Source organism: Frankia sp. AgB1.9, assembly GCF_016786355.1.
Classification (GTDB): Bacteria; Actinomycetota; Actinomycetes; order Frankiales; family Frankiaceae; genus Pseudofrankia.
In genome coordinates, this window is the sequence record NZ_JADWYX010000020.1 from 43,311 (window position 1) to 100,981 (window position 57,671).

Annotated in this window: 38 protein-coding genes and 1 tRNA gene (1 of these 39 only partly in view); 15 read left to right on the forward strand and 24 right to left on the reverse strand. The window is 73.4% G+C overall.

All coding sequences use genetic code 11. From position 1 onward, the window contains the following. Window positions 1-369 precede the first annotated feature (369 nt). Both I6A60_RS09995 and I6A60_RS10000 read right to left on the reverse strand, forming a co-directional pair. Window positions 370-464, reverse strand: a tRNA-OTHER gene (locus I6A60_RS09995). A 109-nt stretch (window positions 465-573) separates the two neighbouring features. After that, window positions 574-1,308, reverse strand: coding sequence for a hypothetical protein (locus I6A60_RS10000; protein WP_203025066.1), 735 nt, complete (start codon window positions 1,306-1,308; stop codon window positions 574-576). A gap of 151 nt (window positions 1,309-1,459) precedes the next feature. On the opposite strand from I6A60_RS10000, the gene I6A60_RS10005 reads away from it, so the two are divergent. The 4 genes from I6A60_RS10005 to I6A60_RS10020 all read left to right on the forward strand — a co-directional run bounded on the left by I6A60_RS10005 (window position 1,460) and on the right by I6A60_RS10020 (window position 7,418). Further along, a complete protein-coding gene (locus tag I6A60_RS10005) occupies window positions 1,460-3,814 on the forward strand; it encodes a hypothetical protein (protein ID WP_307873612.1) in 2,355 nt (784 codons plus the stop codon). A gap of 287 nt (window positions 3,815-4,101) precedes the next feature. Further along, entirely contained in the window at window positions 4,102-5,310 is a 1,209-nt protein-coding gene (locus I6A60_RS10010; RefSeq protein WP_203025067.1) for a glycosyltransferase family 4 protein, read from the forward strand. Window positions 5,311-5,318: 8 nt separating this feature from the next. Then, entirely contained in the window at window positions 5,319-6,404 is a 1,086-nt protein-coding gene (locus I6A60_RS10015) for a lysylphosphatidylglycerol synthase transmembrane domain-containing protein (protein ID WP_203025068.1), read from the forward strand. A gap of 42 nt (window positions 6,405-6,446) precedes the next feature. Further along, on the forward strand, window positions 6,447-7,418 hold the full coding sequence (locus I6A60_RS10020) for a sulfite exporter TauE/SafE family protein (RefSeq protein WP_203025069.1): 972 nt from the start codon (window positions 6,447-6,449) through the stop codon (window positions 7,416-7,418). Window positions 7,419-7,434: 16 nt separating this feature from the next. Here I6A60_RS10020 and I6A60_RS10025 read toward each other — a convergent pair whose 3' ends face one another. Beyond that, on the reverse strand, window positions 7,435-7,935 hold the full coding sequence (locus tag I6A60_RS10025; RefSeq protein ID WP_203055597.1) for a DUF779 domain-containing protein: 501 nt from the start codon (window positions 7,933-7,935) through the stop codon (window positions 7,435-7,437). Between the two features lie 205 nt (window positions 7,936-8,140). Continuing rightward, on the reverse strand, window positions 8,141-9,664 hold the full coding sequence (gene adh, locus I6A60_RS10030; RefSeq protein ID WP_203025070.1) for an aldehyde dehydrogenase: 1,524 nt from the start codon (window positions 9,662-9,664) through the stop codon (window positions 8,141-8,143). Between the two features lie 294 nt (window positions 9,665-9,958). Between adh and I6A60_RS10035 the strand changes: the two genes are divergently transcribed. Both I6A60_RS10035 and I6A60_RS10040 read left to right on the forward strand, forming a co-directional pair. Next, window positions 9,959-11,230, forward strand: coding sequence for a phytochrome sensor protein (locus tag I6A60_RS10035; RefSeq protein ID WP_203025071.1), 1,272 nt, complete (start codon window positions 9,959-9,961; stop codon window positions 11,228-11,230). 178 nt (window positions 11,231-11,408) lie between these two features. Then, window positions 11,409-14,483, forward strand: coding sequence for a glycine--tRNA ligase (locus I6A60_RS10040; protein WP_238435144.1), 3,075 nt, complete (start codon window positions 11,409-11,411; stop codon window positions 14,481-14,483). A gap of 55 nt (window positions 14,484-14,538) precedes the next feature. Here the strand turns inward: I6A60_RS10040 and I6A60_RS10045 are convergent, their stop codons facing one another. Further along, the gene (locus I6A60_RS10045; protein WP_203025073.1) at window positions 14,539-15,183 is read right to left on the reverse strand and encodes a TetR/AcrR family transcriptional regulator; all 645 of its coding nucleotides are present in this window, start codon (window positions 15,181-15,183) and stop codon (window positions 14,539-14,541) included. Between the two features lie 110 nt (window positions 15,184-15,293). Here I6A60_RS10045 and I6A60_RS10050 point away from each other — a divergent pair, with 110 nt between their 5' ends. After that, window positions 15,294-16,040, forward strand: a complete 747-nt coding sequence (locus I6A60_RS10050; protein WP_203025074.1) for a maleylpyruvate isomerase family mycothiol-dependent enzyme — start codon at window positions 15,294-15,296, stop codon at window positions 16,038-16,040. 40 nt (window positions 16,041-16,080) lie between these two features. Here the strand turns inward: I6A60_RS10050 and I6A60_RS10055 are convergent, their stop codons facing one another. From I6A60_RS10055 to I6A60_RS10065, 3 genes are all read right to left on the reverse strand, one after another. Next, window positions 16,081-16,752 (reverse strand): O-methyltransferase, encoded by a 672-nt coding sequence (locus I6A60_RS10055; RefSeq protein WP_203025075.1) that lies wholly within the window; start codon window positions 16,750-16,752, stop codon window positions 16,081-16,083. Between the two features lie 206 nt (window positions 16,753-16,958). Further along, window positions 16,959-17,717, reverse strand: coding sequence for a ferredoxin reductase (locus I6A60_RS10060; protein WP_203025076.1), 759 nt, complete (start codon window positions 17,715-17,717; stop codon window positions 16,959-16,961). A gap of 172 nt (window positions 17,718-17,889) precedes the next feature. Next, the gene (locus I6A60_RS10065) at window positions 17,890-18,486 is read right to left on the reverse strand and encodes a sulfite oxidase-like oxidoreductase (RefSeq protein WP_203025077.1); all 597 of its coding nucleotides are present in this window, start codon (window positions 18,484-18,486) and stop codon (window positions 17,890-17,892) included. A 94-nt stretch (window positions 18,487-18,580) separates the two neighbouring features. On the opposite strand from I6A60_RS10065, the gene I6A60_RS10070 reads away from it, so the two are divergent. The 3 genes from I6A60_RS10070 (at window position 18,581) to I6A60_RS10080 (ending at window position 23,296) form a co-directional block, all read left to right on the forward strand. Continuing rightward, window positions 18,581-19,609 (forward strand): hypothetical protein, encoded by a 1,029-nt coding sequence (locus tag I6A60_RS10070; RefSeq protein WP_203025078.1) that lies wholly within the window; start codon window positions 18,581-18,583, stop codon window positions 19,607-19,609. Window positions 19,610-20,758: 1,149 nt separating this feature from the next. Further along, window positions 20,759-22,261 (forward strand): HNH endonuclease signature motif containing protein, encoded by a 1,503-nt coding sequence (locus I6A60_RS10075; RefSeq protein ID WP_203055598.1) that lies wholly within the window; start codon window positions 20,759-20,761, stop codon window positions 22,259-22,261. Between the two features lie 255 nt (window positions 22,262-22,516). Continuing rightward, window positions 22,517-23,296: a class I SAM-dependent methyltransferase gene (locus I6A60_RS10080; RefSeq protein ID WP_203025080.1), complete on the forward strand. Its 780-nt coding sequence runs from the start codon at window positions 22,517-22,519 to the stop codon at window positions 23,294-23,296. Here the strand turns inward: I6A60_RS10080 and I6A60_RS10085 are convergent. Beyond that, window positions 23,293-24,957, reverse strand: coding sequence for a TerD family protein (locus I6A60_RS10085; RefSeq protein WP_203025081.1), 1,665 nt, complete (start codon window positions 24,955-24,957; stop codon window positions 23,293-23,295). The genes I6A60_RS10080 and I6A60_RS10085 overlap by 4 nt on opposite strands. A 313-nt stretch (window positions 24,958-25,270) precedes the next feature. Here I6A60_RS10085 and I6A60_RS10090 point away from each other — a divergent pair, with 313 nt between their 5' ends. Next, the gene (locus I6A60_RS10090; RefSeq protein ID WP_203025082.1) at window positions 25,271-26,632 is read left to right on the forward strand and encodes a hypothetical protein; all 1,362 of its coding nucleotides are present in this window, start codon (window positions 25,271-25,273) and stop codon (window positions 26,630-26,632) included. Between the two features lie 4 nt (window positions 26,633-26,636). Here the strand turns inward: I6A60_RS10090 and meaB are convergent, their stop codons facing one another. The 10 genes from meaB to I6A60_RS10140 all read right to left on the reverse strand — a co-directional run bounded on the left by meaB (window position 26,637) and on the right by I6A60_RS10140 (window position 42,276). Then, window positions 26,637-27,653: a methylmalonyl Co-A mutase-associated GTPase MeaB gene (gene meaB / locus I6A60_RS10095; protein ID WP_203025083.1), complete on the reverse strand. Its 1,017-nt coding sequence runs from the start codon at window positions 27,651-27,653 to the stop codon at window positions 26,637-26,639. A gap of 146 nt (window positions 27,654-27,799) precedes the next feature. Further along, the gene (gene scpA, locus I6A60_RS10100) at window positions 27,800-30,034 is read right to left on the reverse strand and encodes a methylmalonyl-CoA mutase (RefSeq protein WP_203025084.1); all 2,235 of its coding nucleotides are present in this window, start codon (window positions 30,032-30,034) and stop codon (window positions 27,800-27,802) included. Further along, window positions 30,034-32,004 carry a methylmalonyl-CoA mutase subunit beta gene (locus I6A60_RS10105; RefSeq protein WP_203042458.1) on the reverse strand — a complete coding sequence of 657 codons (1,971 nt, stop codon included), beginning with the start codon at window positions 32,002-32,004 and terminating at the stop codon, window positions 30,034-30,036. The genes scpA and I6A60_RS10105 overlap by 1 nt, the downstream gene beginning before the upstream one ends. A gap of 154 nt (window positions 32,005-32,158) precedes the next feature. Then, on the reverse strand, window positions 32,159-33,637 hold the full coding sequence (locus I6A60_RS10110) for an NAD(P)/FAD-dependent oxidoreductase (RefSeq protein WP_203042457.1): 1,479 nt from the start codon (window positions 33,635-33,637) through the stop codon (window positions 32,159-32,161). Between the two features lie 96 nt (window positions 33,638-33,733). Next, window positions 33,734-34,141 (reverse strand): response regulator transcription factor, encoded by a 408-nt coding sequence (locus tag I6A60_RS10115; RefSeq protein ID WP_307873615.1) that lies wholly within the window; start codon window positions 34,139-34,141, stop codon window positions 33,734-33,736. Window positions 34,142-34,263: 122 nt separating this feature from the next. Further along, window positions 34,264-34,932 carry a response regulator transcription factor gene (locus I6A60_RS10120; RefSeq protein ID WP_203020773.1) on the reverse strand — a complete coding sequence of 223 codons (669 nt, stop codon included), beginning with the start codon at window positions 34,930-34,932 and terminating at the stop codon, window positions 34,264-34,266. A gap of 96 nt (window positions 34,933-35,028) precedes the next feature. Beyond that, on the reverse strand, window positions 35,029-37,230 hold the full coding sequence (locus I6A60_RS43430; RefSeq protein ID WP_203020775.1) for a histidine kinase: 2,202 nt from the start codon (window positions 37,228-37,230) through the stop codon (window positions 35,029-35,031). Between the two features lie 6 nt (window positions 37,231-37,236). Then, the gene (locus I6A60_RS10130; protein WP_238435121.1) at window positions 37,237-39,690 is read right to left on the reverse strand and encodes an FtsX-like permease family protein; all 2,454 of its coding nucleotides are present in this window, start codon (window positions 39,688-39,690) and stop codon (window positions 37,237-37,239) included. Beyond that, on the reverse strand, window positions 39,687-40,481 hold the full coding sequence (locus tag I6A60_RS10135) for an ABC transporter ATP-binding protein (protein ID WP_203020777.1): 795 nt from the start codon (window positions 40,479-40,481) through the stop codon (window positions 39,687-39,689). The genes I6A60_RS10130 and I6A60_RS10135 overlap by 4 nt, the downstream gene beginning before the upstream one ends. A gap of 244 nt (window positions 40,482-40,725) precedes the next feature. Further along, on the reverse strand, window positions 40,726-42,276 hold the full coding sequence (locus I6A60_RS10140; protein ID WP_238435122.1) for a response regulator: 1,551 nt from the start codon (window positions 42,274-42,276) through the stop codon (window positions 40,726-40,728). A gap of 341 nt (window positions 42,277-42,617) precedes the next feature. Between I6A60_RS10140 and I6A60_RS10145 the strand changes: the two genes are divergently transcribed. Both I6A60_RS10145 and I6A60_RS10150 read left to right on the forward strand, forming a co-directional pair. Continuing rightward, window positions 42,618-43,709 (forward strand): cyclic nucleotide-binding domain-containing protein, encoded by a 1,092-nt coding sequence (locus I6A60_RS10145; protein WP_203020779.1) that lies wholly within the window; start codon window positions 42,618-42,620, stop codon window positions 43,707-43,709. After that, a complete protein-coding gene (locus I6A60_RS10150; RefSeq protein WP_203020781.1) occupies window positions 43,706-44,560 on the forward strand; it encodes an MBL fold metallo-hydrolase in 855 nt (284 codons plus the stop codon). The genes I6A60_RS10145 and I6A60_RS10150 overlap by 4 nt, the downstream gene beginning before the upstream one ends. A gap of 137 nt (window positions 44,561-44,697) precedes the next feature. Here I6A60_RS10150 and I6A60_RS10155 read toward each other — a convergent pair whose 3' ends face one another. The 5 genes from I6A60_RS10155 to I6A60_RS10175 all read right to left on the reverse strand — a co-directional run bounded on the left by I6A60_RS10155 (window position 44,698) and on the right by I6A60_RS10175 (window position 53,478). Continuing rightward, window positions 44,698-45,159 carry a DUF5990 family protein gene (locus I6A60_RS10155; protein ID WP_203020783.1) on the reverse strand — a complete coding sequence of 154 codons (462 nt, stop codon included), beginning with the start codon at window positions 45,157-45,159 and terminating at the stop codon, window positions 44,698-44,700. Between the two features lie 93 nt (window positions 45,160-45,252). After that, complete coding sequence (locus I6A60_RS10160) at window positions 45,253-47,724, reverse strand: Hsp70 family protein (RefSeq protein WP_203020785.1); 2,472 nt, start codon at window positions 47,722-47,724, stop codon at window positions 45,253-45,255. 50 nt (window positions 47,725-47,774) lie between these two features. Then, complete coding sequence (locus tag I6A60_RS10165; RefSeq protein ID WP_203020787.1) at window positions 47,775-50,531, reverse strand: WD40 repeat domain-containing serine/threonine protein kinase; 2,757 nt, start codon at window positions 50,529-50,531, stop codon at window positions 47,775-47,777. A 338-nt stretch (window positions 50,532-50,869) separates the two neighbouring features. Beyond that, window positions 50,870-51,955 (reverse strand): hemolysin family protein, encoded by a 1,086-nt coding sequence (locus tag I6A60_RS10170; protein WP_203020789.1) that lies wholly within the window; start codon window positions 51,953-51,955, stop codon window positions 50,870-50,872. After that, window positions 51,952-53,478, reverse strand: coding sequence for a hemolysin family protein (locus tag I6A60_RS10175; RefSeq protein ID WP_203020791.1), 1,527 nt, complete (start codon window positions 53,476-53,478; stop codon window positions 51,952-51,954). The genes I6A60_RS10170 and I6A60_RS10175 overlap by 4 nt, the downstream gene beginning before the upstream one ends. A 567-nt stretch (window positions 53,479-54,045) precedes the next feature. Between I6A60_RS10175 and I6A60_RS10180 the strand changes: the two genes are divergently transcribed. Both I6A60_RS10180 and I6A60_RS10185 read left to right on the forward strand, forming a co-directional pair. Then, a complete protein-coding gene (locus tag I6A60_RS10180; RefSeq protein ID WP_203020792.1) occupies window positions 54,046-56,283 on the forward strand; it encodes a glycosyltransferase in 2,238 nt (745 codons plus the stop codon). A 784-nt stretch (window positions 56,284-57,067) separates the two neighbouring features. Further along, window positions 57,068-57,671, forward strand: partial view of an NAD(P)/FAD-dependent oxidoreductase gene (locus tag I6A60_RS10185; RefSeq protein ID WP_203020794.1) — the beginning only. The gene runs 935 nt beyond the window's last position; only the first 604 of its 1,539 coding nucleotides appear in the window; it begins with the start codon at window positions 57,068-57,070; its stop codon lies beyond the right edge, outside the window.

The following is a 57,671-nucleotide window of genomic DNA, read 5'->3' on the forward strand; positions in this document are numbered from 1 at the left end:
CTCCGGGGTTTCCGTGGGGGGGGGCGGCCCCCGCGGCGGGGGGGGGCGGGGGGGGCCCGCGCGTTCCGGCCCGCGCGGAAGGGCGGAAGATTGGTGGAGCCCAGGGATTACCCTTCCCTGGGCCCCGAGGGTGGCCACCATGCGTACGCCAGGCCAGGTTGGTGCGGCCGGTCAGACTGGAGTAGTCGCGCTCTGCCTATTGAGCTAGCGGCGCGTGTTGGAGCGCCGCGCGGGGGTCGAACCCGCGGCCTCGACTGAGATTGCCGGCCGTCGGTCGGTCTGGCGAGGTGGCCCGGTGTTGAGTTGTGGAGCGAGAGACTAAGAATCATGGCCGGCTGCCTCTGCCATTGGGCTACCCCGGCGGGTGTGAGCCGGGAGGGGGACTCGAACCCCCACTGACACCGTCCGTCGTCATCTTGAGTATGAGTCTCAGCTTTCGCGCCCAATGGTGGGCGCATCCCGCCGCTCCAGGCGGGAGATCAGGGGCCAGCCGGCCCGCCGCCGAGACTAGCGCGGGCGGCGGGCCGACGGCCGGGCCTATCGGGCGAACGAGGTCTTTCGGGCTAGCAGGGTCTAGCGGGCGAACAGGTAGTCGAACACGGGCCGGCCCACGGTCTGGTCGGTCACGTCGAACAGGTTCGCGGACTCGCGGGCGACCTTGACGGCCTCCGCGAGCCGCACGACCCGGTCCAGCAGCTGGGTGCGCCGCTCGGCCGGCAGCGCGCCGGAGAACTTCACCGTCGCCCAGTCCCCGACCGGCTCGTCGACCGTGAACACCTCGGTCTGCGCCGGGTGGTGCTCGGTGGCCTCGTACTTGACCAGCACCTTCGGCACCTTGCGCGACCGCACGGTCCGCGTCGTCGGCGTGCGGTAGACGCCGGCGGCCGCGTCCCAGGACCAGTCCTCGGCCGGGTCGAGCACCGGCAGCTTCGCGAGGAACGCCTGCAGGTCGGTGAGCTGCTTCTCCAGGAAGAGCAGGTAGGACACCGGGACGTCGCGCAGCAGCGGCACACCGTCGACGACGACGTCGGCCTTGGCGGTGCAGTTCGCGATGTCCTTGGTGGCGACCACGTCGAGCAGCCGGACCAGAACGGACGAAAGCTGCGCCAGCACCTCCTCGACCCGGACCTGGACCTTCGTGCCCTCGGCCGGAAGCTGGTCGCCGTCCTCGTCACGCGGCTGGTAGGTGCGGCTGATACCGGCGAGCAGCGCGTCCTTCTGGGTGGAGCTCTGCAGGTCGGTGACCTCGCGGCCGGCGCGGGCCTTGACGCCCTTCTCGATGGCGATGATCTGGTTCAGCTTGGTCACGGCACTGTCTCCGGGCTGGAACGGCTAGATCTCGATCTTCAGAATGGCGTAACTCTACCGCTATGCAGGGAAATGTCCGAACCGGTTTTCGCCGAATGCGCTGGCCGGGACGTCATCATCGAAGGCCGGAGATCTCGGTAGGTTGGGGCATGTGCGGCTCGGGCAGCGGAACGGGACAAAGGCACCGCCGTCGACGGGTGAGCCGCCGGCCGCGGGCGAGCCGCCGACGGCCGGCCACGAGGACCCGGACCGGCGCGACCCGGACCGGCGCGGCGCGCGCGCCGGCCGCGGCCGGGTGCGGCTCGGGCTGGCCCGCCGGTCCGACCGCGACGACACCCGCTGGTGGCTGCTGGCCCAGGCGGCGCTGACCCTGCTCGTGGTGCTCTCGTGGCTGCCGCTGCTGGTGATCCTGACCGTGCGCGCCACCGTGCTGTCGCCGAACTACTACACCCAGGGCCTCACCCGGGTGCACGCCTACGATCGGATCTACACCGAGATCCTGCCCGACCCCGCCGTCGACGACCTGATGGCCGGCCTCCCGATTGACCGGACGCTGATCACGGCGAACCTGCGGACGGTGCTGCCGCCGTCCACGGTCGAGGGCCTGACGGACGAGCAGATCGACCGGATCGTCGGCTACCTGCGGGGCGACCAGAACAACGTCGTGCTCACCGCCGACCTGCGCCCGCTGTTCGCGAACATCTCGGGCCTCGCCAACCGGTACATCGCGGGTGAGCTCGGCGCCGGCGCCACCTACCAGGTGTCGAGCGTCACCGATTTCACCGACGGTGTGCTCGCCGCGCTCGACGCCGTCGCCGCGGGCAAGCCGCCGAAGAACCTGCCGACGATGCGGCTGCGCCCGCAGGACGTCGACCTGGTCCTCGACGCGGTGCTCACCCGGCTCGACCCGACGACCAGGGCTACCGTCGAGGCGCCCGCGCGGGCGCTGCTGCTGCAGGGTGACGTCGCCGGGGCGCTGGCCGTCCTCGGCCCGCCGCTGTTCCGGGGCGACGACCAGGCCATCGCCCAGCTGCGCGGCAGGCTGGTCGACGGGACCGTGCTCGACCTCGGGGTGTCGCTGTCGGACCTGGGCCACAAGCCGACGATCCGGGCGGTCGAGCGGCTGCACGACCTGTCCCAGCGGCTGCCCGTGATCATCCTGGCCTGCGTGCTGGCGATGTTCGGTGGGCTGGTGGGCGTGGTCACGATCGCCCGGGGCCGCGGGCGGTCACCGGTCCGGGCCGTCGGCTACACGGCGCTCGCCGCCGGGGCCGGCTCGCTGCTGCTGGGCGTGGTGATGCGCCTGACCCTGCCGAACCCGCTGACCGCGCTGGACAAGCCCGGCTCGAAGCTGCCGCCGGGCGCCGCGCACGTGCTCACCGACTTCGGCGCCACGGCCTACCGCGGCATCGAGAGTGACTTCCTGCGGCTGACCATCTGGATGCTGGTGATCGGCTGCGTGATCACCGGCGTGTCGCTGCTGGTCGCGCTGTCCGCCCGGCTGGAGCGCCACGCCCGGTGGCGCCGGGTGGTGGCCACGACCGTCGTCGTCATCCCGACGCTGATCGCGGTCACCTGGGCGGCGTTCCCTGGCGCCGCGGCGGACGCCCGGGTGGTGTGCGAGGGCTCAGCCCGCCTGTGCGACCGGCACTACGACGAGGTCAGCTACGCGGCCAGCCACAACGCGATGGCCGACAGCGAGGACCAGTTCCTCGGCGCCGGGCAGGATCCCTCGATCGTCCACCAGCTCGACCTGGGCGTGCGCGGCCTGCTGATCGACGTGCATCACTGGACGACCCCCGAGGAGGTCCAGACGGCGCTCGCCGCGCTCAGCCCGTCGGAACGCACTGCGCTGGAGCCGCTGACCCGAGGGGCGCTGTCGGCCCGTCCGGGGCTGTGGCTCTGCCACGACATGTGCCAGCTCGGCGCGATCGAGTTCACCGCGCAGCTGCGCGCGATCGGGGACTGGCTCAACCGGAACCCGACCGAGGTCGTCACGATCATCATTCAGGACGAGGCGCCGGCCAACGAGATCATCGGCGCGGTCGAGGCCGCGGGGCTCGGGAAGACCGTGCTCACCCCGCCCGCCGACCCGGGCGGCACCTGGCCGACGCTGGGGCAGATGATCAGTTCCGGCCACCGGCTGGTCATGTTCACCGAGAGCCAGGACACGCCGGGCAGCTTCCTGCGCTCGTTCTACCGCTACGGCTCGGACACCCCGTTCGACGCCCGCACCGCTACCGACCTGACCGGCTGCGCGGTGAAACGAGGGTCGGCGGACGCCCGGCTGCTGCTGGTCAACCACTGGCTGACGACGGCCGCCCCGAGCCGGCGGGCCGCCCTCGCCGACAACGCCAGCCCCACCGTCGTCGCCCGGGCCAGCACCTGCGAGGACGTCCGCCACCGCCGGCCGAACTTCGTCGCCGTCGACTTCGTCAACATCGGCGACCTGACGCACGCGATCGACATCCTCAACGGCCTGACGCCCGCTTCCGGCCGGGCGTGACCCCGGGAGCGAGCCGCTCAGGCCCGGAGCCGACCCGGTGAGAGCGCCCTGCGCAGGGACGGGCGGGGTGCGCGGGCCGCTCGGCACGTCCGGTGACAAGGCCGGTGCGGTGACGCCGCCGGAGATGGAAAAGGCCACAACGGCGGCACGTCCGCCGCTGTTCAGGAGCAGGCACAGGGTATCTTCCGGTATGTCCAACCGGGCGGTTTCCTGGGCCTGACCAGCGGCCGTCCATCAGCCAACGCGGACATGACGCGCCGTCCGCCGAAAGGCGGCAGACACTGTCCATGCACCGAACGCTGATCGTCGCGGACAAGTTTCCGCCGGTGATGGGTGGCATTCAGACCTTCGCGTACTGCTTTGCCGCCATGCTGCCGCGGGACAAGGTCCTGGTCGTCGCGCCGCCGCATCCGGACGCGCCGAAGCTCGACGCCGACGCGCCTTTCGAGATCGTCAGGCATCCGGCGGCGAACCTGCGGCTGCCCGGCGTCGGGCCGGCCATCGGCCGGATCGCGCGGGCGGAAGGGTGCACCGCCGCCTGGTTCCCGGCCGGCACGCCGCGCGGGATGATCGCCCCGGCCCTGCGCCGGGCCGGCGTCGAGTGGGTGGTCTCGTCCACCCACGGCCACGAGTACGGCTGGTCGCACCTGCCCTACGGCTACCAGCTGGTCCGGTCGGTCGCTGGCAAGGCGGACGTCGTCACCCACCTGACCGATGTGACGCTGCGCCGGCTGAGCAGGGTCGCCCCGAACGGCACCCGGTTCGAGCGGCTCACCGGCGGTGTCGACGTCGACCGGTTCCACCCGGGCGCCGGCGGTGAGGAGCTACGACGTAGGCACGGCTGGGGCGGACGGCCTATCGTGACGTGTGTTGCCCGTCTGGTGCCTCGCAAGGGCCAGGACGTCCTGATCAGGGGGTTGCCCTCGGTGTTGCGCCACCATCCGGACGCGCTGCTCGTCGTCGTCGGCCAGGGTCGCGACGCCGCTCGGCTGCGCCGGATCGCGGCATCCGCGGGGGTGACCGGGAATGTCGTCTTCACCGGCCCGGTTGCCGAAGAGGAACTACCCGCCTACCTGGACGCTGCCGACGTCTTCGCGATGCCGTCCCGTCCGCGCAAGGGTGGGCTCGATCTTGAGGGGCTCGGGCTGTCGTCGCTGGAAGCGGCGGCAACCGGCAAGCCGGTCATCACCGGCCGGCACGGGGGTGCGCCCGAAGTGGTGATCCCTGGTGAGAGCGGAGTGGTCGTGGACGGGACGGATGTCGCCGCGGTGGCCCGCGCCGTCGACGAGCTGTTCGCGGACCCGGACCGGGCGCGTCAGCTGGGCGCGGCCGGTCGGACTTGGATGAGCTCGGCCTGGACCTGGGAGCACCTCGGTGCCCGCCTCGCGACGCTGCTCGCCGCCGCGCCGGCCGACGCCACACCGCCGCGTGCGCCAGGGGCACCGCTGGTCGGCTCCGCGCCGGTCGGTGAGCCCGCTACTCAGGACCACTTGTAGGCACGACGATGGAGCCTGACGAGTCGACCCAGCCCGCGACCGCGCTGGTTGCCGCGTTCCCGTCCGGCCTCCCGTACGCGGCGCTGACCGATGAGCCGCTGGTGGAGGCGCTCCCGACGGACCCGCCCGCGCAGGACGCGGCGGCACAGCCAGCCGGGGCGTCCACCCGGTCGCGCCGGTCCAAGCAGATCATGGCCGCGCTCAGCGTGGTCGCGCCGGCCATCGGCGGGATCTGGCTGGGAACCCACCGCCACGAGCTCGTGGCGGCGTTCGAGGCCTGCAGGTCGGCCGACGGCGAGTGGCTGATCGTCGCCGTGATCGCCGCGTGCGCGACCTACGTCGCCGCGGCGGCCAGCATGAAGGGCGCGGTGACGCGGAACCTGCCGTTCGGGCAGCTCGTCGCCGTCCAGATCGCCGGCATCCTGCCGAACGTGCTCGTGCCCGCCGGCATGGGCGTTGCCGCGCTGCAGACCCGTTACCTGCTGCGCCGCGGGTTCTCGATGGCCGAGGCGGTCGCCGCCACCGCCGCCAACGCGACGGCCGGGGCGCTCCCGCACGCGGTGGTGCTCGTGATCCTGCTGGTGTGCGGGGCCGTTCCGTTGCCACAGCTGGGTATACCCGGCCAGACCGGCTACCTGCTGGCGGCGCTGGGCGTGCTGGTGGTCGCCGCCGCCTGCGTGCCGAAGGTCCGCCGGCTGGTAGGGACGGGCGCCCGGCGCGTCGTCGAACAGCGCGCCCTGCTGGCGGGCAGCGGCAGCACCAGCCGCGCGGCGCTGCTGTGGGGCGGCTCGATCGCGATCCCGATGCTGCACGCCGCCACGCTGTGCGCCATCGCCGCGGCGCTGCACGCGCCACTTGGTGCCGGCAAGATCATCCCGGTCTATCTGGTGGCCAGCGCGCTGTCGGCGATCATCCCGTCGCCCGGTGGCTTCGGCGGCCTGGACGCGGCGCTGACGGCACTGCTCACCGGCGCCGGCGCCCCGACCACGACGGCGATCGCGGCCGTCCTCGGCTACCGGCTGCTCACCTCCTGGCTGCCGATGGCGCCGTCCGCCGCGGTCTGCGGCGTGCTGATTCGCACCCGCGTCCTCTGACGACGGCCCAGCGCGCCGTACTGCGCCGCATAGGGTAAATCCGTGAACGGAATGGACGCGCTGTTGACGGCTGGCGCGGGGCTGGTCGCCGGTGCCGTCAACGCGGTCGCCGGCGGAGGCACGCTGATCGCCTTCCCGGCTCTGCTGGCCGCCGGGCTGCCAGCCGTCACCGCCAACATCACCTCGTCGACCGGGCTGGTCACCGGCTACGCGGGCGGCGCGCTCGGCTACCGGCGAGAGCTCTCCGGGCAGCTGCCCCGGCTGCGGGCACTCGCCCCGGCCGCGGTTCTCGGCGGGATCGTCGGCGCGGTGATCCTGCTGGTGACGCCGAAGAACAGCTTCAAGGCCGCGGTGCCGTTCCTCGTCCTCATCGCCTGCCTGCTGCTGGCCAGCCAGTCGAAGCTGTCAGGAGTCGTCGCGCGCCGCCGCGCGGCCAAGGCCGCGACCCCGACGGCGGCTGAGGTCCACGCCGCGTCGGCAGCCCCGGCCGCGACCCCGACGGCAGCCCCGGCCGCGGTCCCGGCGGCCGCCCCGGCCGCGGCCGCGCCGCTGGACGGCGGTCCGCCGGGCACCGTGGCCGTGGCCGCGCCGGGAACCGTGCCGGTCGTGGCCACAGCGCAGGCGGCGGCGTCGACGCAGGTAGCAGTCCGGCCCGTCACCTGGCCGACCCGGATCGGGGTGTTCGTCGCCGGCGCCTACGGGTCGTACTTCGGCGCGGGCCTGGGCGTCCTGCTGCTCGCGGTGATGGGCATCCTGCTCGTCGACGACCTGCAGCGCACCAACGCGCTGAAGACGCTGCTGTCGTTCATCGTCAACGCGGTGGGCGTGATCGTCTTCCTGGCCAGCGCCCAGGTCGCCTGGGCCTACGCCGGCGTCCTCGTCGTCACCTCGGCCGTCGGGGGCGTCCTGGGCGCCAGGGTTGCCCGCAACCTGCCGCCCGTGTGGCTACGCCGCGGCGTCATCACCCTGGGCCTGGCCGTCGCGGTCGTCCTGTTCGTCCGGGACTTCACCTGATCCCGGTCGTGCGTACTCAGGGGACGAGCGGGCCGCGGGCTGGTGGGCCGGCGGCCTCCAGCGCCTCGGTCTCGTCCTCGGTGAACAGGCGGGAGCGGGTCAGGAACCGGTAGCCCTCCGGGGCCTCCAGGCTGAAGCCGCCGCCGCGGCCCCTGACGAGGTCGATCGTGAGCCGGGTGTGCGACCAGTACGCGAACTGCGCGCCGCCGATGTAGACCGGCACGATGGCGCCGGACGGTCCCGGGTCGTCCGGCCAGTCCGCCGAGCCGGGGCCGCGGCCCGGTGGACTGGCCGGGGCCGCCGGCTCGGCGAGGCCGGCGGTGTCGTCGAGGTCGAGGACGCCGAGCAGGACGTCCCCGTCCCCGACGAGGAACTCCCCGCGCGGGTAGCACATCGGCGAGGAACCGTCACAGCACCCACCGGACTGGTGGATCATCAGCGGGCCGTGCGCCGCGGTCAGCGACCGCAGCATCGCCGCCGCGGCGGGCGTCGCGTCGACCCGAAGAACCTCGCCCATGACCCTCCTTGCGCATGCGCTTGTCGCGGCGCGGCCATCTGCCGGGGCCGTCCTGGCCGGACGGCCCCGCACGTCCGCACCTTGATCGCTGTTTCGGCCCTCTGGTGGTCGTGAGACAGGCCTGATCACAACCAGACGAGGGCCGAAACGGCGATCACTGGCACCAGCGTGCCCGGCGGCGCCGCCGGGATGGGCCGGACCTGCTCTAGAAGAAGCCCATCGCCTTCGGGGAGTAGGAGACCAGCAGGTTCTTGGTCTGCTGGTAGTGGTCGAGCATCGCGAGGTGGTTCTCCCGCCCGATGCCGGACTGCTTGTACCCGCCGAACGCCGCGTGCGCCGGGTAGAGGTGGTAGCAGTTCGTCCAGACCCGGCCGGCCTTGATCTCGCGGCCGGCGCGGTAGGCGGTGTTCGTGTCGCGGGTCCACACGCCGGCGCCGAGGCCGTAGAGGGTGTCGTTGGCGATCTTGATGGCGTCGGCGTAGTCGTCGAACGCGGCCACGGAGACGACCGGGCCGAAGATCTCCTCCTGGAAGATCCGCATCCCGTTGTCGCCGGAGAAGATCGTCGGCTGGACGTAGTAGCCGCCGGCCAGGTCGCCGCCGAGCTCGGCGCGCTCGCCCCCGAGCACCACCCGGGCGCCCTCCTTCTTCCCGATGTCGATGTAGGAGAGGATCTTCTCCAGCTGGTCGGTGCTGGCCTGGGCGCCGATCATGGTGTCGGTGTCCAGCGGGTTGCCCTGGCGGACGGCCTTGGTCCGGATGGCGGCCTTGCCCAGGAAGTCGTCGTAGATCGAGCGCTGGATGAGTGCCCGGCTCGGGCAGGTGCAGACCTCGCCCTGGTTGAGGGCGAACATGGTGAAGCCCTCGAGCGCCTTGTCGTGGAAGTCGTCATCCGCCGCGGCCACGTCGGCGAAGAAGATGTTCGGGCTCTTGCCGCCGAGCTCCAGCGACACCGGGATCAGGTTCTGGCTCGCGTACTGCATGATCAGCCGGCCGGTCGTCGTCTCGCCGGTGAAGGCGATCTTGGCGATTCGGCCCGACGACGCGAGCGGCTTGCCCGCCTCCACGCCGAAGCCCTGGACGACGTTCAGCACGCCCGGCGGGACCAGGTCGGCGATCAGGTCCCACAGGATGTTGATCGAGGCAGGGGTCTGCTCGGCCGGCTTGAGCACGACGGCGTTGCCGGCCGCGAGCGCGGGCGCGAGCTTCCAGACCGCCATCAGGATCGGGAAGTTCCACGGGATGATCTGCCCGACGACGCCCAGCGGCTCCTGGAAGTGGTAGGCCACGGTGTCGGCGTCGATCTCCGAGAGCGACCCCTCCTGGGCGCGGATCGCCCCGGCGAAGTAGCGGAAGTGGTCGATGGCCAGCGGGATGTCCGCGGCCAGCGTCTCCCGGACCGGCTTGCCGTTGTCCCAGCTCTCCGCGACGGCGAGCTGCTCCAGGTTCTGCTCCATCCGGTCGGCGATCCGGTTGAGGACGAGCGCGCGGTCGGCCACGGAGGTGCGGCCCCAGCCGGGCGCGGCTGCGTGCGCGGCGTCCAGCGCCAGCTCGATGTCCTCGGCGCTGGACCGGGCGATCTCGGTGAACGTCTCCCCGGTGACCGGGCTCGGGTTCTCGAAGTACCGGCCCCTGACCGGCGGGGTGTACTCGCCCCCGATGATGTTGTCGTAGCGCGATGCGTAGCTGACGGGAGAACCGGGCTGCCCCGGACGGGCGAAGACGGCCATCGCGCGTCCTTCCTGACGTAGGACTGGTGCCGCTGCTGACCGAGGGCCGCGCGAGGCGTCGTTGTGCCCCGCGGCCCTGGGCCGTTGTGCGTCCCGGACGGTAGCCGCGCCGACGTTGCAATCCCGTTGCCAGCGCTTCTTCGTCGCCGCCCGGGTCCGGAGGCGATGACCGGAACGGGCCATTGCGTGTCCTGTCGGGTATCGGGACGGTTTCGGGCCGGACCAGGTCGGCGTAGTGTGATCCCCGTCATACGGCTCCTGGCGGAGTCGCTTCGATCGAAGCGGTGATCGAGCGTGACGGATGAGGTGACCGCGCCGCGGCTGGTGCGGCAGGCGCGCGAGGCGGTCGCGGCCGGCGCGCCGCTGCCGCTCGCTGCCACGCGCGCCCCGCGTCCCCTGGTCCGGCGCACGGTCGTCGACTCGTGGGCCCGGTCCCGGTCGTTCGGCGTGGACCCGGACCGCAACTCCCCGCCGCTGCGGCTGGCCGGGGACCGACTGCGGGCCGCGCGGTCGGCCTATCCACTCGCCGCCGTCCTGCCGCTGGTCCGTGACCTGCTCGTCGCGCGGGCCGGCGCCGACGGGTTGATCGTCGCGGTCAGCGACGCCGACGGAACGTTGCTGTGGGTCGAGGGCGACCACACCGTGCGCGGCCGGGCCGAGGAGGTGGGCTTCCTGGCCGGTGCCGGCTGGGACGAGGCCCACGCCGGCACGAACGCGCCGGGGCTGGCGCTGGCCATCGACGGCGTGGCGCGGGTCGCCGCCGCCGAGCACTGGGTCCGCACCGTCCGGCCGTGGAGCTGCTCCGCGAGCCCGGTGCACGACCCGGCGGACCACCGGGTCATCGGCGCCGTCGACGTCACGGGGGACGGGCGGGCCGCGTCGACCGCGGTGCTCGCGCTGATCTCCGCGACGGTCGCCGCCGCCGAGCGCGAACTGCTGATCCGGCGCCTCACCGACCCCACCACCGACCGTGACGCGTCTGTGGGCAACCGTCTGGAGGTCGCCTGCCCGGAGGCGCCGGTGCTCGTCGTCGCCGGAAGGCGGGTACCGGTCACCCCGCGCCACGCCGAGCTGCTCCTGCTGCTGGCCGAGCACCCCGACGGCCTGACCGCTGACGAGCTGGCCGCCGCGGTCGACGAGCGCGCGCTGGACCCGGTGACCATCCGGGCCGAGCTGTCCCGGCTGCGCCGGGTCGTCGGGCCCGGTCTGGTGCGGTCCCGGCCCTACCGCCTCGTCGGCCCGCTGCACACCGACGTCGCGGAGCTACGCAAGCTCCTCGCCGCCGGAGACCACCGGGCCGTCCTCGACCGGTGGGCCGGACAGCTGTTGCCGCGCTCGGCCGCACCGGCGGTCAAGGTGCTGCGCGACCGGCTGCGCGCCGAGGTACGGGTCGGCCTGCTGCGCCGGCGCGACGCGGCGCTGCTGCTGCGCTGGGCCGACGGCCCGGCCGGCGAGGACGACCTCGCCGTCTGGGAGGCCTGCTGCCGGCTGTTGCCGCCCGGCCCCGACCGGGACAGGGCGACCGCCCGGGTCGGCCTGCTGCACCGCGAGCTCGCCGCCGGATAGAAGCCGGCCGCACCCCGGCCCTCGCCTGCGGACGTGACTCTCGTGGCTACAGTGGGCCTACCACGCTGTCACGGATTCTGGGCCGGTCAGCGCCGCCGCGCCAAGGACGCTCAGCGTCGCCTCGGCCTGGCGCCGCCGGTCTCTCCCTCGGGCAAATCGGAGCCACCTCGTGCTGACCATGCAGGACGCACTCGCGCGCCTGGCCGCGTACTGGAGCGAGCAGGGCTGCCTGGTCGTGCAGCCGATGAACACCGAGGTCGGTGCTGGGACGCTGAACCCGGCGACCGCGCTGCGGGTCCTCGGCCCTGAGCCGTGGAAGGTCGCCTACGTCGAGCCGTCGGTCCGCCCCGACGACGCCCGCTACGGGGAGAACCCCAACCGCCTGCAGACGCACACCCAGTACCAGGTGATCCTCAAGCCGGAGCCGGGCAACCCCCAGGAGCTCTACCTGGGCTCGCTGATCGCGCTCGGGATCGACATCGAGGCGCACGACGTCCGCTTCGTCGAGGACAACTGGGCCTCGCCCGCGCTCGGCGCCTGGGGCCTGGGCTGGGAGGTCTGGCTCGACGGCCTGGAGATCACCCAGTTCACCTACTTCCAGCAGGCCGGCGGCCAGCCGCTGGACCCGCCGTCGGTAGAGATCACCTACGGCATGGAGCGCATCCTGATGGCGCTGCAGGGCGTGCGCCACTTCAAGGACATCCTCTATGCCCCCGGCCTGTCGTACGGCGAGCTGTTCGGCCAGGCCGAGTACGAGATGTCGCGCTACTACTTGGACGACGCGGACGTCGCCGCGACCCGCGGGCTGCTCGACGCGTTCGCCGGCGAGGCCGAGCGGCTCGTCGAGGCCGGCCTGCCGGTGCCGGCCCACATCCACGTGCTCAAGATGAGCCACGCGTTCAACGTCCTCGACGCCAGGGGCGCGGTGTCGACCGCCGAGCGGGCGGTCGAGTTCGCCCGGATGCGCCGGCTGTCGGGCGCCGTCGCCCAGCTGTGGGTCGCGACCCGCCAGACCGCCGGCTTCCCGCTGCTCACCGCGGCCAGCCGGGCGGGTGACGGGACCGCAGGCCAGCCCGGGTCCGACGCCCGCCCGGCGGCCAACCACGGCGCGCTGTTCGCGGCCGGCCCGCGCACGCTGTTGCTGGAGATCGGCGTCGAGGAGATGCCGCCCGCCGAGGCGGTCGCCGCGCGCGAGCAGGTGGAGTCGCTGCTGGCGAAGAAACTGGCCGAGGGCCGGCTCGCGCACGGCGTCCTGACGGTGTCCGCCACGCCGCGCCGGCTGGTCGCCACCGTCGCCGACGTCGCGTCCCGCGAGGCCGACGCCACCAGGGTGGTGCGCGGCCCCAAGGTGACCGCCGCGTTCCGGCCGGACGGGACGCCGACTCCGGCCGCCGCCGGCTTCGCCCGCGCCAACGGCGTCGAGGTCGCGGCCCTGGCCAGGACGACCGAGAACGGCGTCGAGCACCTGGCCGTCGTCCGCCACGAGCGGGGCCGCCCGGCGACCGACGCGCTCGCGCCCGTGCTGGCCGACGTCGTCCGCAAGCTGCGCGCCAGCAAGAACATGCGCTGGAACAACCCGGAGCTCAGCTTCACCCGCCCGATCCGCTGGGTGGTCGCCCTGCTCGGCGAGTCGCTCGTCCCGATCGAGGTCGGTGGGCTGGTCGGCGGGCGGCGGACCACGCTGGTCCGGGTGGCGCCAGGGCAGCCGAGCCGGGCCGGGATCCCGGCGACGGTCGAGCTGACCGGCGCCGACGCCCACGCCGCCGCGCTGGACCGGGCCGGAATCCTCCTCGACGCGGGCGAGCGCCGGGAGCGGATCGCCGCCGCGGCCACCCGGCTCGCGGCCGAGGCCGGCGGGCACGTGGACGCCGCCGCCGAGTCGCGCCTGCTCGACGAGGTCAGCTTCCTGGTGGAGCAGCCGACCCCGATCCTCGGCGGCTTCGACCCCGGCTATCTGGAGCTCCCGGAGGCCGTGCTCACCACCGTGATGCGCAAGCACCAGCGGTACCTGCCGGTCCGGGCCGGCGCCGCCCCCGGCGCGCCCGGACCGGACGACGCCGGCCGCCTGCTGCCGCGGTTCGTCGCCGTCGCCAACGGCACGGTCGACGTCGACGCCGTCCGGGCGGGCAACGAGGCGGTGCTGCGGGCCCGGTTCGAGGACGCGGCCTTCTTCTACCGGGCCGACCTGAAGACCCCGCTCGCGACGATGGTCGGGCGGCTGAGCCGGCTCACCTTCACCGACAAGCTCGGCTCGATGGCCGACCGGGCCGGGCGGATCGCGACGCTCGCCGCCGTGCTCGCCAGCCGGCTCACCCCCGGTCTGGCCGGCCCGGACCGCGAGGTGCTGCGCCGGGCCAGCGAACTGGTGAAATTCGACCTCGGCTCCCAGATGGTCATCGAGCTGACCAGTCTCGCCGGGACGATGGCCCACGAGTACGCGCAGGCCGCCGGCGAGCAGCCGGCCGTCGCGACCGCGCTGCTGGAGGCCGAGCTGCCCCGCTCCGCCGGCGGCCCGCTGCCGGCGACCGTCCCGGGGGCGCTACTGGCGCTCGCCGACCGGCTGGACGCGCTGGTCGGGTTGGCCGCGACCGTCGGCCTGCCGACCGGCTCCAGCGACCCGTTCGCGGTCCGCCGCGCCGCGCTCGGCGCGCTCGCGATTCTGCGGACCCGCCCCGAGCTGGCCGGGCTGTCGCTGCGGGACGCGCTGGCCGCGTCGGCCACCGGCCAGCCCGTCGCGGTGACCGCCGCCCTGCTGGACGAGACCGCGGCCTTCCTGGCCCGGCGCCTGGAGCTGGCGTTCGTCGACGAGGGCTTCCCGGTCGACCACGTCCGCGCGGTCCTCCCGCACGCCGACCGGCCGGCCCACGCCGAGCGCCTCGCCCGCCAGCTCGCCGACCTGCGCGGCCGCGACGACTTCCGCGCGGTCGCCGCCGCGCTCGACCGGGCCCGGCGCATCGTCCCCGCCGCGACCACCGCCGGCTACGACCCGGCCCGCCTCACGGAACCGGCCGAGCTGGCCCTGCACCAGAGCGTCGCCACGGTCGGCGCCGGCCTGGCCGGGCTCGGGGCCGCCCCCGACCTGGTGTCGTTCACCGCCACGACCGCCCCGCTGGTCGCCCCCGTCAACCAGTTCTTCGACGACATCCTGGTCATGGATCCCGATCCGGAGGTCCGCGCCACCCGCCTGGGCCTGCTGGCCACCGTCCGCGACCTCGGCGCCGGCGTCCTCGACTGGTCCGCCCTCACCGGCTGACCTGCCCCGATTCGGTGGAGCTGGGGGCGTCGCCGGTCGACGCCCCCTGGGCGAGCTAGTCGGTCGCCAGGCCGGCGAGGAGCGCGCGGATCGTGGCCGCGGCCGCGTCGCGCGTCTGGGTGGGGTGCGGCGAGCTGGCGATCAGCATGCCTGCACGGGTGAGGGCGCCGAGCAGTAGCCGGGCGAGCGTCTCAGGGTCGGCGACCCGGATCCTCCCCGCTGCCGCGGCACCTCGCAGCGCGTCGACGATCGCCGTGTACGCGTAGCGCTCGTCGAGCTCGGTGAAGCGGGCGAGCCCGAGGACCGCCGGCGCGTCGGTGATGACGATCCGCGCCACGTCTGGTCGCAGGACGGCGTCGAGAAACGCTTCGAAGCCACGGGCCAGCGACTCGATCTCGTCGGGCGCCTCGACGGCGGCCCGGGACGAGGCCGCCAGGAGATCGACGTGCACCTGTTCGAAGACGGTCTCGAACAGCCCGGTCTTGGTCGGGAAGTGGTGGTAGAGCGCGCCGGTGGTCACGCCCGCCGCTCGCGCCAGGTCGTCGACGGAGGTCGCCGCGAACCCCCGCTCGCCGAACAGCTCGCGTCCCGCCGCGACCAGCGCTGCCCGGGTCTGCGCCACCTGCTGGGCTCGCAGGGAACGTGGACGCCGCTCGGGCTCGGGCTCGGTGGGCACCTGGTGGTCGGGCACGTCGTCCATTAAGCCCGCCGATCGCCGTTGCGCGCCGCCGTGCCGTCAACATAGTGTCCCTATGTGAGATAGCAACACTATGTGGGCGTCGAGTGCGGGCGCCGGACGAGAGGAAAGCCGTGACGAGCCGAGCGATCACAGCGTTGGGCCACGAACGAGAGACGCTCCTGGAGATCTGTGCCGGCCTCGACGAAACCGAGGCGCTGGCGCCGAGCGGTTGCCCCGGCTGGACGACGAAGGACGTCGTGGCCCATCTGGCGGCGCTGTTCTGGGTCGTGGTCGACCCCGCCGCGCTGCCCGACGTCGCCGGACTGCCGACCGAGCGGGCGCAGGACGTCCTGGTCGAGTCCCGCCGGAGCTGGAGCTTCGAGCGGGTGCGCGCCGACTACGCGCAGGTCAGTGTTCAGGCCCTCGCCCGGCTGGCCGCCCTGGAGACCATGGAGATCGAGGTCTCTCTCGGCGACCTCGGAACCTACGCCGCCCCGACGCTTCCGACGGCGTTCTGCTTCGACCACTACGTCCACATCCGCGCGGACCTGTTCGCCCCGCGCGGCTCGCTCGCCGGTTTGCCGCCCGCCTCGGACGCGTCCACGCTGGCCGCGGCCCTCGACTGGGTCGAGGCCGCCCTGCCCCAGCAGAACGTGGAGCTGGTCGCCACCCTGACCGGCACGGTCGAGATCGCCCTCGGCGGCCCGGCCGCTCGGCTGCTGCGCGTCGGCTCGGGCGACCCGATGGCCCGTATCACCTCGGACCCCGCCGGGTTCCTCCGCTGGGTCACGCAGCGCGCGGCCTGGGAGGACACCGGCGCGGCCGCGACGGGCGACGAGACATCGCTGGCGGTCGCCCGCCGGCTCCGGGTCTTCTGACCCGCGCAACCGGCGGGCCAGGGGTCTGGGCTTGGGGGGACTACTCGCCGACGACCAGGGCCAGGGTGAAGCCGTCGTAGCCCTTGTTGCCGACGGTCTGGACCGCGGTCGCGCTGACGCGCGGCTCGGCGGCGATCAGGTCGTGCAGCTCGCGGGTGCCCACGACGCTCGGGTCCTGGCTGTCCGGGTTGGCCACCTGGCCCTCCCGGACGACGTTGTCGACGATGATGACGCTGCCCGGCTTCGTGAGCTTCACGGCCCACTGGAAGTAGGCCGGGTTGTTGACCTTGTCGGCGTCGATGAAGACCAGGTCGAACGGCCCGGCGGCCTCCGCCAGCAGCTTGGGCAGGGTGTCCAGCGCCGGGCCGACCCGGATGTCGACGACGTCCGCGAGCCCGGCGCGCGCGACGTTGGCCGTCGCGACGGCGGCGTGCCGCGGGCTGACCTCCAGGGTGACCAGCCGCCCGTCGGCCGGCAGGGCCCGGGCCAGCCAGATCGTGCTGTAGCCGCCCAGCGTCCCGACCTCCAGGATCCGGCTGGCTCCCCGGATCCGCGCCAGCAGGTGCAGCAGCTTCCCCTGCGTCGCGGAGACCTGGATCGACGGGATCCCGGCCGCCACGGTCGCCTTCAGCGCCTCCTCCAGTGCCGGGTCCGCCGCCACCAGCTTGCCGTCGAAGTAGTGGTCGACCGCTGTCCAGAGCTCGTACGACATCCAGGCCTCCTCGCCACACCGCGGCGCCACCTCGCGCCCGCGCCCAGTCCACCCTGACGACCCCGACGGTCCAGTACCAGCGCATCGGCCCTGTCTGGTCCGCCACACGAGAGTCCGCCACACACCGGCCCGCCACACACGGGTCGGCTACACAGAGGTCCGCCACACAGGGGTCGGTGCCCCTCGCCGCCACGCGCGACGCCGGGCTACCGGCCGGTCGGCCCGAACCGCTCGGTCCGGACCCGGGACGGGTCATGGCCGCCGGCGACGAGCAGGTCGGCGACGGCCTCGACGAAGCCCGTCGGCCCGCAGACGAAGCACAGCGGAGCTAGGTCCGCCGGCCAGCCCGCCGCGCCGAGGTCGGCCGCGGTGATCCGTCGCGGCGGTCCCGGCCAGCCCTCCGGGGCGGTCCGGGTGTAGACGTACGTGATGTCGAGGCCGCCGTCGGCGGGCAGGCGCCGGCGCAGCTCGGCCGCGTAGTAGGCCTGTTCCGGGCCGCGCACCGAGTAGACGAGCCGGAACGGGACCCGGCTCGCGGCGGCGCGCCGGGCCCGGATCATGGCCATCAGCGGGACGACCCCGGAGCCACCGGCGACCAGCAGCACGGGATCGGGCGGGCCGGCGGGGTCCCAGACGAACCAGCCGCCGATCGGGCCGCGCAGCTCCACCGGGTCGCCGACCGAGAACACCTCGACCAGGTAGGGCGAGACCTCGCCGTCGAGTACCCGCTGGATGGTGACCTCGACCCGGTCGCCGTCGGCGGGCGCGGCCAGCGAGTAGGCACGCGACGCCCGGTAGCCGTCCTCGGCCGTCAGCCGGATGTCGACCCGCTGCCCGGCCAGGTGCCCCGGCCAGCCCGGCACGTCCAGGACGAGGGTGCGCGCGGTCGGCGTCTCGTCGACGATCGCGACGAGCCGGCCGGTCCGCCACCCCATCCTGGCCCCGACCCGCGTCGGTCCGGCCATCGTCCGCGTCACCCCTCTCAAACGCGACTCTTGCCCGCTCACCCGCGACTCTCAGCCGCGACCGTCACTCGTTGCTCTCGTTCGCGGCTTTCACCGGCCGCTCGCGACTTTCGCCCGCCGCTCTCGTCCGCGATTTTCACCCGCAGTTCCGCCCGCGGCCGGGGCCGGCTGGTCAGTCGCCCTGGTAACGCTCCTCCCGCCAGGGGTCGCCGCGGTCGTGGTAGCCGGCCGCCTCCCAGAAGCCGGGGGAGTCCTCGGGCATGAGCTGAATGCCGCGGACCCACTTGGCCGACTTCCAGAAGTACAGGTGCGGGACGAGGAGGCGGGCCGGGCCACCGTGCTCGGGGTCCAGGTCCTCGCCGTCGTACCGGTGCGCCACCCAGGCCTGGCCGTCGAGCAGATCCTCCAACGGCAGGTTCGTGGTGTAACCGCCGTAGGAGTGGATCATCGCGTAGTCCGCGGCCGTCTCGACGTCCTCGAACAGGGTGTCGAGCGAGACGCCCTTCCAGGTGGTGGCGAACTTCGACCAGCGGGTGACGCAGTGGATGTCGACCGTCGGGGTCTCCTGCGGCAGCGCCTGGAACTCGGCCCAGTTCCACGAGTACCGTTCGCCGGTCTCGCTGGTGATCGTGAACTGCCACCGGTCCGTCGGGACCCGCGGCGTCGGCCCGGCCGAGAGCACCGGAAAGTCCTCTTCCTCGTACTGGCCGGGCGGAAGCATGGTGTTGCCCCGGCGCCGACCGTGAAACCCCGGCGAGACGATCCCCATGCGGCCCAGGATTTCACGTCCCCACCGGCCGTGACCGGGCACGGGCCTCACCAGCGCCAACTCACATGGTGGATCGGTCTCACATGGTGAATCGGTGGCGGCGCGATCGAACCGGAGCCGGCCGCAGTACGTCAATGTCGGCATGATCGGGCGAAGCTGGGCCGGCCGGGCGCTCGCGGCTGGGATCGTGGCGACACTGGCGCTGGCGACAGGCTGCCACCGGGGTGAGTCGACGAATCCGCTGGTCGAGCGGTACTACCAGGGCTGGCCGGCCGGTGCGGGTCTGTCGGAACCGGCCGGGGCCGGCCCGGTGGCGGTGCTCCAGCCGAACCACCGGATGGAGCTCGCGCTGACGGGCAGCAGCTCCTGCCCGAGCCTGCCCGTCGCGCTGACGGTCGTCGACCGGCACGCGATCGAGGTCCGGGCCGCCCGGCTCACGCCCACCTCCACGTCGACCAGGTCCGAGGCGTTGGCGGTGTGCGCCAACGACACCGTGCCGACGACGAGCGTGCTCAGACTGCCGCCGGCCGTGGATACCACGCGGCCGGTGCTGGTCACCGTCCATTTCGCCCCGGGCGGCGCGGCCGAGATCGTCACCGCCTATCCGGCGTCGGGCCTGGCCCCGATTGGCGTGGCTCCGACCGGCCTGGTCCCGATGCCGGACAGCACGCTGGTCAGCGGAGGCGTTCTCCCCGCGGACGCGGTGTCGTCCCGGGCCGCGATCCGGGCGGCCTTCGACCGCGCGCTGACCGGCACCGACCCGGCGGGTACAACCAGTGCCCCCGCGGGCGGCGGGTTCGCGCCGACGGACCGGTCCGGTTGGGCGCTCGCCGCGGTCGAGGACGGCCCGGCGATGCGTCGCCCGCTGGCCGAGCTGGTCAGGCGCTTCCCGGCCGCGGCGCGCTCGTCCCAGGTCGTCGTCGGCGCGATCGACTTCGTGGACGTCAACCACGCCACGGTGCGGTACACGCTGAGCTTCACCGGCGCCGGAAGCGGCACCCCGCGGACCGGCACGGCGGTCCGTGCCGGCGCGGGTACCGCAGCGGACCCGGACTGGAAGGTCGGCCGGGACACCTACTGCGCCGTCCTCTCCCTCGCCGGTGTCGCCTGCCCCCCGGCCTAACCGCCCGCGCGGCAGGCGATGCCGGGCGACGGCGCGGCGGGCCGCGATGGCGGCGCGGAAGGCATCTTTTTCGGACCACCCGCCGGCTGCGCGGCTGAGAGTGGAGGTATCCCTGCCATGCAGGGTGATAATCGCCCTGGGACGCACATTTTTGCCCTGGATATCGCCTGTGAAGGGCTTGGCGAGGAGTAAGTCGCTCTTGGCGTAGCTGAAAAATGATCGGCGCGCAGGTGACGCGATCTGGCCGACGGTCTTCTGTTCGAAGGTAATCGATTCAAGTTCGGTTACCTGGTCCGCGGTCGCCGAACAATCTCGTGCATCTCGATCGAAAATTTCGCTGTCGCTTGCGCCCGCGTGTGAGTAGGTGCTGGTAGGGGTGCGACACAACGGGGGACCGTGAATTTCAGGGGCGCCATTTCGAATGCCCTCCCAGTCTGACTGGAGGGTGCAGTTGTATTGTGGGCCCGACCGTCCATGAAGGCGCCACACTAGCATTTTAGTGCCTCTTGTGAAGAGTGGTCTGTCCGCTATTCTGGACGCATGTTCGATATGGGCTTTGACGGCCAGGCGCGCATTGACCGTCCTGTGCGGGCTGACAACCCGGCGCGGGCCGGCGGCTCTGCCATGTCGTTGAACGCTCAACCGTCGGGGCCGCGACCGTCGAACACACAGCCGCTCAACGCTCGATTTTCCGAAACCTCGCCGTTGGGCCCGTCCTCGTTGAAGGTCCCGTCGGTCAGGACCGCGCCGGCGGGGGCTCGGCCGGTCGGGGCTCGGCCGGTCGGGGCTCGGCCGGTCGGGACTTGGTCGGTCGGGACTTCGTCGGTCGGGGCTCGGCCGGTCGAGACTTGGTCGACGGCGGGGACCCCGTCGGTCAGGACTTGGCCGTCGGTTGAAACTCCGTCTGTCAGAACTCCGTCGGTGAGGACCTGGCCGTCGGTGAGGACCCCATCGATTGGGACTTGGCCGACGGCCAGGACCCCATCGGCCAGGATCCCATCGGCCAGGACCCCATCGGTCGGGCCACGGCCGTCGGGCGCTTCCCCAGTCGGGCGACAGCCGTTGAACGTGGCGACGGCGGACACGCTCCCATCGCGGCGGTCGGAGTCGGGTTCAGGGTCGCGGTCGGGTTCGGACGGGCTGCTTGGGGTGGTGGATGCGTCGATCGATGCTGCGCTCGCCAGGCTGGCGGGGTCCGATCCGGCGGGGACGTTGGCGCTGGTGTCCGAGATCGCGCGTATGACGGCGCGGTTGCAGGGATTGATGATCCATGCCCAGGTCCACCTGGCCCGGCTACGCCCGCCTCCGCGTGGTGACTGGGCCGATCCGTCGGCTGGACCGTATTCGGAGTTCGCAGCCGATGAGCTTGCCGCCGAGCTGGGCCAGTCGCCGCGGGCGCAGTCCGATCGGCTCTCGACCGCGTGGGATACCGCGCATCATCTTCCAGGGAGCCTCGCGGCATTGACCGCCGGGACGCTGGACTACCCACGGCTGGCCGCGCTGCAGCAGCTCACAATGGGTCTGTCCGACGGGCAGCGATCCCTCGTCGAGGACACGATGCTCGCCGGCAGCCGGTTGAAGTCCACCCCACAGTGGCGGCGCAAGATTCGCCGACTCATCGCGAAGATCGCCCCTGAAGCGCTGGCCCGCCGCCGCGCCGAGGCACATTCCCGGCGCGCGGTCAGCATCACGCCGTTGGACGACGGTATGGCGCTGTTGGAAGCGACTCTTGCCGCCGAGGACGCTCGCGCCGTTTTCGACCGCATCGACAGCCTTGCCCGGGCGAGCCGCACCCCGACCGGGCGGACGGAACCCGGTAGCGGGACCGAGGAGCACCGGCCACTGGATGCCCGCCGCGCCGACGTGCTCGCCGCGCTGCTGCTGGGTAACCGTCGTGAGTACGTGACCGTCGAGCTGCAGGTCATCGCGCCCGTCGGCACCCTCGCGGGTCTAGACGACAACCCAGCCGAACTGGTCGGTTATGGGCCAATTCCCGCGAACGTCGGGCGCGCGCTCGCCTCGGATGCCCATTGGCGGAGGGTCCTCACGGATCCGGAGTCGGGCACTGTCCTGGACCTCGGGCACCGCCGGATTCCCACCCCGGCACTGGCTCGCCTCGTCCGCCATCGGCAGGGGCGGTGCGTGTTCCCAGGCTGCGGGATGCCAGCGACTCAGGCAGATATCGATCACACCGTGGCCCACGCCGCCGGAGGCCGCACCGCCCTCGACAATCTGGGCTTGCTGTGTCGTCACCATCACCGGGCAAAGCATGCCGCCGACGGTTGGCGGCTCGATCAGCCCTCGCCCGGAATCTTTCGCTGGACCAGCCCTTCCGGCCGGACCTACACCGCCGACACCACCACCAACGACGAGGAAGCTGTGCTCCCCTGGGAACACCCTCGACCCAAAGACATTGACGTCGAAGATCCCGGGGCCGCCCCGGGCGCGCGGGCCCGGCCGCCCCCCCCCCCCCCCGCCGGCCAGCGGGCTGCCGGCCCGCGCAGGACCGAGCCTTTCATCCCAGGCCGCCAGTCGACCGCCGGCCAGCGAGCTGCCGGCCCGCGCAGGACCGAGCCTTTCATCCCAGGCCGCCAGTCGACCGCTGGCCAGCGAGCCGCCGCCCCGCGAACGGCCGAGCCCTGCCCCTTTTGACCGCGAAGCTGGGTCCGTCAGCAAACGAGCCGGGCCGGGAATGCGATCCGGCAGTCGCACGAGCGTAGGGGCGGCTTGCGCGCGAGATGATCGCCGATCGTGCCATTGGAGGGTTGTGCTCACGGCCGTCGCGTGAAGCATCTTGACTGCTCGAACGGCTGTCATGATGGTTGGCCCGGTCTGGCCGGCCGCATTCGCGGTGGTCGGCGGAAAATGGGATGCGGTGATCGGAGGCGGCTGGCAGGCTCCCTGACCATGGGCGAACCTTCCGGCAGGTGGTCGCCTGCCGAGTACGGCGACCGCATTGCCGACGTGTATGACCACTGGTACGAGGGTCTGGATGAGGCACTGCCCGCCGCTGTCGAACTGCTCGCCATGACGGCCAATGGCGGGCAGGCGCTGGAGCTGGGAATTGGCACGGGCCGCGTCGCCCTGCCGCTTGCCGCGGCCGGGGTCAAGGTTGCCGGCGTCGACGCGTCGGAGCGCATGGTCGCGCGCCTGTGGGCCAAGCAGGGTGGCGCGGACATCCCGGTGACGTTCGGGGATTTCGGCGATCCGGCCGTGCTCGCCGAGGCAGCGGGCACGTCGGGCGAGGTCAGTCTTGTCTACGTCGTGTTCAACACGCTGTTCGCGCTGCCGACGCAGGCCGAGCAGGTACGGGTGTTCGGGGCCGTCTCCCAGGTGCTCGCGCCCGGAGCGGCCTTCGCGGTCCAGGCGTTCGTGCCCGACCAGAGCCTTTTCGCCCAGGGCACCCGGTTCAGCACGGACAGGATCGAGGGCGACGAGTCCCGCCTCACCGCGGCGGTCCATGACCGCAACGCCCAGACGGTCCGGGCCAACCACGTCACCCTGAGCCCCCGCGGAATCGAGACGTACCCGGTCAACCTGCGTTACGCCTTCCCGGCCGAACTGGACCTGATGGCCTCCCTCGCCGGCCTGACGCTGGAGGCCCGCTATGGAACGTGGTCCGGCGAGCCCTTCACCAACGCCAGCGGCAGCCACATCTCCCTGTGGCGCAAGCCCACCCGCCCCTAAATCCGGGCGCCCTTCTCCTGGTTGCAGCGGCGGCACAGGAGTTGGAGGTTGTTGATGCTGGTGGCGCCGCCGAGGCTGTGCGGAATGACGTGGTCGAACTCGAGGTACTCGGTCGCGCGGCACTGAGTGCAGGCGCCGCCGTCCCGCTGCCAGACGGCGGCTTTCACAGCGGCTGGGATTGCGCGGGAGTCTCGCTGCCCCGGCGCCACGACAAGCCGCTTCGCGACCCGCAGTGTGCCCGCGAGGACTGCCGCGGCGTACTCCGAGTCGGACAGCAGATAGGTGCCTCCTACGCGGCTTGACGTCGAGACGTCCACGCCGCGGCGGTTTGGCGTGACAGCGTGGATTTTCGCCCACGTCGATTCCGAACCATCCCGGCCGGCGGAGATGAAACGCAGCTTCTTGTTGGAGGCGACGAGCCGGCCGGGGGTCGAGCGTGGGCCGTTGGCGAGTTGGCGGACGTGGGTCGCGGGGACGTCGAGGTGCACGATCTCGTCCATCTCCAGGTGCAGAGACGGGTTCTGGACCCTGGGCAGATCGCCTTCCAGGAAAGCGGCGAGCGCCCGCCCGCGCTCCATCCGGGCACGCATGTGATCCACGGCTCTGTGCTGGATATTCAGGACCGTGACAGCGGAGAGGAACCCGGACATCTCGTGTTCCTCGATGATTCCGTCAGCGAAGGCGAACGAGACGGTGCGCTCCAGATGCGCCAGTCCGACCTTCTGGTAGACGTCATACGCATAGGACTCCGGCACCCGCTGGAAACGCAGATCCGTCCACAGCCGATCCAGCACCGGCCTTGACGCTCCCTCGCGGGCGAGCGCGTCGGTGAGCTGGAGCTGCCACTGGGCCAGCACCCGCCGGAAACGGGCGTCGCATTCCGCGCACCGGGCTGTGCCCAGGCCCAGCCGCTTGCGCTTGGTCGTGCCGCAGCTGCCACAGGTCGAAACGGTCTCCGGCCAGGTCGCGACCCGGTGCTCGGCCCAACCGGAACCGTCCCACCAGCGCAGTGCCGCCGGGTCCGTGGGGTCGGGATACCAGTCGGGTCGCATCGCGCCCGCTGGGGTGTCTGTCGGCGGCCGAGCGGGTCCCGCCGGCGCCGAATGGCGGGCACCTTGCACAGGCACTGGGGGGAGAGCGCCGTCCGGGGAAGGCCCGGGCTCGTCGTCGACCTGGATCCCGTAGCTCGTGGCCAGGCCGGCGAGGCCACTGTCCCAGCCCTGCCCGACCGCGCGGAACTTCCATCCGCCAGCCCGCCGGTAGAACTCACCGAACACCATCGTCGTCACCGGCTGGGCCAGGTCCGGCACGAAACTCGCCAGCAGACCGCCCGGCTCCGCGACGACATTGACCCGTAGCCCCGGGATGTCGCGGAAGGCCCCGCTGTCGACCGACCCGGCGAGCACGATGACCTCGACGTCGGGCTCGACATCTGGCAACGACGCCGCGAACGAGCCCGCGCTGACCCGAACGGCCCCAGAAGGGTGGACCGGCTGGTTGAAGAACACGAAGTCCGCATCGGAGCGCACCTTGCCGGTGCCGGCGGTGAGGACCGCGCACACGTCGACATCCGGGCCGCCACGCTGCTCCAGCTCCAGACGGACCGGCCTGGTCGTCACCTCCATGTTCGCGCCCGCGCTCAAGCTCAGCACAGCCACCATCGCCAACTCCCCCGATTCCCCGTTTCTCCACCTTCGGCGTTCGCGCGCCGTCGGCAGTATGCAACCCGGCGTCCAGAATCCGAAGCCCGGATCTCCGAAGCCCCGGATCACAGCCGAGGCCCTGTTCCCGCCCTCCGCCCTACGGCTTGACGCTGCCGAGGCTTTGCCAGAAAACGCGCATTTCGGTCATCTGGTGACTCATCCGGGCGAACGTTGTCCATCGTGACGGTTGCGGCTCAGGTGCCCGGTCGCGGGCCATACGGTCATCCGGCACCCGCGGCCGGCGGGTCGTGGGACAGGCTGGGGGAGCGCGGTGTTCGGCTTCGAGCTACAGACGAACGGCAACAACTTCGTCGAGGGAGTAAGCCCGCGTGAGGTCGCCTGGAAGTCGGACGACGGTCTGGTCACCCTGGAAGGTGACGAGACCTATGAGAACCCCCGGTGGGCCGAGCTGGAGTTCGTCACGGCACCCTGCAAGGACCTGAAAACGGCACAGGAGGCGGCGGCGACAGCCCAGAACCTGGCCACGGCGCTCGCCAGGGAGGCCCACGGCAATCTGGGCGTCGTAAGGTTCAGGGATACGCAGGTGTTCGAGAAGGGCACCTGGACCAGGACCGGGTCAATGGTCGTCAAGAATCCCGTGTTCGCGGCCAAGCCGCAGGTCACCGTCGGCGTCGCGCTGCCGGCGATGCGCCGCTTCCTGACGACCGCGTTGACGAATACCGGGGCGCAACTGACCGTGGAAACGCTGACGTCGCTGCGCCAACTGGCCGCGCTTCGGTTCAAGGAGCACAGCATCAGTCCGGAGGTGGCCGGCAGCCCGGAGATGGATGGATTCCTCGCCGCCTGCCACTACTTTCTCCTCAAGTCTTTCGTCTACGATATTCCGTACTATGCCGTCGACGCGGAGGGGCGCCCGGGGCTGCCCCGCGACCACGACCTGTGGCGGGTCTTCGAGTGGGACAGCCAGTACCTCGCCTCGCTGAAATACAAGGGAAGCGCTCCCCTGATGACGGGCCGAGGAAATGTCTGCCGGGTCGCGGTCAACCGGGACGCGCCCAAGTCCCTGTACGAGATTCTCCACCGCACGGACTTCCACGCGATGTTCCGGCTCATCCCGGAACGGCTGCGGGCGGGGATCACTAAGGACGTGCTGCGTGACGTGCTGTGGCCCGACCTGACGTGGAACCGGAACTTCATCATGATGGTCGTCCCCTACCGTGCGGACCCGCTCGAGGGCCGGCTCCAGCCGGTACCCGTCAGGCGGAAGGGCACCGGCTGGAAGGACGGCGTGCGCGACACCAGCACGAAGGTCGACTACTGGTATCTGACCGATGGCGGCCCCTTCTACCAGGACTGGTGCGCCAGCGTCCTTGAGGGGCGCCAGGCAGTCGATCGGGGATCGAACATCCCCAAGGACCTGGCCTCGCCGCCGCCGGGAATCCGAGGCCGGGAACGCGCACATCTGCACGAGTTCCCGACGAGCGCCGAGGACAAGTCGACGTACTACGGCATGGGCGCCTTCCCCGCCGACAAAGGAGGGCTCGCCGTGTACGAGCACCGCGCGTTCGCCAGCGACTCGTGCATCAAGCACACGCAGATCGGCGAGCTGGTGCCGTCGGCCAACTGGGTCAAGCTCGTCGAGGCCTTCCACCAGACCTACCAGCCGGCGTGATCGGCTAGAGGCCCGCCTGCGGTGTCGGGCGGTCGGTGCCGTAGGCGGCCAGCAGGGCGTCGGCGGCGAGACTCGGGGTCAGGGTGCCGTCGCGGACCTGGCGCTCCAGGTCGGGGGCGAGCGCACGGACCGACGCGTGCGTGTGCAGGTCGGTGAGCAGCCGGTCGTGCACCATCGCCCAGGTCCAGTCGACCTGCTGGCGGCGGCGGCGGGCGGCGAGCAGCCCGGCGGCGTCGAGCATGTCCTGGTGGCCGACGACCTGCTCCCAGACCTCGGCGAGGCCGGTCTTCTCGATCGCCGAGCAGGTCAGCACGGGGGCGCGCCAGCCGTCGTCGGGCGCCCGCAGCATCCGCAGCGCGCCGGCGAGCTCGCGGGCGGCCCGCTGCGCGTCGATCAGGTGGGGGCCGTCGGCCTTGTTCACGGTGATCACGTCGGCGATCTCCAGGACGCCCTTCTTGATGCCCTGGAGCTGGTCGCCGGTGCGGGCGAGGGTCAGGAACAGGAAGGTGTCGACCATGTCGGCGACCGTCGTCTCCGACTGGCCGACGCCGACGGTCTCGACCAGCACGACGTCGTAGCCGGCGGCCTCCATGATGACGATCGCCTCGCGGGTGGCCTTCGCGACGCCGCCCAGGGTCCCGGCGGTCGGCGACGGCCGGATGAACGCGTTCGGGTCGATCGCCAGGTCGGCCATCCTGGTCTTGTCGCCGAGGATGCTGCCGCCGGTGCGGGTCGACGACGGGTCGACGGCGAGCACCGCGACGCGGTGGCCCTGACCGGTCAGCATCGTGCCGAGCGCGTCGATGAAGGTCGACTTGCCGACGCCGGGGACGCCCGTGACGCCGACCCGCCGGGCCTTCCCCGTGTGGGGCAACAGCTTCACCAGCAGGGCCTGGGCCGCGGCCCGGTGGTCGGCCCGGCTGGACTCGACCAGCGTGATCGCCCGCGCGACCATCGTCCGGTTGTTCGCCAGCACCCCTTCGGCGTAGGCGTCGACGTCGACGGGGCGGCGGGCTGGCACCCGGCGGCCAGACTCGGGGGCGCCAGATTCAGGGAGGCCAGATTCAGGGAGGCCAGGGTCGGGGAGGCCAGGTTCGGGCCGTGGCACGCGGGCGAGAGCCTCCGTCACCGGTAGATCACCAAGTCAGGCCGGGTCGGCGGCCAGGCCTACGCGGCCGGGCCGAGGTCGTGGCCGAGCTGGTCGGCGAGGATGCCGAGCACCTCGATCGCGGACTCGGCCACGGACGTCCCCGGCGAGAAGATCGCGACGGCGCCGGCGGCGCGCAGCGCGTCGTAGTCCTGCGGGGGGATGACGCCGCCGCAGGTCACCAGGATGTCGGCCCGGTCGAGCTTCGCGAGCTCCGCGCGCAGCTCCGGCACCAGCGTCAGGTGGCCGGCGGCCAGCGACGAGACGCCGACGACCTGCACGTCCGCCTCGACGGCCTGGCGGGCCACCTCGGCCGGGGTCTGGAACAGCGCGCCCACGTCGACGTCGAAGCCGAGGTCGGCGAAGCCGGAGGCGACGACCTTCTGGCCGCGGTCGTGCCCGTCCTGGCCCATCTTGGCGATCAGGATGCGGGGGCGGCGGCCCTCGGCCTCCTCGAACGCGGTGGCCAGCCGGCGCGCCTCGCCGATCTCCGGGGACGGCCCGGCCTCGTCGCGGTACACGCCAGAGATCGTACGAATCTGGGCCGAGTGCCGCCCGTAGACCTTCTCCAGGGCGTCCGAGATCTCACCGACGGTCGCCTTGGCCCTGGCCGCGTCGACGGCGAGCTTGAGCAGGTTGCCGTCCAGGCCGGCGGCGCGGGTGCCGGCCTGCGCCTCGTCTGCGGCCCGGGTCAGCGCGGATAGCGCCGCGTCGACCGCGTGCGGGTCGCGGTCCTCGCGCAGCTGACGCAGCTTGGCGAGCTGCTCGGCGCGCACGGCGGTGTTGTCCACCTTGAGGACGTCGATGTCCTCCTTGCCGGCCAGCCGGTACTTGTTGACGCCGATCAGGGGCTGGCGGCCGGAGTCGATGCGGGCCTGGGTGCGCGCCGCGACCTCCTCGATCCGCAGCTTCGGGATGCCGGCGTCGATGGCCGAGGCCATGCCACCGCGCTCCTCGACCTCGGCGATGTGGCCCCAGGCCTTGCGCGCCAGGTCGTAGGTGAGCCGCTCGACGTAGTAGGAGCCGCCCCACGGGTCGATCACCCGGGTGGTGCCGGACTCCTGCTGCAGGAACAGCTGGGTGTTGCGGGCGATCCGGGCCGAGAAGTCGGTCGGCAGCGCCAGCGCCTCGTCGAGGGCGTTGGTGTGCAGCGACTGGGTGTGGCCCTGGGTCGCGGCCATCGCCTCGACGCAGGTGCGGGCGACGTTGTTGAACACGTCCTGCGCGGTCAGCGACCAGCCGGAGGTCTGCGAGTGGGTCCGCAGCGACAGCGACTTCTCGCTCTTCGGCTCGAACTGCTTCACCAGCCGCGCCCAGATCAGGCGCGCGGCCCGCATCTTGGCGACCTCCATGAAGAAGTTCATCCCGATCGCCCAGAAGAACGACAGCCGCGGCGCGAACGCGTCGATACCGAGTCCCGCGGCGAGGCCGGCCCGGATGTACTCGACGCCGTCTGCCAGCGTGTAGGCGAGCTCCAGGTCCGCGCTGGCTCCGGCCTCCTGCATGTGGTAGCCGGAGATCGAGATCGAGTTGAACTTCGGCATCTTCTGCGAGCTGTACGAGAAGATGTCCGAGATGACCTGCATCGACGGCTTCGGCGGGTAGATGTAGGTGTTGCGGACCATGAACTCTTTGAGGATGTCGTTCTGGATCGTCCCGGCGAGCTGCTCCGGGGCGACGCCCTGCTCCTCGGCCGCCACGATGTAGAGCGCCAGGATGGGCAGCACGGCGCCGTTCATCGTCATCGAGACGCTCATCCGGTCCAGCGGGATGCCGTCGAACAGCTGGCGCATGTCGTAGATCGAGTCGATGGCGACGCCCGCCATGCCGACGTCGCCGGTCACCCGCGGGTGGTCGGAGTCGTAGCCGCGATGGGTCGGCAGGTCGAACGCGACCGACAGGCCCTTCTGCCCGGCGGCCAGGTTGCGCCGGTAGAAGGCGTTCGAGTCGGCAGCGGTGGAGAAGCCGGCGTACTGGCGGATCGTCCACGGCTGGGTGACGTACATGGGCGCGTACGGCCCGCGCAGGAACGGCGCGATCCCCGGGTAGGTGTCCAGGAAGTCAAGCCCGGCGGTGTCGGCCGCGGTGTAGAGCGGCTTGACCTCGACGCCCTCGGGCGTGTCCCAGGTGAGCGCGTCGACGTCCTTGCCGGTCGCGGTCTGGACGGTGGCCCGCCAGTCGTCCAGGCTGACCGGCGCCGCCGCGCCGCCGCCGAGCTGGACCTCGGAGAAGTCCGGGATCAGGTTGCTGGGCATCAGGCGACCTCGGCCTTCGTGAGCGCGGTGCGAAGGACGTCGACGGCATCGCCGCCGGTGGCTACATAACCGTCGACGCCGGCGGCCGCGTCGGAGTCGGCCCGGTCACCCGGCTTGCCGGCGAGCCAGACGTGCGTCGCGCCGGCCGCCTTGAGCGCCGCGGCGACGGGCGCGGCGCTCGCCGCGTAGATCTTGTCCGACGAGCACAGGCAGGCGATCTTCGCCCCGGACGCCGTGAAGGCGGCGGCGATCGCGGCCGGGTCGTCGCCGGGGCCGGCGGCGGGGGTCTCCAGCCCGCCGGCCTGGAAGAGGTTCGCCGCGAAGGTGGCCCGCGGCGTGAACGTCGCCAGCGGCCCGATCGTCGCGAGGAAGGCCACCGGCCGGGCGCCGGTCGCGGCCAGGTGGGCGTCCGACCTGGCCCGCAGCGCCTCGTAGTCGTCGTCGTAGTGCCGGACGGGCAGCCCACCCGGCCCGCCCGCCCGCGCCGGAGCCGGGGACCGCTCCGGCAGGGTCTCGGCCACGTTGGGGAACTCGCTGATGCCGGTCAGCGGGGCCCGGCGCAACGCCAGGTCCTCCCGGCGTCGCGCCCAGGTCGTGTCGATCCGCTCGGCCACGAGCCCGCTCGCGAGCGCCGCCGCCATCCCGCCGGCCCGCTCGATCTCGGTGAAGAACGCCCACGCGGCCTCGGCCAGCTCGGCGGTCAGCGACTCGACGAACCACGAGCCACCGGCCGGGTCGATCACCCTGGCGAGGCTCGACTCGTCGTGCAGCAGCGCCTGGATGTTGCGGGCCAGCCGGCGCGAGGTGCCGTCCGGCAGCCCGATCCGGTCGTCGAACGGCAGCACGGTGACGGCGTCGGCGCCGCCCACACTGGCCGCGAAGGCGGCGATCGTGGTGCGCAGCAGGTTCACGTACGGATCACGCCGCGTCATCATCGCCGACGAGGTGACCGCGTGCTGGTGCTGCGCCTGGTCGGCGCCGGTCGCGCCGCAGACCTCGGTGACCCGGGCCCACAGCAGCCGGGCGGCGCGCAGCTTGGCGATCGTGGCGAACTGGTCGGCGGTGGCCGCGTACCGGAACTCCAGCTGCGCGAGGGCGCCGGCGACGTCGAGCGCGGCCGTGTTCGCGTCGCCGGCCGCCCCGCTCCCGGTCACCCCGGACCCGGTCAGCGCGCGCAGGTAGGCGACGCCGGTCGCGAGCGAGGCACCGAGCTCCTGCGCGTCGCTGCCGCCCGCGTCGTGGTACGGCGTCGCGTCGACGACGAAGGTCCGGACGCCCGGGTAGCCGGCCGCGACGCGCTCGGCGAGCCGGGACGCCTCGTCCAGGTGCGCGGCGAGCTTGTCGCCGCCGAGCCCGGTGCGGGCGGCGAAGCCGAGTGGGTCGGCGCCGAGGGTCGCCCGCACCGCCGAGGGCGCGACTCCGCGCACGCCGGCGAGCGCGAGCAGCACGTCCGCGGCGGCGGTCGTCGTCACCGCGTCGCCACCGGTGTCCAGCACGACGGGCGCCAGGTCGAGGTAGACCTCGCGCAGCACGTCGGGTAGCGCCTCGGCGGAGAGAACCTCGCCCGAGTCGGCCGACGGGGCCGCCAGCCGCAGCCAGATCGACGTGGCCCCGCCCTCGAGGTCGTCGAGAATCGCCTCGGCCGTCACCTTCGCGTCCGGGTGGGTGTGCAGCGCCCGGACATCCCAGCCGTCGACGTTCGCGCCCTCGGCCCGCCGGCCACGGACGAACGGAGCGTGACCGGGCAGACCGGCCGCGACGGGAGTCGTGTCCGCCGCCGTGTACAGCGGCCGAATCGCGAAGCCGTCGTAGCTCGCGGTCGAGATAAGCGCCTCGGCGTCGGCCGGGAGAGCCTGCTCACCAGCAGTTCCGGACTTGCGCAGGACGCCGAGCACCAGCTTCTGCCAGGCCTCGCGCGTCGCCGGCGGGAACAGGGAGGCGAGCTCCAGATCGGCCGAGGGAACGGTCATGACCGGATCGTAGAGGCCCCCGCCGCGAGGAGCCTTCAATGTACTGTCAGTCACAGCGGCTTGCGATCATGAGGTGGCGGCGGGGATCACAGTTTGCGTGCGTGGGCCCCGCGCCCCAGCGGACCCGACCAGGGCCGACTCGCGTCGGCGGCGCCTACAGTGCGCGTTGGAGGGCGAGCCGAGCGGCGTGGTAGCCGGACATGCCGTGGATGCCGGCGCCGGGTGGGGTGGCGGCGGAGCAGAGGTAGACGCCGGGGAGCGGGGTCACCCAGGGGCGGCGGGACAGGACCGGCCGCGCCGCGAACTGGCGCAGGTCGGCGGTGCCGCCGCCGATGTCGCCGCCGACCTCGTTGGCGTTGTGCGCCTCCAGCGCCGCAGGGCCCATGACGTGCCGGGCGAGGATCCGGTCACGGAAGCCGGGGGCGAACCGCTCGACCTGATCTTCGATCGCGTCGGTCATGTCGACGGTCGAGCCGAGGGGGACATGGCAGTAGGCCCATCCGGTCTGGCGCCCGACGGGCGCCCGGGACGGGTCTGCGACCGAAGCCTGGACGAACAGCACGAACGGCCGACTGGGATGGCGGCCCCGAGCGACCGCTCGCTCGGCGGCGACGACCTGTGGAAGGGTGCCTCCGAGGTGCACCGTCGCGGCGCCGGCGACGGCCTCGTCGCGCCAGGGCACCGGGCCGTCGAGGGCCCAGTCGACCTTGAAGACTCCTGGGCCGTAGCGGTAGCGGGCCAAGGCGGCCCGATAGCGGCCGGGCAGCGCGTCGCGCGCGATCCGCAGCACCTGGCGGGGGGTGAGGTCGAGCAGCACGGCCCGCGCCGGCGGCAGCTGCGCCAGGCTCGTGACCCGATGGTCGGTGACGATCTCGCCGCCCAGTTTGGCCAGCCGGGTGACGAGGGCCTCGGCGACGGTCGACGACCCGCCCGCCGCGACCGGCCAGCCGACCTGGTGGGCGAGCACCCCCAGCAGCAGCCCGTACCCAGCGGTGATCGGCTGGCCCAGATCGAGCATCGAATGGGCCGCGAGCCCGCCGAACAGCGCTCGCGCGGCGTCGCCGCGCAGCGCGCCCTTCGCGAGCCACGTCGCGGGCCATGCCCCCGCCGCGCCGTACCGGGCCAGCGACAGCGGCGCGGCCGGCGGAAGATCGAGCATCGACAGGACGCCGTCGGCGAGGCGCGGACCGGCGGCGACGTACGGACCCAGTAGCCGCCGCCACCCCGCGGCGTCGTCTCGTCGCTCCCCCCGACCGAGGCCGGTCGCCGTCGCGTCGAGGTCCCGGTGCAACAGCGCGGCCGGGGCGCCGTCCAGCGGATGGGCGAGCGGAACAGCCGGATGCGCCCAGCGCACCCCGTCAGCCTCGCCCAGGCCGCGCAGCGCGGGGGAGGCGAGGGCGAGCGGGAGCACGGTGGCGCACACGTCGTGTCGGAAGCCTGGCAGCGTCAGCTCCTCGGTCCGCAGACCGCCACCAGGCTGGCTCGCCGCCTCCAGGACGAGCACGCGCCAGCCGGCGTCGGCGAGCGTCACCGCCGCCACCAGGCCGTTGGGCCCCGCACCGACGACGACGGCGTCAAACCCGTCAGGCCGCCCGCCCACCGCGTCGGCATTGAGTGCCACGGCTGCCTCCATGTCTCTTGTTCGCGGCGTCCGGGCAATGGCCTTCTGGTTTCAGTCAGATCCTCCCGCGCCCGTGATCGGGGGTGTGGTGCCGTCGCGCCCGGGGGTCTAGCGGCGGGTGCCGGGGACGCAGCCGCTCAGGGTCGCGGGGGAGAGTTCGTCTTTGCGTACATAGCCGACGGCGCCGCAGCGGTCGGCGCCGGGGGGTAGGTCCTCGGCGCCGTAGGACGACATCAGGAGCACGGCGGCCGACGGGTCGTCGGCGACGATGCGGCGGGTCGCCTCGACGCCGTCAATGCCAGGAAGGTGCACGTCCATCAGCACCAACGACGGCCGCACCCGTCCGGCGAGCTCGACCCCCTCCTCGCCGGACTCCGCCTCGGCGATCACCGACCAGCCGGGCAGCGCCGCGACGAGCACGCGCGCGACGTCGCGGAAAAGCGCTTGATCGTCCACGACGAGGACCCCGACCGGCGTGCTGGACGACTCTGCGCTGGCGACGTCAGACAGTGGCACGCGTCCATCGTCGGTACTGCTCGAGCCCGCGGCAAGGTTGCCAGCCGCCAGCGGCGGGGGTGCCAGCACCACCGGGCTGGACCGGCTGGGTCGCCGCCGCGACATCGTCGGCGGTGGTCGCGCTAGCCGCGCTGCGCGGCCAGATAGATCAGGACGGCCTTGACCCTACGGTTGGTGTCGGGCTCGGCGGTCAGTCCCAGCTTGGCGAACAGTGTGTTGATGTGCTTCTCGACGGCACGCTCGCTGAGGTACAGCGCGGCGCCGGCCGCCGCGTTGCTCTTGCCCTGGGCGATCTGCGCGAGCACGTCGCGCTCCCGCTCGGTCAGGGCGGCGAGCGGCGATGTCCGAGGCGCGGCGCGCACGGCCACCAGCGCCTCGACGACCGCCGGGTCCACCACCGAGCCGCCCGCGGCGACCGCCCGCACGGCGCCGGCGAGCTGCCCCGGCTCTCCCACGGCGTCCTTCACCAGGTACGCCCGCCCGCCGCTGCCGTGCTCGAAGAGCTTGAGCGCGTACTCCGGGTCCGCGTACTGCGACAGGACGACGACCGCGAGCCCGGGGTGGCTCGCGCGCAGCGCGGCGGCCGCGCGAATGCCTTCGTCGGTGTTGGTCGGCGGCATGCGTACGTCGGTCACGACGACGTCCGGCGCCAGCTGCCCGACCATGGTCATCAGCGAGCCGAGGTCCGCGCAGGCGTCGACGACCTTGAGATCTGGCTGGCTGTCCAGCATGCGGCGGACGCCTTCCCGGACGATCAGGGAATCGTCGGCGAGCACGATGCGCAGTGACACATGGGTAGCCTACCGAAAGACGATCACCATTCGCCGTGCCTGTCCGCTCACCGACGCGACCCCATGCATGGGTTCACCGGTTTTGTCAAGTACCTGTCAGCTCCAGAGTTCCGAGAGGGGGAGGGTGCCGCGTATGCGCGTGCCGCTGTCGGGGGCGGAGTCGACCTCGACGGTTCCGCCGAACGCGCCGACTCGGTCGCGCATGTTCTCGAAGCCGTGGCCGGCCGTGCTGGTCAGGTCGAAGCCCGCGCCGTCGTCGGCCACCTCGAAGTGGATCGCGCCGTCGACGGCGGCCACGGTGATCGTCACCTCGGCCTCCGCGCCGGCGTACTTGGCGGCGTTCTGTAGCGCCTCCAGGCAGCAGAAGTAGATCGCCGCCTCCAGATCCGGGGGGTAGCGCTGGGGGGCCGCCTCGACGAGGCAGTCCAGCGGGCCGCGGCTCGCGGCGGCCCGCAGCGCGGGGGCCAGGCCGTGGTCACGTAGCAGCGGCGGGTAGATGCCGTGGGCCAGTTCCCGCAGCGCCGCGGCGGCGGAGCGAACGTCCGCGTGCAGGCCGGCGAGCAGCGGGCCGACGGCCGCCGGGTTGGTGTCCGCGAGCTGAGCGGCGAGCCCGACCTTGACCGACAGCCCGACGAGGTGCTGCTGCGCGCCGTCGTGCAGGTCGCGCTCCAGCCGGCGGCGCGCCGCGTCGGCCGCCGTCACGATCCGGACCCGGGAGGCGACGAGCTGTGCGTTGCGCTCCCGCAGCGCTTCCAGCGACGCTTGCAGCGCGCTGTCCAGCGAGAGGTTGTGCAGCGCGAGGCCGATCTGGCGGGCCAGTTCGACGAGCACCCGGTCCTCGTCCGGGGTGAACGGCGCCGCGGCGGCCGGCCGGCGCACGACGAGCAGCCCGAGCAGCTCGCCCAGATGGGCGACCGGCGCGACCCGCACCTTCTCGTCGCCGTCCAGCAGCTCCGGCAGCCACATCGCGATCCAGGCGTTGCCGCCGGTGCGGGCCCGTTCGACCGCTGGACGCGCGCGGGGGCCAAGCCTCAGCTGGGCCGCGGGCCGCTCGGGCAGACTGATCGTGCGGCGCAGCGTGCCGTCACCACCGGTCCAGATCTCGGCGCCGGCCGGGCCGAGCGAGGCCCGCAGCAGCTCCGTGAGCTGCAGCAACAGCTCGTCCATCGGGACGGCCCGGCTCATCCGGGTGCCGAAGGTGGCGAGAAGTCGCTCCGGTGCGACGTCCGTGCCCCGCACCATGCGTTGCGCGGCGTCGGCGAGCCAGGAGCGGACGGGCAGCGCGCACGCCGCGCAGACGACCGCCGCCAGCAGGGAAAGCGCGAGCAGGTGCCGCTCGTTCGCGGCCGGCCGGCGGCCCAGTCCGAGCACGGCGGCCAGATAGATGGCGGCGGCGAACACGGCGAGGCCCGCGACGCAGACCCCTTCGACGAAGGCCCGCGGGCCGAACCGGGCCAGCCGGGGCGACTGTCCCGCGGACATGGCGAGCGGCACCTGCACCCAGAGGGCGAGTACCGCGGGCGCCGGGTTGGCGGGAAGGCCCAGCAGGAGGCTGCCCGCGCTGACGACCACGGCCCCGGCGACGGCCAGCACGGTGCCCGTGTCGGCCCAGAGCAGCGCGCGGCGGGTTCGCTCGCCGATGCCCGCCGCGCCGCCGTCGCCCCCGTTGACGAGCACCAGGTGACAGATCCCGACGTACAGCGCGCCGAGCACCGCGACGCCGGCCAGCGCGGCGGAGTGGGCCGCGTTGCCTGGCGGGGCCGCGACGACGGCGCTGACCGCGGCGATGACCAGCAGACCGGCGAACGCGGCCCTGCTGGCGCCAGTCGGCGGCCCTTCGGGCGGGATGGCGAGCGTGACCGCCCACGCCAGGACCGCCACCGGGGTAAGCCGAGGCTCCAGCAGCGCCACGGCCTGGACGACGGCGACGGCCGCGGCGAACCAGGCCAGCCGTGGCGGCCGCGCTGTGCGCGCGATGACCGCGAGCACCGCCCAGCACCCGGTCGAGACCAGGCCCACCGCCCGGACGCCCCCGTCGAGGCCGCCAGAACCGCTCGCCGCCTGGCCGACGAGCCGATGGCCGGCCAGCGCGAGGGTGAGCGCGGCGACGCCGACGAGCGCCGGCAGCCAGGTCACGGCGCGCCGGACCTGAGCCCGGGCGTCGCCGGACATGGGGGTCGGGCTCGTGTCCGGCATCGCGGTCCCGGTCGTTCCACGCGCGGCCTGGGCGGACGCCGCCGTCTGCTGCCCGGCCGGCGGGCTGATCGTCGGCGGGGTGGTCATCGGGTCAGTGGTCACGGTGCCTCACTCGGCGCGCAGCACGTCGGCGACGCGCAGCCGGGCCGCGCGCCGGGCGGGCACGCCGGCCAGGAAGCTAGCAGTGGCGATCACCGCCGGCACGATGAGCGCCAGCGCGAGTTCCGCCACCGGCCCGACGTAGAGGAGGGGGGTGCTCATCGCGACCGCGCGCCACAGCGCCCGGCCGAGCGCGACGCCGACAGGCACGCCGACCGCCAAGCCCACGAAGGCCAGGACGCCCGCCTGGGTGAGCACGATTCCCCTGGCCTGCCAGCGGGTCAGACCAAGTGCGCGTAGCACGGCCAGCTCGTGGCGGCGCCGGCGCACGCCGACGATCAGGGCGTGGCCGACGGCGCCGACCGCGAGCAGCCCCAGGAAGATCCCGAGGAGCCGCGGCAGGTCGGCGACTCCCCGGAAGCGGGCCTGCGCCGCGACCGGGAATTCCTTGCTCAGGAGGAAAAAGGCGTCGTCCGAACCGGCGGCCTTGCTGAGCCGGTCCCGCACGGCCGAGGCGCTCGTCCCTGGGCGGACCTCGACCTCCAGGAGGTGGTATTTGTACCCGCCCTCGGGGAACAGTGCGTGGTAGCCCGCGGCGGTCACCCAGCCGCCCTCGTCGTACGTCGTGTGTGGCGCCTGCGGGACGAACGCCAGCCCGGTCACCCGCATCGGCGTGCCGCCCGCCGGGCCGCGCCCGGTGACGGCGACGAGGTCCCCGACGCTGACGCCGGACCGGCGGGCGGCACCCGGAGCCATCGCGATCTCGCCGGCGTTGGTCGGGAGCCGCCCGGCCAGCATCGGCACCGGGGACGGGTGCCCGCTGACCGCGTCGAGGGTGAACAGCGTCGCCGGCCGGCGGCCGATGCTCGCGACGTCGATCTGGGTGTCGTTGACGGCGAGCACGTCGTGGTCGCCGGCCGCGAGGTTGACGAGGTCGCGGGTCGGCACGATCGGCTGGCCGGCGAAGCCGACCAAGCTCGCGATCTGGAAGGTCTGCCCGTACCGGGCGGGGCTCGCCGCCGCGTCGGCGACACCGGCCTCGAACGTCAGCGCGCCGAGCACCCCGAGGACGCCCACGACCGCGCCGACCAGCGCCGGCCGGACGGCGGCGCCGGCCTGGCCGCGCTCGAGCGCGAAGCGCGCACCGGTCACCACCGGGACAGGCATGCCGGACCGGTAGGCCAGTCGCGCGGCCGTCGACCGGCGGGGCCGCGCCAGCCGGGTGCCGCGCACCGAGATGGCGAACGCCGTGGTGGTCGCCGCCACGGTCACCAGCAGCACCGTCACAGCCGCGACCGCGGGGAGCACCACGAGGTCGAGTTGGAAGCCCGGAGTCGGCTCGACCCAGGACGCGGAGCCGATCGGGAACAGCGACGAGACGCCCGCCGCCCCGGCGGCCCCGACGAGCACCCCGACGGTCGTCGCGAGCACCGGCCCGGCGGCCGCGGCGGCGGTGGCCTGCCGGACGGTCAGGCCGAGCGTACGCAGCACGCCGAGGTCCGCGGCCGCGCCGATCACGAACCGCACGACGGCCTGGCCGACCAGCACCACCGCGGCCAGGTAGGCCGCCAGCGCGAACGTGGCCAGCGCGCCCGCCTCGAAGGAGGTGGTGGCGCGATAGTCCCGCTCGTCCTGGACGACGTCGATGATGTCGACCGGGTGGCCGGCCACGCGGTCGAGCCCGGCCTGGAAGGCGGGCACGCCGGCGGCGCCGGACCGCAGCCGGATCTGGGCGTTGACGATCGTCTGCTCGCCGGAGCCGCGCAGGTTCTGCCGGTAGCGGGCCGTGAACCCGTAGCTGACCTGGATACCGCCGGGTCCGCCCGGGCCGTCCAGGTAGAACCAGGCGGACCGGACTACCCCGACGATCGTGAGCCGCTGGTGCGGGCCGGTGAACGAGGCCGACGTCGCATTGACCGTCTGGGCGTCGGTCTGTGCCGGGGTCGGCAGGACCGCGGTCACCGAGTCCCCGAGCTTCAGCCCGTTGGTGGTCAGGAAGCGCGGGCTGACGACCGCCTCGTCCGCCCGGTTCGGGTCGGCGAGCCGGCCGGCGAGGACCACCGGGCGCTCGACCGTCCGCATCGCCTCGGTGTCCATCGGGACGAAGCTGATGTTGGCGTTGGGATGGCCTTCCAGGGCGAATGTGCCGGTGAGCAGGAAGAGGCTCATCGCCTCGACGTCGGGCAGCCGGCGCACCGCGTCCCAGCCGAAGCCAGGCTCGTTCGGCACGGCCGCCAGCGTGGCGGACCGGGTGTCGCCGACCAGTCGATCGAGTGCCGAGGCACCGCGGCGGGCCCCGGCCGCGGTCGCCATGACGGTGCCGGCGGCGACCGCGACCAGCAACGCGAGCGTGAGCAGCGACAGCCAGCGTCGCCGCAGGTCGAGCCGCAGCCAGGCCCACACGGGCCGCCACGCGGGCGCGTCCGTGCCCCGCGCGGGCATCGAGGTCTCCTGCGCGGTCATGACGTCCTCGGCGCGGCGATCCGGCCGTCGCGCATCGGCACGACGCGCTGGGCGCCGGCGGCCACGTCCACCGAGTGAGTGATCATGATGATGGTCTGGCCGTCCGAGTGCAGCCGGCGGAACAGCTCGAGGATCTCCAGCCCGCCCTCGCTGTCGAGCGCCCCCGTCGGCTCGTCCGCCAGGAGCACCGTCGGCGCGTTGACCAGGGCGCGCGCGATCGCCAGCCGCTGTCGTTGCCCGCCGGAGAGCACGGAGGGGATCTGGTCGGCGCGGTCGGCCAGGCCCAGCAGGTCGAGGAGGTCCCGCGCCCTGGCCTCGGCGGCTCGCCTGCGCATCCCGCCTATCGACGCGGGCAACACGATGTTCTGCAGCGCCGACATGCCGTCGATCAGGTTGAAGAACTGGAACACGATGCCGACATGGCGGCGACGGAAGCGGCTGAGCCAGTCGGCGTCGCGGCCGCTCACCCGCTCTCCGGCGACCTCGACGGTGCCGTCGTCGGCCGCCTCCAGGCCCGCGATCACGTTGAGCAACGTCGACTTCCCGCACCCCGACGGGCCGGTCACGGCAATCAGCTCGCCGGCGGCGACGTCCAGGTCGACGCCGCGCAGCGCCCGCACCGGCGCGAGGTCGGCGTCGAAGGTGCGCCGCACGCCCCGCAGCCGCACGACCGGCGCCTCACCCGTGTCAGCCTCCGAGGTCGCGGCGGCGCGGGTCTCGACGGTCGTCGCGCCGCCGGCACCGACGGCTTCTGGGACGTCTGCGGCGCCTGCCAGTTCGGTACTAGTCACGTCAGGTCCTCCCCCGACCGGCGCGGTCGGGTGCCCCGCGCCGAATATTGGTGACACATTGGGACTGTCGATGGCCTCCGGCGCTATGGTCGTGGGCGCTCGCGGCCCGCGGCTCCTGCCGCAAGGGAAATCGCGCGGCGTTCGGGAAGGCGGACGAGGCCCTGTCGGCCCCGAATGGCGAGCCGAATGCCCGACGATCGCAGGTGAGACGAGCACGGGTGTCGTCGATTCTGTTTCATTCTCGTTACGCGCCCTCAGCGCGGGCCCGGCCGCGGGCCTGCCACCAGCGGCGGCCGCGCTCGGCATATTCCCGGCTCAGCAAAGGGGCCGGGCCTGGGTCGGCAGGTTCCCCCACAGGTGGCAAGATTTCCACAGAGACACTGGCCAGCGGGGCTGATTGCGAAACGCGCGGCGCCCGGGCCGGCGTTGGTCCTTGGTCCGCGGCGCTCGTTTCCTCGTCCGTCGTGCCGTCGGCGGCGGGCGCGGTCCGTGGCCACAGCTGGAAAGGGCGCACCTGGGCGGTTCGGCCTTTCACGGTGCGGGCCGGCATTTCCCAGACGTCGAAATCGTGGTGGTCACCCAGAGCGGTCGCCGTGGCGTCGCTGATCACGGTGGTTCCCGCCGGCCTGGCGAGGTCGCCGAGGCGCTGGGCGAGGTTCACCGTGTCGCCGACGAGCGTGTATTCCAACCGTTCCTCGCTCCCGAGCAGCGCGGCGGCCACCGGGCCGCTGCACACGCCGATGCCGAGGCCGAACGGCGCGAGGCCGTCGGCGGCCCACGCCTCGTCGAGGCGGGCCTGCCTGGCGTGCATCACGCCCGCGGCGCGACACGCGAGCAGGGCGTGGTCGGGCCGCGTGAACGGCGCGCCGAACACGGCCATCACCGCGTCGCCGACGTACTGCATCACCGTCCCGCCGTGGCCGAGGATCGCGGCGTTCATCTCACGGCGGTGGGCACCCAGCTGCCCGGCCAGCGCCGCCGGGTCGGCCCGCTCGGCGATCGCCGAGTAGCCGCGCACATCCGAGATGAGCACGGTGACCTCGAGCCGCTCGGTGCGTCCGGCGGCGCCGGCGTCGGCGCTCAGCTTCTCCGCGAGCCCGGACGGCAGTAGACGAGACAGCGTCTCGCCCTGTTCCTCGCGGCGCAGCAGCGCGGTATGCAGCAACCGCAGCCGGCGCAGCGCGCCGCGCCGGCCCGCGCTCGCGCCTTCGGCCAGCCGGAGGAAGATCTCCTCGATCTCGCCGTTGACCGCCTCCGGGGTCTGCCGGCGGGTGGCCGCGATCGCCTTCACAGGCCGGCCGGCGGCCACCGCGGCCAGCAGCTCCTCCTGTCCGGCACTGAGCTCCCCGCGCTGGGTCACCGGGGACAGCATCGCGGCGACGATCTGTGGGTCGAGCATCGAGCCGCCGGTGGCGACCTCCCTGATGGCGCGGGACAGCCGGCCCGGCTCGCCTACCTGGTCCTTGAGCAGGTAGGCGAACCCGGCGGCGCCGTCGGCGAGGAGGGCTATCGCGTACTCGGGGTCGTCGAACTGTGACAGCACCACGACCCCGGTGCCCGGGTGACGGCGGCGGACCTCCTTGGCGCCCGCGATCCCGTCGTCCTGGAAGGTCGGCGGCATCCGGATGTCGGTCACGACGACCTGGGGATGAAGCTCGAACGCCGTACGGACCAGCTCGTCGCGGTCGGCGGCCACCGCCACGACCCGCACCGCCGGGTCGGTGGCCAGCAAGGCCCGTATGCCTTCCCGCGCGATGAGGTTGTCATCGGCGAGCAGCACCGTGATCGGTTCCATGGCCACCATTCAGCCCGTTTCGGGGGTCGCCGCCAATAGGGCCAGCACGGAACCGCGCGAGTGCTGGCACCCCGTTTTTCCGGATGCGGGCCGCACGAAAAGGAGCGGCGGGCCGCACCCTGGCTGCCTCGGGCTCCGCTTCCCGGCTGCGTCCTTCCTGGTCGGCGCCCGGAGCGGATGCCGGCGCACGCCGGCAGCACCCGAAATGCGGGGTGCTGCCACGCCGGAAACGAGCGGCTGACGCCCTCGGTCGCGCATCGCCGCGCTCCTAGCGTCTGGTGCCGACAACCCACCGCGGCTGGGCCAGAAACCACCGCCGCGCCTTTCCTGGGGAGGACGCCATGGGAACCAGAGTGGTCGAGTCGAGTGTCATGTCGATGTCGTGGATTCCGTCGGATGCTGTGCTGGGCTTCGGCAAGCTTCCGTTCTCGCTCGGGGTGAGTCACTACGACGAGCCGCTTCCGGACCAGGTCGACGACGTGGAGGCGCTGCGGCGCGCGGACCGGTTCCGGTTCGCCAACCGGCTCGCCGCGGCTGCGACCTTCTCCGACGACGGCCAGGTGCTGGCCTTCCGTTACACGGGTGGCGCGCTGACCGGGTCGACCACGGTGCGGCTCGCCGGACTTGGCGCGACGTTCGCCGGCGTCCCGATGCCCGACCTGCGGGCCGAGCCGGTCGTCGGCGACGGGTGGGTGCGGTTCACCCAGACCGGCGGCGGCCGCACGGCGCTGCCGCTGCCACGACAGATCGCCCGCCCGCCGTATTTCCGGCTGCAGAGCCCGGTCACCTGGTCGACGCTGTCACTGACGCTGTTCGCTGACGGCCGGGCCGACTACGAGCTGGTAGGCGCGAGCCCCTTCCCCCGGCACTGGGTCTACGACGCGGACGGCCGCCTCGTGCTCAAATCGGGGATCACCGACTGGTCCCGCTGGATGGCGCAGCCATCGCCACGGCACACTCCCTGGGGCGACGAGGACTCGCCCGCGCTGGTCGTCGCCGCCGAGACGGCGTTGGAGCGCGAGATGTCCCACCGGATCATGCGAGCCGGCCAGCGCCCGCGGATCGAGAAGCTGCCCGCCGGCAGCGAGCTCGTGCGGCAGGGCACGCCGGGCGATGCCCTCTTCCTGCTGCTCGACGGCCTGCTCGGGGTCGACGTCGACGGCGCCCGGGTCGCCGAGGTCGGGCCCGGCGCGGTCGTCGGCGAGCGCTCGCTGCTCGAGGGCGGCCTGCGGACCGCCACGCTGACGGCCGTCACCCCGGTGCGGGTGGCGCACGCCGACAAGGACGCCGTCAACCTAGCCGCGCTCGCGAGGCTCGCCCGCGGTCACCGCCGGGAGGAACAGGACAGCGCGTCTGCCGGGCCGGGCCGGCCGGGGACGACAGCGGTCCCGGCGGCCCGCGCCCAGACTGGCCACGAGTCGGTGACGGCGTGAACGTGCACCTGCTGGGCGTCAGGGGGTCGACGCCGGCGCCCGGGGAACCCTTTGCCCGCTACGGCGGCCACACCTCGTGCGTGGCGGTCACCGTGGCGGGCGACCCGGCGCCGACCCTGGTCCTCGACGCAGGGACCGGGCTGCGTAACCTTGGCCCGCTGCTCGGCCAGGCGCCGTTCCGCGGCACGATCCTGCTGACCCACCTGCACTGGGACCATACCCAGGGCCTGCCGTTCGCGCCCGGCCTCGACCGGCCGGACGCGAGCGTCGAGCTGCGGGTGCCGGCCCAGCGCGGACGCAGCGCCGCGCGGCTGCTGTCCCGGTCGATGTCACCGCCGAGCTTCCCGATCGAGATCTCGGGCCTGCGCGGCCAGTGGCGCACCCGGCTCGTGCACCCGGGCACCCTGACGGTAGGGCCGCGGTTCACGGTCAGGGCCGCGGAGGTTCCGCACAAAGGCGGCCGTACCTTCGGCTACCGGGTCACGGCGGACGGCGCATGCCTCGCGTACCTGCCCGACCACGCGCTGGCGGGCCGGCCGACGGCCGAGGCCCGCGCGCTGGCGACCGGGGCCGACCTGCTGCTTCACGACGCCTCGAACGGGTTCGGCGACCGTGCGGCGGCCGACGCTTACGGCCACTCGACGATGGACGACGCGATCCGGTTCGCCCGGGCGTGCCAGGTCCGCCGACTGGTCCTGATCCATCATGGCCCGGGCCGGACCGACACCGACCTCGATGCATTGGCGGCGCAAGTCGCCGTCGCCGAGGAAGGCGGCGACCTGCTGATAGGGCTGGGCCGGGAGGGCGATGTGATCCCCTGCGGCCAGCCCGCCCCCGCCGCCGTCCACTGAGGTGCGCACGCCGTCGCCAGCGTCAGCCGACAGCGCCGCGATCACCGCCCGTCCCGTCCCGCGCGACAGGTCCTGAGCGGGCCACCGGAGGTCACGACGGCCGGACCGGCTGCGCCTGCGTCATCTGGTCCGGCGGGTCAGCTCGACGCCGCGGACCAGGTGATCTGCGGGGGGCGGACCGACGCGCAGGTCGGGTGGCCCTTGGCGTCCGTGAGGCCGAGGCGCCCGACGAGCAGCCCGGACTCGACCGCGGCCGCCAGGACGTCGGCCGGCACGGCGGTCAGCCACAGCTTGGCGCGACGGAACATGGTGAAGCCGCCGTCCGCCGGGTCGACGGTGCCCCAGTTGAGGTAGATGAACCGTTCGCCGGGCCGGCCCTGGACATACCGGCCCGTCAGGTCGATGCCGCCCGGCGTGACCGTTGACGTGCACTCCAGCGTCCACACCGCCGCGGCGACGTCGGCTCGAACCGGATCGAGCAGCTCGGCCGGCCGTTCCCGCCGCTGCACCGCGACATGAATGTTCTCGTAGCCCGCACGCCCGGCCGGGCCGGCGCAGCTCCGCCCCGGCAGATCGGTTCCCTCCACCCGGATCAGCACCGGCCCATTGTCCGCCGCACGTCCGACAAGCCGGAGGCGGCCGGCACGGGGCCGGCCGCCTCGGGTGGGAACGGCGTTCGAAGCAGGGACCGGTCAGGCCGGTACTGGCCCGACCCCTTGTGTCAGGCCGTTCACCTTGTCGACGTTCTCCTTGACGGTGTTGTCGTCGCGGGGGACGTAGTGCGAGACCTGGGCGATCGACTGCTCGTTCTCCAGGAAGAACTTCATGTAGGCCGCCGTCGCCGGGTCGCGCAGCGCGTCGGTCCTGACGTAGACGTAGAGCGGCTTGCACAGCGGCGTGTAGACCCCGGTGCCGGCGGTGATCGCGTTCGGCGGCTCACAGCCCGAACCACCGTTGACGAGCACGCCGCGCAGCTGGGCTCCCAATGTCTCGAACGTCGGGAAGTCCAGGAAGCCGATCGCGTCCCGGTCGGACAGCACGGTGGAGGCGACGCCGCCCAGGTCCTTCACGGTGTAGTCCCGGGACTTCGTGCTGTCGCCGTTGATGCTGGAGTTGAACACCTCGGCCTGGACGGTGTTCTTCGCCGGGCCGACGAAGTTGATCGGCTCGTCCGGGTAGGACTTGTTGATCTGGTTCCACCTGGTGATCGTCGAGCCGGGGGCCCAGATCGACTTCAGCTGCGACAGGTTGAGGCAGCCCAGCCAGGTGTTCGCCGGGTTCACGATGATCGGCAGGGTGTGGTGGGCGATCTCGAACCCGACCACCTTGTCCTTGCAGCTCGGGTCGGGGGCGAACTTCGGGTCCAGCTCGAACGAGGCGCCGGCGATCGCGGCCTCACCGGAGCAGAGCTTGGTGAACGCCGTGCTGGTGTCGGTGACGGTCGAGTCGAAGGCGACGGTGACGTTCGGCTGGCTCGACGCCAGCTCCTGGGACGCCTTCTCCAGAATCGGGGCGACCTCGTCGGAGTTCGCGACCCGGACCACGTTGCGCGGCGGTGTGACCGCCGCCGGGGTGGTGGGCGCCGCGACGGTCGCGGGCGCGACCGTCGGCGCGGTCGTCGCCCCGGCGACGGTCGCGTCCCCGTTGCCGCCCTGCGTGAGCACGACGCCGAGCGTCGCGCCGCCGGCGATGAAGACCACGGCCGCGACCAGCGCGGCGATCCCGCCCGCGGACCGCAGCGGGCCGAGGCCGCCGCGCCGAGCCTTGCGGCCGCCGCCGCCCCGGGCGCCGCCGCCGGGGCTGGGCGCCGGACCAGCCGGCGCGGCCGTGTTCCACGCCGCGAGTCCCGTCGCCTGGGTGGCACCTGCCGTCGCGGCGGCCGTGGCCGGGAACGACTCGTAGGCCGCGGTGATCAACGCGGTCGACTCCGCGTCGTCCGGTGCGCTCGCGGCGGCGATCGGTACCGTCGCTCCCGCGCCGGCGAGCGAGCCCGACGGTGGCAGCGACACGCCGGGGAACGACGCGAGCTCCGGAGGCTCGCTCGCGAAAGCGCCGCCGAGCAGCGCGGTCTCGCCGCCGGCCGGTGGCTCAGCCTGCTCGGCGAGGCCGATGGCGAGCAGCGCGGCGCCGATCGCCAGGTCCTCCGCCGGCGGCTCCTCGAACCGGCGCGCGCCGGGCAGCGCGGCCCGCACCAGCCGGCCGACCAGCGGCATCCGGGCGAGTCCGCCGTACAGCAGCACCGACGACAGCCCGTCGGCGGTCGTCGGAACCGAGCGGACCGTCCGGGCCAGCACCCGCACGCTGTCCTCGACGGCCGGCGTGACCAGCCGTTCGAGGTCGTCGCGGCGCAGCGTCACCCAGGCGAACGCCCCGGGCAGCGTGACCGGGACCGACGCCTCGTCGTCCGCCGCCAGCGTCTCCTTGGCCGCGACGACCTCGGCGCGCAGCCGGCCGAGCGCCGCGGCCGTGGCCGGCTCGGTCCGGTCCAGCCGGGCGACGTCCACCCCGCTGGCGGCCAGCACGTGCTCCAGCAGCAGGTCGTCGATCTCGACGCCGGCCATCCCAGCCGGCGTGCCGACGACCTCGGCGCCGTAGTCGGAGACGGACAGCACCGCGGCCTCGCACGCGCCGGCCCCGAAGTCGTAGACCGCGATCAGGTCCGCGCCCCGTCCGGGCGTCCGGGCCGCCGCGCGCCGGGCCAGCACGGCGCCGAGCGCGTCGGCCGCCGGCACCGCCCGCACCGGCACGTCCAGGTCCAGGCGTTCCAGCGCCTCGCTGAACAGCTCACGGCGCCGGGAGGTCCAGCTCGTGGGGAACGTCAGGACGACCTGGTCCGGCGCCTCGCCCCGGCTCTCGGTGACGGTCGCGAGCACGCGGTCGAGGAACCGGGTGACCAGGCCCTCCGGCGTGTACGCGGAACCGCCGACCATGATCGGAGCGGGATCGCCGACCCGGCGCAGGAACCCGTGGGCCGCCCGCGACGGCTCGGCGAGCGCCCGCCGCGCGGCGGCCCGGCCGAACACCACCGGGGCGCCCGCTGGGAAGTAGAGGACCGTCGGAATCGACGAACCGCCGGCGACCGTCAGAATCTGTGGCCAGTCGCCCGCCGCCACGGCGACCGTGGTGTTCGCCGTTCCGATGTCGATACCAAGCTGGTAGCCCATCGCTGTGTCACCTGTGCCCTTTTGCTGTTACACGTGCCATCTGGAATGTCTTATCGCCCGGCGCATGGGTCGGAATAGGCGAGGTCGGCGACGAGGGACTTCCATTCCGTTTCGCCGATCCTGTTCGCCGGATTCGCGCAGGCGACCGTCGCCAGCCGGGCCGGGTCGGTCGAGATGAGTGACGCGGCACCGGAGGAACCTCCGGCCGGGGCCGTCAGCAACATCTTCCCGGCGCCACCCACGGCCAGGTCGAGGCCGGTGCTGCCCCGGCCCAGCGAGAACGAGTCCGCGGGGTTCGCCGCGTCGATGCTCCAGCCGAGCAGGCTGCCGCTCGCGTCACTGCTGACGACCAGGTTCGAGTCGACCGCCGCGACGTTCACCACCGGTGAGCTGCCCTGGGTGACCTCGCCGAGCTGCCGGGGCGCGTTCAGGTCGGTGACGTTCCACAGCCGGACCGTCTTGTCGCTGCCCCCGGTGACGATGCGCTTGCTGCCCGGCAGGAACGCGACCGACGTGACCTGGCCGAGGTGCCCGACCGCGGAGCCTCTCTCGACCGGGTTCCGCCGGTCGGAGAGGTCCCACAGGGACACCGTGCCGTCGACGCCGGAGACGGCGAGCGTGCGCCCGTCCGGGCTGAGCGCGATGTCGGTGATGATCCCTGGGGTCACCTTCAGCCCGAGCCAGCCTGGCTTCGCCGGATTGTTCAGGTCCCACAGCTCGATGATCCGGTCCTGGCCGGCGGTGACCAGCAGCCGCCCGTCACCGGAGAGAGCCAGCTGCAGTGGCTGGGTCGCCTGCGGCTTCACGTCGGAGATCGCCCTGGGCGCGCGCGGGTCGGTGAGCGTCCACGCGTGTCCGATGCCTCCACCGGTCAGCAGGTCGCCGGTCGGCAGGAACACCGGGGCCGTGGGAGCGCTGGCGTCCCCGGTGGCGATGTCGGCGAGCAGGGCCGGCGTCGCGGCGGCGAGGTTCCACAGCCGGACCCGTCCGGCCGCGTCGGTGGCCGCGCCGAGCCGGCCGTCGGCCGTCAGGGCGACACCGGTGTAGGCGACGGGCGAGCCTGGCAGGTCGACCTTGGAGCTGGCGGCGAAGGACGCGATCATGGCGCCGGCCGCGGCCTGGGTCGGTGCGATCCGGTACGCGGCGAGGCTGAGCCGGGCCGCGCGGGCCGGGTCGGTCGGCCGGGCCGAGTCGGCGGCCTTCGCAAGGGTGTCGGACAGCTGGGCGGCCCGGGCCGGGGACACCGACGACGAGCCGCCGTTGCCGCCGGACCCGTGGGTGACCGCCAGCGGGATGCCCACCGCGGCGGCGAGCAGCACCAGCCCGGCGGCGACCAGCACGACGGTGCGACGACCGCGTCCGGCCCCCGACGGCCGAGCCTCCTCGGCTGGCCTGGCGGGCGGGGCGACGCGGGCCGTCATCGCGGCGGCCCGCTCGCCCGCGGGCGCGGCCTGCGGGCGGATCGGCGCGGCCGGCGCCGGCGAGACGGGCGTGGGGGAGGGCGTGGTGGCCGGCGGCGGTGCCGACGGGTGTGGCACCGGTGTGCGCGGCGCCGGTCCCGGTGTCGACAGCGGCGCGGGGGAGCGGGGCGGTGTGGACGTCGTCGACCGAGGCGCGAGCGACGGCGGCTGAGGCCCGGCGGACCGGGCGACCGGGCCGCCGGGGGCGACGGACGGCGCCGGGACCGACCGCGGCGCGGGAGCGACCGGGGCGGCCGGACCGACGGAGGTCGGCGGTGCCGAGATCGGCGCCCGCGGGGCAACCGTCGTCGCCGGAGCCGGGGTGAGCAGGCTGGTGGCGGCCCCGGACAACGGCGCGCCGGACACGGCCTCGTCACCGTCCTGGTGGCGACCGCGGCCGAACAGATGCCCGCGCCGGCGGCGGGCGCCGTCCTTGCTGTCGGTGGAGGTCGCCTCCTGGGCCGCGGGCCCCGAGGCGGCCAGCCGGGCAGCGGGCAGCGCGGCGCCGCTCATCAGGGAGATCCGCAGCTCTTCGGCCGTCGGGCGCTCTGCCGGGTTCTTGCGCAGCGCGGCGTCGACCAGCGGCGCGAGCTCGTCGGGGACGCCGTCGATGTTGGCGGGCTCATACAGGATCCGGAAGAGCAGCGCCTCGATGCGGCCCTCGCCGAACGGCTGGCGGCCGGTGGCGGCGAAGACGGTGATCGCGCCCCAGGCGAACACGTCGGCGGCCGACGTGACGGGCGAGTCCATGATCTGCTCGGGGGCCATGTACCCCGGCGTGCCGATCGCGTGCTTGGCGGTCCGGGAGAACTCGCCGGAACCCTCGAAGTCGCGGGCCAGCCCGAAGTCGATCACCTTCGGGCCGACCGGGGACAGCAGCACGTTGGCCGGGGTCAGGTCCCGGTGCACGATCCCGGCGGCGTGGATCGCGGAGAGCGCGGTCGCGACCGAGAGCGCCATCTGCTCCAGGTCGGCCGGCCGCATCGGGCCGCGGCGGGCGACCAACTTCGACAGCGTCGGGCCCTCGACGTACTCGGTCACCAGATATGGCCACGGGCCGTCCGGGTCGGCGTCGAGAACGGCCGCGGTCGTGAATCGCCTGACTCGGCGGGCGCTTTCCGCCTCCCGCCGGAACCGGGCCCGGAACTCGGGGCGCTCGGCGAGCTCCGGCTTGATTACCTTGATCGCGACGGCATCGCCGTCGGGGCTGTGACCAAGGAAGACGGTTCCCATCCCGCCCTGGCCGAGCCGCCCGGTGATCACGTACTTGCCCAGCTTGCGTGGATCCGCCGCGTTCAGCGGGGCCGGGGCATTGCCGGATACCGGGGGTGGTGTCGATCCCGCCACCGGTCCCCTCCCCCTCGTGACGAGTTACAGCTTTTTGATTGTCGATCCTGACACGGGAGACCGCGTCTGTAAGTAAAGACTTTGCCTATCGGCGCAGGCCACGCCAGTGCCTGCGCCGATACCGGGGATCAGATCCGGCTAGGGACCACACGCTACGCCGCATGTCCGACGCCCGGCACGTCGATTGCGTTGTTATCGCCCTAAGTGACGCCCAGCCGACACCGAACCCCGGGCGCACCCCCCATCCGGGCACTCGCGGCCGGCGTTCCGGCCGTCAGTCCCCGGATGAACCGGAACCAGCCGGACGGTTCCGGCCCGGCGTCAGACGGGCTGGGCCGTTAGACGGGCCGGGCAGCGGACTGGGCCGGCGCGGACGGGCGGACGGGCCGGCGGGCCGCCTCGTCGCGGATCTCCCCGACCAGCTCCTCGAGGATGTCCTCCAGCGCGACCAGGCCGAGGGACTCGCCCGAGGCGTCGACCACCTGGCCCAGGTGCGCGCCGGAGCGCTGCATGACCGTCAGCGCCTGGCGCAGCGTCGCGTCCGCCGGCACGTGCACCAGCGGGCGCAGCCACTTCGCCGCCACCGGCGACGCCCGCCGCTCCGGCCGGGTCTCCAGGATGTCCTTCAGGTGCAAGTACCCGATCAGCCGGCCGCCGAAGTCGTGCACCGGGAACCGGGTGTAGCCGGTGCTGGCCGCCAGGTGCTCGAGCTCCCTGGGGGTGATCTCCGTCGGGACGGTGACCAGGCCCTCCCGGGCCAGCAGCACGTCGCGGGCGGCCCGCTCGTCGAAGGCCAGCGCGCCGCTGACCAGCTCGTGCTCGTCCGCCTGCAGGAGGCCCTCGCGGCGCGACTCGTCGACCAGACCGGCCACCTCGTCGCGGGTGAAGACGCTCGCGACCTCGTCCTTCGGCTCGATCCGGACCAGTCGCAGGCTGGCGTTCGCGACCCAGTTCAACGCGACGATCACCGGTCGCAGCACCAGCACCAGGCCCGCCAGCGGCGGGGTCAGCACCAGCGCAGCCCGGTCCGGCGCGCCGAGCGCGATGTTCTTCGGCACGGTCTCACCGATCACCACGTGCAGGACGGTGACCAGCACCAGGGCCAGCACGAACGCGATCGGGTGGATCGCCGCGGCCGGCAGGCCGGCGGCCTCGAACGGGTGCTCGATCAGGTGGGCGATGGTCGGCTCGGCGAGCGCGCCGAGCCCCAGGGTGCAGACGGTGACCCCAAGCTGCGAGCCGGCCAGCATGAGCGACACGTGCTCCATGGCCCGCAGCGTGATCCGGGCTGACCACGACCCGGCCTGCGCCCGCGGCTCGATCGTCGTGCGGCGCGCCGAGATCAGCGCGAACTCCGCGCCGACGAACAGCGCGTTGCCCAGCAGCAGCGCCACGACCAGCGCCAGCTTCAGCACGTCGTTCACCGGCCACCGTCCCAGCCGGCCGCGCGGCCGTTGCCGCGGGGCGGATGGGCCGGCGGCAGGGCGCGGCGCGGGTCGACGACGACGTCGCCGTCGGCCAGCTCCGCGCCGCCGCCCGGGCGCGCGCCCTGACGGCCGCGGCCGGCGCGATCAGCGTGGTCGCGGTCATGGCCGTCGTCCGGGGCCTGTTCGGTGTCGTCCTGCCTGCCGTGGCGCCTGGGCGCCGGGCCGGCGGCCGGTGGGTCGAGGCGGATGCGGTCGACCCGGCGGCCGTCCATCCGCTCGACGGTGTAGCCCACGCCGGCCACCTCGACCGCGTCGCCGGCGGCCGGGATGCGCCCGAGCGCCGCGGCCATCAGGCCGCCGAGCGTCTGGTAGGCGTCGTCGGTCGGGATGGGGACACCCGTCAGCTCCTCGGCCTCCTCGGGGCGCAGCAGCCCGGACAGTGCCCAGCTCCCGTCGCGGTGGCGCACGGCGCGCGGGCTGACCCGGTCGTGCTCGTCGACGACGTCGCCGACGATCTCCTCGATCAGGTCCTCGGCCGTCACCAGCCCGTCGGTGCCGCCGAACTCGTCGACGACGATCGCCATCTGCAGCCCGCCGGCGCGCAGCGTCTCCAGCAGCGGCTCCAGCGGGGCCGTGGACGGGACGGTGACCGTCGGTCCCATCACCGCGCGGACCGGGGTGGTCGCGCGGTCCTCCTCGGGCACCGCGACGGCCCGCTTGATGTGGATGAGACCCACGACGTCGTCGCTGTCCTCGCCGAGCACCGGGAACCGTGAGTGCCCGGTCCGTCGCGTCAGAGCGATCACCGCGGCGATCGGCTCGTCGGCGCTGATCGAGCGCATCCGCACCCGCGGCGTCATCACGTCCTGGGCGGTGCGGTCCCCGAACAGCAGCGAGCGCTGGACCAGTGTCGCGGTCTCCCGGGCCAGCGCGCCGTGCTCCGCCGACCGGCCGACCAGCGAGAACAGCTCCTGCGCCGAGCGGGCCGAGGCCAGCTCCTCGCGCGGGGTGATCCCGAACCGGCGCAGCAGCAGGTTGGCCGCGCCGTTGAGGAACCGGATCAGCGGCAGGGCCGCTGCGGTGAAGCCCCGCTGGAAGCGCTGGGCGCTGTTCGCGGTCGCGAGCGGCCGGGCGAGCGCGACGTTCTTCGGAACCAGCTCGCCGAACACCATCGTCAGCACGGTGGCGATCACCAGGGCGAGCACCACGGCCAGGTCGTCCGCGAGGTGCCCGGACGCGCCGACCCGGCCGAGCGGGCCGGACAGCAGCTCCGCGATCGCCGGCTGGGCCAGGTAGCCGATGCCCAGGTTGGTCAGCGTGATGCCGAGCTGGGCGCCGGAGAGCTGGGTGGACAGGGTGCGCAGCGCCTGGAGGGTGCCGTGGGCGGCCCGGTCGCCGTCACGCGCCGCGCGCTCCACGGTGGCGCGGTCGACGGTGACGAGGGCGAACTCGGCGGCCACGAACAGGCCGCAGCCCGCGAGCAGGATGACTCCCGCGATGAGGAGGAGCGCCTGAGTCACCGGTCGCCCCTCACGGGCGCTCCCACGCGCGCGGGTCGGTTCGGACTACAACCGGTATCGCCCGAGTCGTTCATGATCCCTTCCGTCGTCGTCCGGTGCCGCGCATCGGGCCTTCCCCGGCCGGCCTGGTTCAACGCATGACACACCACCAGCGGCGTGCCGGCCGGGCGGGCGGCGCGTGGCGTCGGGTGCCGCGCGAGCCCACTCGGACGCCCGGCCGCCGCGGCCCGGCGCCGGCACGATCGCGCGGCCTCCGGGGGCCGCGGCGCGGTAGCCCTGGTCCCAGTGTGGCGGAGCCGTGGGCGCGGCCGAACCGGCATTGCCCACTCCGGGCGCGAACCGTGCGTCACGCCGGCGGCGTTTGATCACGATATGACCCGCGGCTCGTCGAGGTCACGCGCGCCTCGCCCAGGCCCGGGCCTGGGTGCGGGCCGCTGGATGCCTTCCGCCGATCAGGGTCGCTGTTACTGTCGGTAACTGTTCCAGAACTGATCGTTCAAGGGGGTAGCCATGGCGGGCGGAGGGTCCCGGGGATCGCGCCAAGACGGGTCCGCCCGCCGTGCCGCCGTGCCCGCGCCGCGGCAGGGCGAGCCAGCCGGTCCGGCGCGGCCGCGACGCCGGCGGCCCGGCACCCAGGCCGACCCGCCAGAGCCGGACGCGGGCCTGCCGGCCGATCCGGGGACAGCGCAGCCGGCCCGGGTGGGGTGGCACCTGGTCGCGGGCTCGGCCGGGCCCGCCGCGACGGCCACGGCGACCGCCGGGGTCGTAGCCGCCGCGGCCGGTGCCGTCTACCTCGGCTGGCGCGCCGGCCACCTCGGCGGCACCGGGTTCACCGGTGGGCTCGCGTTCGCCGCCGAGCTGGCGCTCTACCTCGTCGTGGTGGGCCTCGCGGTCTGCGCGGCGCGGGTGAACCGCGGGTTCGTCCGCCGCGCGCCCGCCCCGGCCGGCACGCTGGACGTCTTCGTCGTCAGCCGCGGCGAGCCGCTCTCCGACGTCGACCGCACGCTGCGCACGGCCCAGGCCCTCACCTACCCGCACCGCACCTACCTGCTGGTCGACACCCGGATCGACGACGCGGCGCTGCCCGGCGGCCGCGGTGGCGCCTGGGCCGCCGCCGCCCTGGCGGACCGGCGAGACATCACCTGCCTGACCCGGCACGACGGGCCGCCGAGCCGCACCGGCCTGCTCAACGCCGCCCTGGCGGTCACCGATGGTGACGCCGTCCTGGTCCTCGACGTCGGCGACACGGTCTGCGCCGACGCCGCCCACCGGGTGCTCGGCTACCTGCGCGACCCCCAGGTCGGGCTCGTCTCGTCGGCCTGGCGGCCGACAGCGTCGGGGCAGGGGCCGGTGCCCGACCGGGCCGAGGCGGCGCTGGCCCGAACGGTCGCCGCGGGCCGGGATCGTGACGGTGCCGCCACCGGCGTGGGCAGCGGCACGCTGTACCGCCGGGTCGCGCTCGAGACCGTCGGTGGCTTCGGCGTCCGGGCCGCGACCGAGGAGCCGCGGACGTCCTACGAGCTGCACTCCGCCGGGTGGGCCAGCGTCCACCACCCGGACGTCGTCACCTCCCGCGCGGCCCGTCCGCCGGCGGTGGCCGCTCGGCTCACCCTCGCCCGCGCGCTCGACCGGCTGCGGATACTGCTGTTCGACAACCCGCTGGCCAAGACCGGGCTGACCAACCGTCAGCGGGCGTACCACCTGGCCGACGCGGCGTTGCCGCTGCTGGCGGCGGCGCAGGTCGGGCTGTGGCTGACCCCGGCGCTGATGGTGCTCGCGGGCGGGCGGCTGACCTCGGGGACCGACACCGTCCAGTGGCTCGTCTTCGGCCTGCCCTACCTGGTGGCCACCGGGCTGTTCGCGGCGGCGGTCACCACGGAGGGCGGCCTGGTCGGACGTGGCCTGGCGGCCGCGCTCGCCGGCTGGCTGGCCGCGATCCCGCTGTCGCTGCTGGCGCTGGCCCGGATCGTCCTGCTCGGCGGCAGGTCCGGCGCCGCCCCCGACATCGCGCGGCGTGCTCTGCGCTCGGCTCCCGACCCGGGCCCGGTCCGGACCACCTCGACGGCTGCGGCCGCGGCCCCCCAGGGCAAGGCCGTGCCCGTGAGGTCGTTGCCCGCGAAGGCCCCGGCAGGGAAGGCCCTGACGGGCAAGGCCGCGGCGAGGAAGGCCGTCGCCGGGAAAGGCGTGGCGGAGAAGGCCGGGGCTGGGAAGGCTGGGGCGGAGAAGACCGTGGCCGGGAAGGCCACCGGGTCGAAGGCTGCGCTGGTCAAGGCCGCGCCCACGACGGCCATGGTGGGGAAGGCCACGACGTCCAAGGCGGTGGTGCGCGCGAAGGCCGCGCCCAAGGCGGGCCTGGCGAAGGCGGTGCCGCCGGGGGTCACCCCGGGCGCGGCGGCGCTGGTCAAGGCCGGGCCCGCGGCGAACGCGCCGGTCCCGGCGGCGGGCAGGACCGGGTTCGTCAGGGGCGCCTGGAGCCGGACGGTGACCGCCTGGCCTTCGGGGCTCACGGCCCACCCGGGCTCGGCCCTCGGCCGGCTCACGCCGGACCGGTGGACACCGTCCCTGCTGGTGGTGTCGCTGCCGGCCGTGACGCTGGCCGCCTCGGTGCTCGTCGCCGCCCTGCGGCCGGACCGGGGCCATCTCGTCGCGCTGGCCTGGGCGGGCGCCGTGCTGCTCGTCACGGCGGAGGCGGTCGCCGCCGCGTGTGCCCTGCAGTCGGCGACGGTGCGCGTCGGTCGCCGACTGCGCGTGACGATCGGTGCCGCGGTCCTGATCGCCGCGGCGCTCACCGTCGCCTTCGGCTGACCCTGACTTGCCTTCGGTTGAAACCACCGTCGCCTTCGGCTGACCTGGGTGCCTCCGACCCGGCTGCCGTCGAGGGGGGTCGGCGGCGTCCAGGACGGGTTCCGACGCATTGCATGGTCGATGGCACGATGGTGGTGTTAGTCACCCAGTGCGTCGAGACAGCGGGGCCGGCTGCGCCGCCGGGACAGGGCCCTTCGGTGGCTCGCGAGGGCGGAACCTGTTCGAGCCACGGGGCAAATCGGGTGTTCCTTCGGTTTGGGGACCGACCCGAGGGGAGCCCGCCTTCGTCACATTTCGTGACGGGTCCTGAAGGTCGATCCGGTCGGCGGCGGGGAGCGGCGCGGGCCGCCGGTCAGGCGTGCGGCCTCGAACCCGCGCGGTGCCGGGGTCCGCGGTCGGGTCACGGCGCGCCCCGCCGGGCCGACCGGGCCGAGCGCCCGGGAGCGGGACCCGTGCGATTCGCCGTCGGTTCGGGCCGTTACAGTGTGCGCGAAGCGGATAACCCCGGCCGCTTCCGCACCAGTCCGTCCCCGCGCGCTATCCCCTGGAACCAGAAGCGGAGCCAACGATGCGTGAGCCGATCGCCCGTCACCGGGCGACGCGCCCCCACCGGTGGCATTCCGGGTACGCCGCGAGGGACACTGCCGTCGGTTCCGTAGCGTTGAGTGACCAAAATGGATCATTCGGAGCGCACCCCGTGTCAGGTACGGGGCCCACGGGTGCACCGACGGCGCGGACGGCGTCGTCGCTCTCGTCTTACACCCCAAGGAACGGCTGAGTCTTGATGTCGGAAAACGTGGACGTCGTCGTCATCGGCGCCGGACCGGCGGGCCTCACGGCCTCCTACGAGCTGCATCGGTACGGGATCCCGTCGACGATCCTCGAGGCCGACACCCAGGTGGGCGGCATCTCGCGCACCGTCGAGCGGGACGGCTGGCGGTTCGACATCGGCGGCCACCGGTTCTTCTCGAAGGTCCAGCGGGTCGAGGACTTCTGGCACGAGATCCTGCCCCAGGAGGACTTCCTGCTGCGGCCGCGCAAGAGCCGGATCTTCTACCAGGGCAAGTACTACGACTACCCGATCAAGGCGGTCAACGCGCTGCAGAACCTCGGCCCGCAGGAGGCCGCGATCTGCATCGCCTCGTACCTGCGCGCCCGGATCAGCCCGCCGAAGGACCAGTCGGACTACGAGAGCTGGCTGGTCGCCCGGTTCGGGTGGCGTCTGTACCGGACGTTCTTCAAGACCTACACCGAGAAGGTCTGGGGCGTCCCGGTCAGCGAGATGCCGGCCGACTGGGCCGCGCAGCGGATCAAGAGCCTGAACCTCGGCAACGCGATTCTCAACGCGGTCAAGCCGAAGACGAACCAGAAAGAGATCACCTCGCTCA

Excerpts from the sequence above, each read along its gene's own strand:
- I6A60_RS10010 (WP_203025067.1), top strand. The coding sequence starts at position 4,102 with ATGCACCGAACGCTGATCGTCGCGGACAAGTTTCCGCCGGTGATGGGT.
- I6A60_RS10015 (WP_203025068.1), top strand. The coding sequence starts at position 5,319 with ATGGAGCCTGACGAGTCGACCCAGCCCGCGACCGCGCTGGTTGCCGCG.
- I6A60_RS10025 (WP_203055597.1), bottom strand. The coding sequence starts at position 7,935 with ATGGGCGAGGTTCTTCGGGTCGACGCGACGCCCGCCGCGGCGGCGATG.
- adh (WP_203025070.1), bottom strand. The coding sequence starts at position 9,664 with ATGGCCGTCTTCGCCCGTCCGGGGCAGCCCGGTTCTCCCGTCAGCTAC.
- I6A60_RS10040 (WP_238435144.1), top strand. The coding sequence starts at position 11,409 with ATGCAGGACGCACTCGCGCGCCTGGCCGCGTACTGGAGCGAGCAGGGC.
- I6A60_RS10045 (WP_203025073.1), bottom strand. The coding sequence starts at position 15,183 with ATGGACGACGTGCCCGACCACCAGGTGCCCACCGAGCCCGAGCCCGAG.
- I6A60_RS10055 (WP_203025075.1), bottom strand. The coding sequence starts at position 16,752 with ATGTCGTACGAGCTCTGGACAGCGGTCGACCACTACTTCGACGGCAAG.
- I6A60_RS10060 (WP_203025076.1), bottom strand. The coding sequence starts at position 17,717 with ATGGCCGGACCGACGCGGGTCGGGGCCAGGATGGGGTGGCGGACCGGC.
- I6A60_RS10065 (WP_203025077.1), bottom strand. The coding sequence starts at position 18,486 with ATGGGGATCGTCTCGCCGGGGTTTCACGGTCGGCGCCGGGGCAACACC.
- I6A60_RS10080 (WP_203025080.1), top strand. The coding sequence starts at position 22,517 with ATGGGCGAACCTTCCGGCAGGTGGTCGCCTGCCGAGTACGGCGACCGC.
- I6A60_RS10085 (WP_203025081.1), bottom strand. The coding sequence starts at position 24,957 with ATGGTGGCTGTGCTGAGCTTGAGCGCGGGCGCGAACATGGAGGTGACG.
- scpA (WP_203025084.1), bottom strand. The coding sequence starts at position 30,034 with ATGCCCAGCAACCTGATCCCGGACTTCTCCGAGGTCCAGCTCGGCGGC.
- I6A60_RS10105 (WP_203042458.1), bottom strand. The coding sequence starts at position 32,004 with ATGACCGTTCCCTCGGCCGATCTGGAGCTCGCCTCCCTGTTCCCGCCG.
- I6A60_RS10110 (WP_203042457.1), bottom strand. The coding sequence starts at position 33,637 with ATGGAGGCAGCCGTGGCACTCAATGCCGACGCGGTGGGCGGGCGGCCT.
- I6A60_RS10130 (WP_238435121.1), bottom strand. The coding sequence starts at position 39,690 with ATGACCGCGCAGGAGACCTCGATGCCCGCGCGGGGCACGGACGCGCCC.
- I6A60_RS10140 (WP_238435122.1), bottom strand. The coding sequence starts at position 42,276 with ATGGAACCGATCACGGTGCTGCTCGCCGATGACAACCTCATCGCGCGG.
- I6A60_RS10145 (WP_203020779.1), top strand. The coding sequence starts at position 42,618 with ATGGGAACCAGAGTGGTCGAGTCGAGTGTCATGTCGATGTCGTGGATT.
- I6A60_RS10160 (WP_203020785.1), bottom strand. The coding sequence starts at position 47,724 with ATGGGCTACCAGCTTGGTATCGACATCGGAACGGCGAACACCACGGTC.